The organism is Streptomyces sp. NPDC005574 (genome assembly GCF_040605435.1).
Classification (GTDB): Bacteria; Actinomycetota; Actinomycetes; order Streptomycetales; family Streptomycetaceae; genus Streptomyces.
Genome location: NZ_JBEXCW010000013.1, coordinates 103,670 through 153,029, shown reverse-complemented (window position 1 = coordinate 153,029; position 49,360 = coordinate 103,670). Strand labels below are relative to the sequence as shown.

The window sequence follows — 49,360 nt, the reverse complement described above, 5'->3', positions numbered from 1 at the left end:
GGCCTCCAAGAAGGACCCGATGGACGTGGGGCTGCGCCGCCGCTTCGGCTACACCGGCGGCGACCTGACGGCGTACGAGGACGAGCACCTGTCCCCGCCGCGCGTCCGGCCCGCGCACGCGGACGTCCCGCCGCTCGCAGGCCGGGTCGGGGTGGGCCCGGCCGTCCCCGTCCTGGAGCTGCCGCGTTCCTGGGGCGCCGCCCGCACCGCCCTGCGGTTCACCGCGGACGGCACCGCCCAGGACCCCGGCCGGCCCGTGGTGCACGCCGACGAACTCGGCGACCTCGCGCTCCTCGCCCGCCTCGCCGCCCCGGGCGCCGACCCGCCGCCCGACGTGCGGACACTCGAAACGGCGGCCGCCGGCACGCCCTGGCTGCTGGCCACCCTGTACGCGGTGGTCACCACGGCGAGTCTGCGCGCGGCGGCCGGGGAGATCAACGTCCATCACTCCACGCTCCAGGACCGGTTGACGCACGCCGAGCACCTGCTCGGCTGGCCGGTGCGCACCCCCCAGGGCCGGCTCAGGCTCCATCTCGCGCTGACCATGCGGCACTTGGCCCGTCCGTAGCGGGGCCGCCCACGGCCGAGATGTTCCGGATCACCGGGTTCCGGCATGCGTCGCCGCCGGCCGGGAGGGGCAAGGTCCTCAAGGACGCGCCGCCAGGGGCGCGTCGCGCACCCCGTAGGAGAACGGAGACCTCGTGACGACGGACCACGTTGCCCCGACGGCTCGGCCCGCCCCCGCGGCGCGGATGTGTCCCGCGCAGATGGAGCGGCTCGACGACGTGATCATCGCCCTCCTCGCCCGGCGCCGCGCGATGGCCCGGGAACTCCCTCCCCCGGCCCGCGCCCGCGCCGTCGACCCCGACTTCGCGGAGTCCGTCCGGGAGGTCACGGACCGCTACCGCGAGGAACTGGGCGGCGCCGGCGAACTCGTCGCCCGCGCGGTCATGGTGCTGTGCCACCCGGGCCGGCAGCCCTGACCGCCCCCGCCACGGACGCCTCGTCCCCCGGTCAAAACCGGGACTCGGCGCGGCCCGGAACGCCCGCCGCGGACCGGGAAGGCGCAGGTGACGGACGGGGGCGGCGTTGACAGGGCTGCGGAGGCGGCCGTAGAAATGGGCCGCATGAGCCTGCCGCAGCTACCCCTGTCCGGCATCACGGTGGTCAGCCTGGAACAGGCCGTGGCCGCGCCCTACGCCACCCGGCAGCTCGCCGACCTCGGGGCCCGCGTGATCAAGGTGGAACGCCCGGGTGAGGGCGACTTCGCCCGCCGCTACGACACGACGGTGCACGGCCACTCCAGCTATTTCGTCTGGCTCAACCGGTCCAAGGAGTCCCTGACCCTGGACCTGAAGGACCCGCGCGGACGCGACATCCTCCACCAACTCCTCGACGGCGCCGATGTGTTCGTGCAGAACCTGGCCCCGGGGGCGACCGGCCGCCTGGGCCTGGGCACCGACGCCCTCACCCGCCGCCACCCCCGGGTCGTCCCCTGCACCATCTCCGGTTACGGCACCTCGGGCCCCTGGGCCGACCGCAAGTCCTACGACCTGCTCGTGCAGTGCCAGACCGGCCTGGTGTCACTGACCGGGACGCCCGGGGAGCCGGCCCGGGTCGGCATCTCGGTCGCCGACATCGCCGCCGGGATGTACGCCTACAGCGGCGTCCTCACCGCGCTGTTCACCCGCGCCACCACGGGCCGCGTCCACCCCGTGGAGGTGTCCCTGTTCGAGGCGCTCGCGGAGTGGATGGGACAGCCCGCCAACTACACGCGCTACGGCGGCACGCAGCCCCCGCGCCTGGGCACCCAGCACGCCACGATCGCGCCCTACGGCGCCTTCACCGCGGCCGACGGCGGGGACGTCCTCCTCTCCGTCCAGAACGAACGGGAGTGGGCCGCGCTGTGCGACCGCTTCCTCGGCCGGCCGGAGCTGACCTCCGACCCGCGGTTCGCGACCGGCTCGGACCGCGTCGCCCACCGCGAGGAGATCAACGCGGTCGTCGCCGAGCGCGTCGCCCGCTCCGACGCCATGGAGGTCCTCAAGGACCTGGAGGACATCGGCATCGCGTGCGCCGGGGTCAACGACGTCACCGCGTTCCTCGACCATCCGGTGCTGGCCGCCCGCGACCGCTGGCGCGAGGTGGCCGTACCCGGCGCCACGGTGCGGGCGCTGCTGCCGCCCGCCGATCTCGTGGGTGTGCCGGCCCGCATGGACCCCGTGCCGGCCGTGGGCGAGCACACGGACGCCATTCTCGGGGAACTCGGCCGCAGCGGCGCCGACATCGCCTCGCTGCGCGCGGACGCCGTCGTCTGAGCGGGCAGGCCCCGCCGCCCGCCTCCGCCCGTGCCGCCGGGGCAGCGGCCCCTCGGCGTCGAAGTAGCCGCCGGTCGGCCCGTCGGGACCGGACCGCGCCATCCGCACGATGATCTCGGCGCCCTCCTCGACGGTCCGGGTTCCGGTACGGCCGTTCAGGTCGGTCGCGGTGAACCCGGGCTCGACCGCGTTGATCCGCAGCTGCGGGAACGCCTTCGCGTACTGCACGGTGACCATGTTCAGCGCCGCCTTGGACGCCGGGTAGGCGACGCCCGGATAGAAGTGGGCCGGTGAGGCCGGGTCGGCGAGCCCGGTCAGCGAGGCGAGTCCGCTGCTGACGTTGACTACGACGGGCGCCGCCGAACGCCGCAGCAGCGGCAGGAACGCCCGGGTGACCCGTACGACGCCGAAGACGTTCGTCTCGAACGTCGTCCGCATGTGGTCGGCGGTCAGGTCGGCGGCCGTGACGATGCTGTTGCCGGGGCCCCGCCCCTCGACGCCGGCGTTGTTGACGAGCACGTCCAGCTCTCCCTCGGCCCCTACGGTCTTCGCCGCGGCCTCGACGGAGGCGTCGTCGGTGACGTCCAGCTGGACGAACCGCGCGCCGAGGCGCTCGGCGGCCGCCCGCCCGCGAGCGGCGTCCCGGGCACCCACGTAGACGGTGTGTCCCGCGGCGACGAGCCGGCGGGCGGTCTCGAACCCGAGACCCTTGTTCGCTCCGGTGATCAGTGTGGTGGTCATGTCCCCCAGCGTGCGGTCCCCCGCCGGGACGAGCCAGGAGTCCCGGCTTCCTGGGACTGCCGGTACCAGGCACGCGGCCCGCCGCCCGGTGTTGACTGGGGGCATGGCGGTGACGGAGTTCGGACAGGCGGTACGGCGCTGGCGCGACCGGGTCGACCCGCAGGCGGCCGGGCTGCCGGCCGGCGGACAGCGGCGCGCGGCGGGCCTGCGCCGTGAGGAGCTGGCGCTGCTGGCGGGGATCTCCGTGGACTACGTCACCCGCCTCGAACAGGGCCGGGCCGCCAACCCGTCGGCGCAGGTCGTGGAGGCGCTGGTGCGGGCGCTGCGCCTGTCGTGGGAGGAGCGCGCGTACCTGTTCCGGCTGGCCGGCCTGGTGCCGCCGGGCCCGGAGACCGTGCCCGCGTACGTCCCGCCGAGCGTGCAGCGGCTGATGGACCGGCTGACCGGGGCCGCCGTCGCGGTCTCCGACGCGGCCTGGACCCTGCTGCTGGCCAATCCGCTGTACTCGGCACTGATGGGAGACGCCTCCGGGCTGCGCGGCTTCGAGCGCAACGGCGTGTGGCGCAACTTCCTGGGACCGGCCGGCCGGGTGCGGCACACGCCGGAGGAGCGCCGCGCGTTCGAGGTCGTCATGGCCGCCGACCTGCGGGCGACGTCCGGCCGCTATCCGGCCGACCGGCAGCTGCGCCGGCTGGTGACGGAACTGCGCACCGACAGCGCGCGGTTCGCGGAACTGTGGGACACGGGTGTCGTCGGCCGGCAGGAGGGGTCGCGCAAGACCGTCGAGCACCCGCGGGTCGGCCCGCTGACCCTGGACTGCGACGTGCTCAGCGTGGCGGGCAGCGACCTGCGCATCCTGGTCTACACGGCCGAGCCCGGCACGGCGGACGCCGACCGGCTCGCCCTGCTCGGCGTCCTGGGCACCCAGACCCTGACCGGGCCGTGAGCCGTGAACCGCCCCGCCTCCGGGACAGCTGGCCTCAGCCCGCCGGGGAGCGCGCGACGCGGAAGCCCACGTCGTCCACCCGGAAGGTGGGGTGGCTGCGGCGGCGCACCGACGCCCGGCAGCTCCAGTGCTCGTCGAACCAGCCGCCGCCGCGCAGCACCCGGTAGGAGCCGTAGACCTCGGCGTCGTAGACGTCCCAGCACCATTCCCACACGTTGCCCAGTGTGTCGCCGAAGCCCCAGGCGTTGGGGCGGCGGCTCCCCACCTCGTGCGGGCGCTCCCCGGAGTTGCCCCGGTACCAGGCGATCTCGTCCAGGGGCCCGTAGCGCGGTCCGGTGGTGCCGGCGCGGCAGGCGTGTTCCCACTCGGCCTCGTCGGGCAGCCGGTAGCCGTCGGCGGCCGGGTCCCGCTCGACGCCGTCCCCGTCGTCCGCCACGCGGTAGGCGGGGGTGAGCTCCTGGCGCGCGGACAGGGCGTTGCAGAACCGGACGGCGTCCCACCAGGAGACCCCCTCGACGGGCAGGCGGTCCCCCGCGGCGGTGCTCGGGCGCGCGCCGGTCACCTGCGCGTAGAGCTCCTGGGTGACCGGGTGCGCCGCCAGTTCGCAGGGCGCGACCTCGACCTGCCAGCGGCGCCGGGTCCGCCGGTCCGACAGCGTGACCTCGCCCGGCGGGACGGCGATCATCGTGAGCGGGGCAGGCGCATCCATGCCCGGATGATCTCACCCCGGACGCGGGACCCGCCGAACGCCCGTCGCCGGGCCCGCCCATGCCCCGGTCCCGGCCCCGCCCTCCTCCCCCGGCCGTGCCGTTCAGGCCCAGGCCGTCACCGGGAGGAAGGAGCTGTCCTGCCGGAACAGGTCGGTGCCGTCCGCGCGGTCCACGCGGAGCCGGTAGTCGTAGTGGCGCAGGTAGCGGCCGGGATAGTTGTACGACTCGAAGCGCACCGACCCGCCGGCGGTGCCCGTGCGGGCGATGAACGTGGCGTCCTCGGCGAAGGTCGAGGTGCCGTCGTCGGCGTCGAAGCGGCCGCGGAAGTCCCAGTGGCGGAGGTAGTTGCCGGTGGCGTCACGGAACGAGCAGGCGTTGTTGTCGGCGAGTCCGGCCACGACCGTGAAGGTGGACGCCTGCTTCTCGGCGGTGCTGCTGGAGGCGCTCACCACGGGGAGGTCGAGCAGGGAGGACCGGGCCTGCCAGTAGCGGGTGGGGAAGTTGGCGGACCGGAAGGAGCGCGGGACGCCCTTCGCCGGGCTCGGACCGCCGGACACGGTCTCCTTCACCACCGTGAAGTGCCGTGCGGTGCCGGAGATCACGGGCAGTGCGGCCGGCGCCGACCAGGTGGCGAAGGTGTCGTAGCTGTCGCTGGAGTAGTAGGTGCCGTCGCCGTAGCCGTCGAAGAAGATCCGCCAGCCGCCGTTGTCGAGCTGCACCAGCGCCGGGCCCTCGCGGTAGCTGCCCCAGCCCGCCCAGTCGCCCGTCCTGCTGATCGTGTAGGGGCCGGTGAGGCTGGGGGCCGTCGCGTACTCGATGTACTTGGTCGTCTCGTTCTTCGTGAACGCGTGGTAGGTCGAGCCGCCGCGCACGATGAACGTGTCGATGTGGTTGCTGCCGATGCCCGCCAGGGCGACGGGTGAACTCCAGGCCGTGAGCGCCGGGTTCGTGGCTTTCAGCAGGTAGGGAGTGAAGATCCACTCGTCACTCGTCAGGGAGCAGGACACGATGACGTGGACGCTGCCGTCCGCGTCGACGAACCACTCCGGCGCCCACGCCCGCGACAGGTTGGCAAGGGGCACCGTGTAGTCGTGGAGGAAGGTCCATTTGAGGCGGTCGGAGCTGCGGGCGAAGCCGATGGTGGTGCTGACGTCCTGCCAGGTGTGGGTGGTGTACGTCAGGTAGTAGAAGCCGTTGGTGTGCTTGAGGATGCTGGCGTCGCGGATCCTGTTGCTCGGCGGCGTGTACGCGGAGGCCCGGGTCAGCCGGAAGTCGGTGGCGTCGTCGGACTGGTAGACGTCGACCGTGCCGTCGTCGCTGTTGAGGAACGGCACGATCGTGTACCGCGTGGCGGAGCCGCTCGGCGGTGCGGCGGCCAGCGCCGTACCGAGCAGGCCGGGCGCCTCGCCGAGCACGACGGCCGAGGCGGGGAGGACGGCCAGCGCACGCAGCAGGGTGCGGCGGGACGGCGTGGGGGGACGTGCGCTCACGTGCGGCTCCTTGGTCCGACCGGACGACCGGCACCCGAAAGACCGGCGTCCGGAATACCGAACATGGTTCGGAAAGTCGGTCAGAAGGTAGGGGTGGGGAACAGGCGCGTCAATGCTTCGCGCATGACCCGGTGGCGCCTGTGGGGACACTGTGGCGCGGAACCAACTCGACGTCTGAGGAGAGAGGTTCGAGATTCCGTACCGCGGCGGCCCACCGGAGGTTACCGTTCGGTAGACCGCGTCTCCGGAGGTGCCCGCATGACACCCGAACGTTCCGCCGGCCTGCGGGAGAGCGCCCGCGCGCTGTCCGCCGGGGAGACGACGTCCCGCGCGCTGGTGACCGAGGCGCTGGCCAGGATCGAGGCGACCCAGGGAACCCTGAACGCCTTCCGGATCGTGCGTGCCGAGGCGGCGCTCGCCGAGGCCGACGCGGCGGACCGGGAGTTGGCCGCCGGGGTGAGCCGGCCGCTGCTCGGGGTGCCGGTGGCCGTGAAGGACGACATGGACGTGGCCGGCGAACCGACCGCGTTCGGCTGCCGCGGCACCCACCCGCCCGTCCCCGAGGACGGCGAGGCGGTACGGCGGCTGCGCGCGGCCGGCGCCGTGATCGTCGGCAAGACCAACACCTGCGAGTTCGGCCAGTGGCCCTTCACCGAGGGCCCCGCGTTCGGCGCCACCCGCAACCCCTGGAGTCCGGGCCACACGCCGGGCGGCTCCTCCGGGGGTTCGGCCGCCGCCGTCGCCGCCGGCCTGGTGCCCGGGGCGCTCGGTTCGGACGGCGCCGGTTCGGTCCGCATCCCCGCCTCCTGGACCCAGCTGATCGGCATCAAGCCGCAGCGCGGCCGGATCTCCACCTGGCCGCGGGGCGAGGCCTTCCACGGCATCACCGTCAACGGCACCCTCGCCCGCACGGTCGCCGACGCCGCCCTGCTGCTGGACGCGGCGAGCGGCAACCACGCGGGCGACCCGCACCGGCCGCCTGCCCTCACCGTGTCCGATGCCGTGGGCCGCGACCCCGGCCGGCTGCGCGTCGCGCTGTCCCTCACCCCGCCGTTCACCGCCCTGCCCGCCCGGCTGGGACCCGAGGTGCGCGCCCGTGTCGTGCAACTCGCCGAGAAACTGGCCGCGTTGGGGCATGTCGTGGAGGAGGCCGACCCGCCGTACGGCCTGATCGGCCTCGGTTTCCTGCCCCGCGCCACCGCCGGTATCGCCGAACGCGTCCGCGAGGCACCCTTCCCCGCGCTGCTGGACCGCCGCACCCGTGAGGCCGCCCGGCTGGGCCGCCTGCTGGGCGGTGTTCCGCTGCGGGCGGCCCGGCGCGCCGAGGCGGTGCTGCACCGCCGGATCGGCGCCTTCCTCACCTCGTACGACGTGATCCTCGCGCCGACGACGGCCGCTCCCCCGCCGCGGATCGGCGCGATGCTGGAGCTGAGCGGCCCGGCCACCGACCGCGCGATGATCGCCGCCTGTCCCTACGCCTGGCCGTGGAACGTGCTGGGCTGGCCCGGGATCAGCGTCCCCGCCGGCTTCGTCGACGGCGGGCTGCCCGTCGGTGCCCAGCTGCTCGGGCCGGCGGACAGCGAGCCGCTGCTGGTCTCGCTCGCCGCGCAACTGGAGGCGGACCTGCGCTGGTACGAGGCGTGGCCCCCGCACCAGCCTGCCCCGCGTCTCCCGGCCGCGTAGGCCGGGTCCGGCCCTTCCCTCCGGGCGGCCGGCACCTGTCGTCGCACACCGCCCGGGCGCGTGGGGCCCGTACCCTGGGACGATGGACGATGCGTCGATGGTCGGACTCGTGGGGCGGGTCACCGGAACGGTCGGGCCCGGGCTCGTGGGCGAGGTGATCGTCCGGGTGCGCGGCGGCGCCGAGCACTTCCTCGCCTACGCGGCTCAGGGCACCGGCCGCATCGAGTCCGGCACGGTCGTGATGGTGGTGGAGTACCTTCCGCCGAGAACGGTCTACGTGACGGCGGCGTACGACAGTTGAGCGCGCTTCGGCGCAGGTGACGCCGTATGTATCAAGATTTCGACAAGGATGGGCCGGTGCCTGTTCCGCGCTGACGGGCAGGAGCACACTCCCTTCGTTCGGTGCCGAAAGGGCACCATCCAAAGGGGGCGCATGCCGATGGTCATCGGCGTCGTTGCGGGGGTGGCGCTTGTCGCCGTCCTCGTTCTCATCGGTCTGTTCAAGTTGATGTGGCGGGTCGCGGAACCCAACGAGGCACTCATCATCTCCGGTTCCACGCACCGGACGGAGGGCCTCGGGGAGGGCATGGGGTTCCGCATCGTCACGGGGCGCGGCACGCTGGTCCTGCCCGGCGTGCAGGCGGTGCGCAAACTCTCGCTCGACCTGAACGAGACGGAGTTGCATGTGGACTGCGTGACCCACCAGGGCATTCCGCTCAAGGTGCGGGGCGTGGTCATCTTCAAGGTGGGCGACGACTTCGTGTCGATCGCCAACGCGGGGCGGCGATTCCTCGACCAGCAGAAGCTGATGGCGGAGCGGGTGCACAACGTCTTCGCCGGTCATCTGCGGTCCATCGTCGGCGGGTTGACGGTCGAGGACATGATCCGCGACCGGGAGAAGCTCACCGGGCAGACCCGGGCGGCCTGCGGTACGGAGATGGAGAAGCTCGGTCTCATCGTCGACTCGCTGCAGATCCACGAGATCGAGGACCCGACCGGGTACATCCAGAACCTGGCCATGCCGCACGCGGCGGCCGTGCAACGGGACGCGCGGATCGCGCAGGCCGAGGCCAACCGGCTGGCCACCGAGGCGGAGCAGCAGTCCTTCGCGCGGATGGCGCAGGCCACCCGGGACAGCGAGATCCTCCAGGCGGGCTACCAGGCCGAACGCGACAAGGCGGGTGCCAAGGCCCGGCAGGCCGGTCCGCTCGCCGACGCCGCCGCCCGGCAGGAGGTCGTCGTCCAGGAGACCCGGGTCGCCGAACTGGAGGCCCAGCGGCGGGAACAGCAGCTCCAGGCGGACGTCCGCAAACCGGCGGACGCCAAGGCGTACGAGAAGCGCACCCTGGCGGAGGCGGAGCGCGACGTGCGGATCTCGGGCGCGCAGGCCAAGGCCCGGGAGACGGAGCTCGCGGCCGCCGCGGAGGCGACCCGGGTGAAGACGGCCGCGGGCGCGGAAGCCCAGGCGACCGAGGCGCGGGGTGCCGCGGCCGCCACGGCGACGCGGGCCACCGGTGAGGCGGAGGCCGCCGCCGCACAGGCCAGGGGTCTGGCGGCGGCCGAGGCGATCAGGGCGCAGGGGCTCGCGGAGGCCGAGGCCATCAAGGCCCGTGCCGCCGCCCTGGCCGAGAACCAGGAAGCCGTCGTGGCGCAGCAACTCGCCGAGAACTGGCCCGAGATCGTGCGGGCCGGCGCGTCCGCCTTCGGCAACGTCGACAACATGGTCCTGCTCAACGGGGCCGACGGCATGGCCGACGTGTTCGCCAAGGCCCTCACCATGGGCGGCACCGGACTGGGGCTGGCCCGTCAGCTCCTGGCGTCGATGAACCAGAACGAGCGGACGCCGTCCGGGAGTTCGCCGCTGAACGGGTCCGTGGCACCTCCGGCGCAGCGGGTGCCGGTGGAGCAGGACCAGGGGTGAGGTGAGCGGTCGCGGGGGTCACGCTCTACCGTGACCCCCGTGACTGCGTTTACCGATGAAGACGTTCCGGGCCGCTCCGGTCCCACCGCGACCGTCCAGGCCGACCCCCGCGAGGTGGGCCGGGTGCGGACGGAGTACTCGCCCGCGCACGACGGGGACCCGGACCCCGGGGAGATCGTCTGGACCTGGGTGCCCTTCGAGGAGAACGACGGCCGCGGCAAGGACCGCCCGGTGCTCGTCGTCGCCCGGGAGGCCGGCGGCACCCTGCTCGCCGTCCAGCTGTCGAGCAAGCGGCACGACGGGGACCGCGAGTGGGTGCCCATCGGAAGCGGCCCGTGGGACAGGTCGGGACGGGACTCGTGGGTGGACGTGGACCGCGTACTGCGGCTGCACGAGGACGGGATGCGCCGGGAGGCGTGCGCCATCGACCGGATGCGGTTCAACCTGGTCAGGCAGCGGCTGGCGGAGCGCTACGGCTGGAGGTGACCCCGGGCCGGCCGAGCCGCACCGGCGCCGGGACGCGCCGAGGCACCGGCGCCCCAGCCGCACCCGCACCCGGCAGGGGCCCGCACCCGCGCCGGGTCACGCCGGGGGCCGGCCCTCCGGGAACGCCCGCAGGAACGCCTCCCGGGTGGTGCCGCCCGGTGTGCGGTCCAGGATGCCGAACACCACGTGCGCGAAGGTGTCGGCGAACCGGCCGCCGGGGCCGAGCAGCGCCCGGAACGCGGCCGCGACCTGGGCGGGGTCGTTCTGGAACACCCCGCAGCCCCAGGCGCCGAGCACCAGGCGGCGGTACCCGTGGGCCGCGGCCGTCTCCAGGACCCGCTCGGCCCGGAGGGCGAGGGCCCTCGGCAGTTCGGACCGGCGCTCCGGGGCCGCCCGCAGCACCACCCCGGCGTTCGGCGCGGCCGCGGTCAGGAAGCCGGCCGCGTACGGCTCGTCCAGCAGCCGGCCGCGGTCGTCGCGGAAGACCGGCACGCCGGGCGAGTGGATGACCCGGTCGGTGTAGAACGGGTCGCGGTGGGCGCGGTGGTGGTCGTAGAACTCCCGGACCGCGACCAGGCACGCGTACAGCGCGGAGGCGCGGCACAGGGCCTCCTCCTGGGCCTGTGCGCCGTTGAGGTAGCCGCCGCCGGGATTGCGGGCCGAGGAGAAGTTCAGGACGGCCACCGGACCCGCGGCCGCGAGCCGGCGTGCCGCCTCCAGGCTGCTCTCGCCGGTGACCTCGAACGACGTACCGAGGGGCTCGCCGGGCGCGGGCACCGGAGTCGGCACCGGCCCGGGTCCGTGCATCCGGGTGGCGTCGCGGGCCGCCCGCACTGCCGCCGCGAGGGGCACCCGGCGCCCGCTCGGGGCGTCGTAGGCCCCGGCGGCCACGATCTCTTCCGTCTCCTTCGCGATCGCGCGCAGCCGCGTGCTCATGGCGCCACCCCCGTGGGCGCCATGAGCACGCGCCGCGTGCTGTCCCCCGTCGTGCTCATGAACGCATCGTGAGCGATGCTGGTCGTGCGGTGCAACAGAGTTTCCCGGTCCCGAGTCCTCTCCGGGCCCACCCCGGCTCTGCTGCCGGACGGGCCCGGAAACACCCCGGAAAGCGAGATCGTCGGCCCCGATTATGACGATTTGCCCCCTTGTGCCGAGCGACGCGAGCGGCTTGGGTGGGACGAGTGCCGTCGACCCGGCCCACCCGGCCGGGAGCCGGTGGCATGGTGGATTCTCAGGAGGATTCCGACATGTCCGACATACCAAGCGCCTCTCAGGCGCGCGACTGTACGGAGCCCCGCACCGCCCTCACCGAAGCAGAGGTGGAGGCACTGGTCCGGGGCATCTGTTTCAAGACCGGCCCGCCCCGAACCGTCGGGGTGGAAGTGGAATGGCTCGTCCACGAGCTGAGCGCACCGCAGCTCCCGGTCACCCGTGACCGACTCGAAGCGGCCTACGCCGCACTGCGGACCGTGCCGCTGAAGTCGGCACTCACCGTTGAACCCGGCGGCCAGCTGGAACTGAGCTCGCCGCCCGCCGCCTCCCTGATGGAGTGCGTCGACACCGTCTCCGCCGACCTCGCCGCCGTCCGCGCGGTCCTGGCCGAGGACGGTCTCGCTCTCGTCGGCCTCGGCCACGACCCGTGGCACTCGCCCCGCAGGTTCCTGCGCGAACCCCGCTACGACGCCATGGAGGCCTGCCTGGACCGCACCGGTCCGGCCGGCCGCGCCATGATGTGCACCTCCGCCTCCGTCCAGGTGTGCCTGGACGCCGGGTACGAGGAGCCGGGGCCGCTCGGGCACGGGCGGCGCTGGTGGCTGGCGCACCAGCTGGGCGCGGTACTGGTGGCGGCCTTCGCCAACTCGCCCGTCGCCGCGCACGAGCCGACCGGCTGGCTCTCCACCCGCCAGCTCCTGTGGACGGAGATCGGCCCCGGCCGCGCGGGCGCGCCCCCGCTGGAGGGCGACCCCCGCGAGAACTGGGCCCGGCACGTGCTCGACGCGCCGGTGATGTGCATACGGCAGGACGACCGGCCGTGGGACATCCCCGACGGGCTGACCTTCCGGGAGTGGACCAGGTCGGGAACGCCCAGGCCACCGACCCGGGCCGACCTCGACTACCACATGACGACCCTGTTCCCGCCGGTCAGGCCGCGTGGTCATCTGGAGTTCCGGATGATGGACGCGCAACCGGGCGACGACGGATGGATCGTTCCGCTCGCCGTCACGACGGCCCTGTTCGACGACCCGCAGGCCGCCGAGACCGCCTACCGGACGGTGAAACCGCTGGTGGAGAGGGCGCTGTCGATGCCCGCGCCGCACAATCCGCTGTGGATCGACGCGGCGCGACACGGCCTGGGCGACCCCGAACTGCGGGAGGTGGCCGTCACCTGCTTCACGGCGGCCGTCGAGGCCCTGCCGCGGCTCGGCGCCGCCGACGAGGTCACGGACGCCGTCCGGACGTACCTGGACCGCTATGTCAGCCGCGGCCGCTGCCCCGCCGACGATCTGCTGGACCGGATGCGCGGCGCGAGCCGTCGTCCGCACGGGAAGGACATCCGCACATGACCGACCCCGCCCTCGACGCGGAGACGTTCCGGGAGCGGGCGCTGACCACGCTCGTCACCGCCCGGGACCGCACCACCCTGCTGACGAGCTGCGTGGAGGAGCCCGACCTCACCGCGCAGCACTCGCCGCTGATGTCTCCCCTGGTGTGGGACCTGGCGCACATCGGCAACCAGGAGGAGCAGTGGCTGCTGCGGGCCGTCGCCGGCCAAGAGGCGATCCGCCCGGAGATCGACGGCCTCTACGACGCCTTCGAGCACCCGCGCTCCGAACGCCCCTCCCTGCCCCTGCTGCCGCCGGCCGAGGCTCGCCGGTACGCGGCGGACGTACGCGGCCGGGTGCTGGACGTGCTGGAGCGCACCGCGTTCCAGGGGACGCGGCTGACCGAGGCGGGCTTCGCCTTCGGGATGATCGCGCAGCACGAACAGCAGCACGACGAGACCATGCTGATCACCCATCAGCTGCGGCGGGGGCCCCAGGCGCTGACCGCTCCTGACCCTGCGCCCGCGCCCGCGTTCACCGGACCGGCCGAAGTCCTCGTGCCCGGTGGCCCGTTCACGATGGGCACCTCGACCGAACCGTGGTCGCTGGACAACGAACGCCCCGCGCACCGGCGCGAGGTGGCCGCCTTCCACATCGACACGACGCCGGTGACCAACGCCGCCTACCAGGCGTTCATCGAGGACGGCGGCTACGGCGACGAGCGGTGGTGGACACCGGAGGGCTGGGCCCACATCCGCCGCCACTCCATCGAGGCGCCGCAGTTCTGGCGCCGCGAGGGACGGCAGTGGCTGCGGCGCCGGTTCGGCGTGACCGAGGTCGTGCCGCCCGACGAGCCGGTCCTGCACGTGTGCTGGTACGAGGCCGACGCCTACGCCCGCTGGGCCGGGCGCCGGCTGCCCACCGAGCCCGAGTGGGAGAAGGCCGCCCGCCACGACCCGGTCGGCGACCGCTCCAGGCGCTACCCGTGGGGCGACACCGACCCGGGCCCCGAACACGCCAACCTCGGCCAGCGCCACCTGCGTCCGGCCCCGGCAGGCAGCTACCCGGCGGGTGAGTCGCCCCTCGGCGTACGGCAGTTGATCGGTGACGTGTGGGAGTGGACGTCGAGCGACCTCACGCCGTACCCGGGGTTCAACGCGTTCCCGTACAAGGAGTACTCGGAGGTCTTCTTCGGCCCCGAGCACAAGGTGCTGCGCGGTGGTTCGTTCGCCGTGGACCCGGTGGCGTGCCGGGGCACCTTCCGCAACTGGGACCTGCCGATCCGGCGGCAGATCTTCTCCGGCTTCCGTACGGCCCGCTCGGCGGCCGCCTGATGTGCCGTCACCTGGCCTATCTGGGGCCCGAGGAGCCGCTGGGCCGGCTGCTGCTCCAGCCGCCGCACAGCCTGTACCGCCAGTCCTGGGCGCCCCGCAGGCAGCGTCACGGCACCGTCAACGCCGACGGTTTCGGCGTCGGCTGGTACGCGCAGGGAGATCCGGTACCGGCCCGGTACCGGCGGGCCGGCCCCATCTGGGCCGACCAGTCCCTCGCCGACCTGGCCCGCGTGGTGCGCTCGGAGGCGGTGCTCGCCGCGGTGCGGGACGCCACCCTGTCGGGCGCGGACGCCGAGGCCGCGGCGGCGCCGTTCGCCTCCGGCCCCTGGCTGTTCAGCCACAACGGCGCCGTCAGGGGCTGGCCGCACTCCCTCGCACCCCTCGTGCAGGGCCTGCCGGCCGCCGACGTCCTGTCCCTGGAGGCCCGCAACGACTCGGCGCTCGTGTGGGCGCTGGTCCTCGCCCGGCTGCGCGGCGGCGACGAGGAGGGGCAGGCACTGGCCGACACGGTCCTGGAGGTCGCCGCGGCGGCCCCCGGCTCCCGGCTCAACCTGCTGCTCACCAACGGCGAGGCCATCGCCGCGACCGCCTGGGGCGACACCCTCTGGTACCTGTCCCGGCCCGGCGGCGGCACCGTCGTGGCCTCCGAGCCCTACGACGACGACCCGCACTGGCAGGAGGTCCCCGACCGCACCCTGCTCGCCGCGAGCCGCACGGACGTACTGCTCACCCCGCTCAAGGAGCCCGACGACACCCTGACGCCCGCACCGCAGGCATCGCCCGCTTCCGCGAAGGAGCCCCGTACGTGAGCCCGTTCCTTCTCACCCGCACCCTGCCCGAGGACGCCACGGAGGCCGCGTTGCGCGCCGACGTCCACCAGGGCCTCACCCGCACCGCCAAGACGCTGCCGCCGAAGTGGTTCTACGACGCCCACGGCAGCGAACTGTTCGAGCAGATCACCGAGTTGCCCGAGTACTATCCGACGCGCGCCGAGCGGGAGATTTTGATCGCCCGAGCCGGCGAGGCGGCCGCCGCGACCGGCGCCCGCACCCTCGTCGAACTGGGTTCCGGCTCCTCGGAGAAGACCCGGCACCTGATCGACGCGCTCACCCGACTGCACACCTACGTCCCGGTCGACGTCAGCGAGAGCGCGCTCACCCAGGCGGGCCACGCGCTCGTCGCGGAGCGCCCGGGACTGGACGTGCACGCGCTGATCGCCGACTTCACCGCCGGCCTGACGCTGCCGGACACACCGGGTCCCCGGCTGGTGGCGTTCCTCGGCGGCACCATCGGCAACCTCCTGCCGGCCGAGCGGGCCGCGTTCCTGGCCCTGGTCCGTGGGCTGCTCTCGCCGGGCGACGCGCTGCTGCTCGGCACCGACCTGGTCAAGGACGAACAGGTCCTGGTCAGGGCCTACGACGACGCGGCCGGGGTGACGGCCGCGTTCAACAAGAACGTGCTGAGCGTCGTCAACCGGGAACTGGGCGCCGACTTCGATCCCGGCGCCTTCGACCACGTGGCGCTGTGGGACGCCGGGAACGAGTGGATCGAGATGCGGCTGCGTTCCCGTGCCGCGCAGACCGTGAAGATCCCGGCGCTCGACCTCGCCGTCGACTTCGCGGCCGGCGAGGAGCTGCGCACCGAGATCTCCGCGAAGTTCCGCGAGGACGGTGTACGCACCGAACTGGCCGCGGCGGGGCTGGAGTTGAGTCACTGGTGGACGGACCGGGCGGGCCGGTTCGCCCTGTCGCTCAGCGTGGCGCGGTAGGGGCGGTGCGGCAGCGGGTGGGCCGGGCCGTCTCGCGCTCCGCCGTGGCGTGGGGCACGGTGGAACCACCCGTGACGCCTGTGTCGCGGTGGAGAGGAGCACCCGTATGTCGGACCACACCTACCGGGTCACCGAGATCGTCGGCACCTCGCACGAGGGCGTCGACCAGGCCATCCGCAACGCGGTCACCCGGGCCTCGCAGACCCTGCGCAACCTGGACTGGTTCGAGGTGACGCAGGTCAGGGGCCAGATCGAGAACGGTGAGATCGAGCACTACCAGGTCGGTCTGAAGGTCGGTTTCCGCCTCGAGGACTCGGACTGACGCTCCGCCGCACCGAGCCCGCCGACCCCGGCGGGGACCCGGCCCGCGTGTCGGGTCCCCGCCGCCTCAGGTCCGCCCCTCCCGCTCCTGCGCCCTCTCGAGCGCGCCGGACGGGGCGGTCCAGCGGGCCCGCACGACGTGGTACCCGGCGCGTTCGGCGTCCGCGCACACGAGCGCGTCGTCGTCCACGAACACCCGGACCTCCCGGCCGTGGGCGAGCCGGCCGAGGACCTCCAGCTTGGTGCGCCGGGCCGGCCTGCGGTCGTTGTCGCGCCGCATGTACACGCGTCCCTCCGGCAGCCCGTGCGCGGCGAGCCAGTCGAACGTGTCGCGGCGGCAGCGCTCGGGCCGTCCGGTGAGATAGACGATCTCGCACTCGCGCGCGCTGTCCCGCGCCAGCTCGACGCCCTGCGGGATCGGCGGGTCGTGCGGCGCGGCGGCGAAGAAGCCGTCCCAGTCGCGTGGCGAGCGCTCCAGGAACCGCTGCCGGTGCCCCGTGTCGGCGAGGGTGTTGTCCAGGTCGAACACGGCGAGCGGGCGCGCACTGCTGCTGTCGGTCACGCCGACCAGCCTAGATCTTCCCGTTCGGCTCGCGGGCCCCGCCGTCGCCGAGGGCCGGCGGGACTGGCGGGACTGGCGGGACTGGCGGACAAGGAGCCGCCACCGGGTCGTTCAGCGGCCGGCCGGCCGGTAGAAGTGCTCGCGGACCCGGCGCAGCCACGCCTCGGCGGGCGCCTCCTCGGGCCGGTCGGGCAGTGCGCTCGGCCGCTCGGTGAAGGCGTTCTCGTAATGGCTGAGCACGGGCCGCGCGGCGGACGCGTCGGCGGCGACGCGCTCTCCGAACGCCCGGTACTCCTCGGGGTCCTCCAGGCGGATCGTCAGCCGCCCGGTGGTGTAGAGCTCCAGGCCCTGGTGGCACAGCCGCTTCAGGTGCCGGGCGTGTTTCGCCGTCCGGGCGCGGGCCTCGGCGGAGCCGGCGGGGTCACGGGCTTCGAGGCGGCGGAACTGCTGGGTGGCGTAACCGAGGTAGGCCGCCCTGATCCGCTGGGCGCCGAGCAGCGACGTACGGATGCCGATGAGTTCGTCGCCGAGCGGGGTGCGCACCTCGTACAGCTCGTCCGGCAGCCACACCAGTTCCATGGCGGTCGGGTTGCCGCCCAGGGCGAGCCGGCACCATTTGGCGGCCTCGTGCAGGGTGGTGTCGGGCGCCGTGCCGACGTGGGACTCCTTCGGCTTGTGCAGACCGTGCAGGGCCTCGGTCGGCGTGGCGAACACGCCGAGCCGGTCGATGTCGGAGCCCTCGTGGGCGAGGCCGTACGCGGTCGAACCGACGATGCCGGACAGCAGGACGTTGGGGACGGTCACGGCGGGCCGCCTTCCTGGGACTGGGTGACGTGGGTGGCTCGGAGGGTGTGGACGGGGGCCGCGCGGCCGGCATGCGGGCGTGCCCCATTGTGATGACCTGCGGGAACCGCGGTCACCTGGTTTTCGCCCGGGGCGGGCCGGGAATGCCCCGGGCCGCCGTGCGTTGGAACCGGTGTGAGTTCCGTGATCGCCGCCGCCCGTTTCTCCGTCCTGGACCGTTCCCGCACCCGCGAGGGGCACCCGGACGCCGAGGCGCTGCGCGACACCGTGCGGCTGGCGCGCGACCTCGAGGGGCTCGGCTACCACCGGTTCTGGGTGTCGGAGCACCACGGTGTGCCCGGGGTCGCCGGGTCCGCGCCGACCGTGCTGGCCGCCGCCGTGGCCGCCGCGACGCGCACGATCCGGGTCGGCACCGGCGGGGTGATGCTGCCCAACCACCGGCCGCTGGTCGTGGCCGAGCAGTTCGGGGTACTGGAGTCCCTCTTCCCGGGGCGGATCGACATGGGCCTGGGCCGCTCCGTGGGCTTCACCGACGGGGTGCGCAGAGCGCTCGGACGGGACAAGGGCGACGCCGAGGACTTCGCCGCCCAGCTCGACGAGCTGCTCGGCTGGTTCCGCGGCACCTCGGAAACGGGGGTGCGCGCGCGTCCCGCGGAGGGCCTGAGCGTGCCGCCGTTCGTCCTGGCGATGGGCGAGGGAGCGGCGGTCGCCGCGCGGGCAGGCCTGCCGATGGTGATCGGTGACCTGCGGGACCGCGAGAAGCTGCGGCGCGGCGTGGACCGCTACCGGGAGGCGTTCCGGCCCTCACCGTGGGCGGCCCAGCCGTACGTCGTCGTCTCCGGCACGGTCGCCGTCGCCGCCACGCCCGCCGAGGCACGGCGCCTCCTGGTCCCGGAGGCCTGGTCGATGGCGTACTCCCGGACGCACGGCACCTTTCCGCCGCTGCCGCCCGCCGAACACGTCGAGGCGCTCACGATGACCCGCCGGGAACGCGAGTTCTACGAGTCGGGGCTCACCGGGCAGATCGCCGGTACCGAGGAGCAGGTCGCCGACGAGCTGGAGACCCTGCTCAAGGAAACGGGCGCGCAGGAGGTACTCGTCACCACCAGCACCTACGACCGTGCGGCCCTGCTGGACTCCCACCGCAGGCTGGCCCGTGTGGCCGCCGGCTGAGGGCCCGGCCGTGGTGGGCGCCCGCGGGGTTGTTCGCTCAGGCGACCAGGGTCGCGTGGATCCGGTCCGGCGCGGGGGCCGTGGCCGGCTGGGCCGCGCGGGCCAGTGCCCGGCGGTCCGGGTGGCTGTCCGACGGGATGGCGGCGCACACCTCCACCTCGGCCAACAGCCCGCGCGAGGACACCACGCGCCACACCGACGCGAGCAGCGTGTCCTCGCCGACGAAGGCGGGCGCCGTACTGGCCGCTCCCCCGGCGATCCGGTAGCGCAGCCGCACCGGCTGGACCGGGACGCCCGCGTCGAGGGCGGCCTGGAACACGGCCCGGCGGAAGCTGCCCTGGGCGCGGCCGCACCAGGTGCTGCCCTCGGGGAAGGCCACCACCGCGCCGCCGCCGCGGAGCACCGCAGCGATCCGGGCGACCGTGTCCGGGAGCGCGCGCAGTCGGTCGCGGTCGATGAACAGGGTGGCGCGCGCGGCGATCGGCCCCGCCACGGGCCACCCCCTGATCTCCGCCTTCGCCAGCATCCGGGCCGGGCGCACGGCCGCCAGCAGCGGGATGTCCAGCCAGGAGATGTGGTTGGCGACCAGCAGGAGCCCCCCGGCGGGCGCCGCGGTGCCGGTGACCCGGACCCGAACGCCGGCGGCCCGGACGACGCTCCGGGCCCACCACCGCACCGCGTCGGCGGGGATCCGCCCGCCGAACGGCGACAGCAGCGCCCCGGCGGTCACCAGGGCGGTGACCGCCACCAGCCGCAGCACCGCGAGCGGTACGGCCGTGGCCGGCCCTCTCGGTTCCAGGCACGCGCCCGGGGTGCAGGGCGCGGTGGGCAGCCAGCCGCTCATCAGGCCGGCACGAGGGAGAGGAAGTGCCGCAGGTAGCGCGGGTTGACCCGGCGCATCGACAGCAGTACGTAGAGGTCGGCGACGCCGAAGTCCGGGTCGTGGGCGGGTTCGGCGCACACCCAGGCGCCCAGCCGCAGATAGCCGCGCAGCAGCGGGGGCAGTTCGGTACGGGCGTCGCGGGGGGCGTTCCCGGTGTTCCAGGGCAGCAGCGGGCGGACCCGGTACTCCTGCGGAGCGAGGTGCTTGGCGCGCACCCGGTCCCAGGTGCCGGCGGCCAGGGCGCCGCCGTCGGCGAGCGGGACGGAGCAGCAGCCGGCGAGCCATTCGTGGCCGCGGTCGGTCATGTAGCGGGCGATGCCGGCCCAGATGAGCCCGATGACGGCTCCGTCGCGGTGGTCGGGGTGCACGCAGGAGCGGCCTACCTCGACGAGTCCGGGGCGGATCGGGTCGAGCGGGGTGAGGTCGAACTCGCTCTCCGAGTACAGGCGTCCGGCGATCGCGGCCCGCTCGGGCGGCAGCAGCCGGTAGGTGCCGACCACCTGGCCGGTGGCGGTGTCCGTGACGAGCAGGTGGTCGCAGTGGGCGTCGAAGGCGTCGACGTCCAGCCCGGGCTGCGGGGTGGACAGCAGGGCGCCCATCTCCCCGGCGAACACCTCGTACCGCAGGCGCTGCGCCGCGCGTACGTCCGCCTCGTCGCGGGCGAGGGTGACGGTGTAGTGGACGGGTGCCTCGGGCTGCGGGGGGCGGTCGAGGGTCGTAACGCCGGTCATGGCACTCTCCTGGTCACGGGCCGGTTCGGGGACGACGGCCGTACACCCTGTTTCTTCCGAGGCCGGTTGGCGTGTACGTGACGTAGGCCGGGAGAGCGGATGTGGGAATGCTGAATGCCTGGGGCGCCCCGGAAAGCCAGACGGGACCGGGGATGAGCACCACTCCCGGTCCCGCCCGTCCGCCTGCTCGGCGAACGCCTTCTCGTGTCCTGGGCGGCCCTACCGCCTGGCCACCTTCCGCGTGGCCCGCAGCCACTCCTTGTTCATCGCGGTGATGGACACCAGTGGGATGCCCTTGGGGCAGGCCGTCGCGCACTCACCCGCCAGCGTGCAGCCGCCGAACCCCTCCTCGTCCATCTGCGACACCATGTCGAGCACCCGTGTCTCCCGTTCCGGGGCGCCCTGCGGCAGCACGTTGAGGTGGTTGACCTTGGCGGAGGTGAACAGCATCGCGGCGCCGTTGGGGCAGGCGGCCACGCACGCCCCGCAGCCGATGCACTCCGCGTGCTCGAACGCGAAGTCGGCGTCCGGCTTGGGCACGGGTGTGGCGTGGGCCTCGGGCGCGGCGCCCGTCGGCGCGGTGACGTAGCCGCCGGCCTGGATGACGCGGTCGAGGGCCGACCGGTCGACGACCAGGTCCTTGATCACCGGGAAGGCGGCGGCCCGCCACGGCTCGATGTCGATCGTGTCGCCGTCGGAGAAGGACCGCATGTGCAGCTGGCAGGTCGTGGTGCGCTCGGGTCCGTGCGCGTCGCCGTCGATGACGAGGGAGCAGGCACCGCAGATGCCCTCGCGGCAGTCGTGGTCGAAGGCGACCGGGTCCTCGCCGCCGAGGATGAGCCGCTCGTTGAGGGTGTCGAGCATCTCCAGGAACGACATGTCGGGGGAGATACCGTCCACCTCGTAGGGGGACATGCTGCCTTCGGCGTCGGCGTTCTTCTGCCGCCAGACGCGCAGGGTGAGCTTCATGCGTAGCTCCGCTGGGTGGGGTGGACGTACTCGAAGACCAGGTCTTCCCGGTGCAGCACGGGCGGGGTGCCCGTGCCGGTGAACTCCCAGGCGGCCGCGTAGGAGAACTCCTCGTCCCGCCGGGCCGCCTCGCCGTCCGGGGTCTGCGACTCCTCGCGGAAGTGGCCGCCGCAGGACTCGGCGCGGTGCAGGGCGTCGAGGCACATCAGCTCGGCGAGCTCCAGGTAGTCGACGACGCGGTTGGCCTTCTCCAGGGACTGGTTGAACTCCTCGCCCGTGCCGGGCACCTTGATCCGTCGCCAGAACTCCTCGCGGATCTGCGGGATGCGCTCCAGTGCCTTGCGCAACCCGCTGTCGGTGCGGGCCATCCCGCACAACTCCCACATGAGTTCGCCCAGTTCGCGGTGGAAGGAGTCGGGGGTGCGGTCGCCGTCGACGGACAGCAGGAGGTGGAGCCGGTCCTCGGTCTCCGCCAGCACCTCCTGTACGACGGGGTGTTCGGCGGTGACGGCCTCGTGGTGCGGGTTGCGGGCGAGGTAGTCGTTGATGGTGGCCGGCAGCACGAAGTAGCCGTCGGCCAGGCCCTGCATCAGGGCGGAGGCGCCGAGCCGGTTCGCGCCGTGGTCGGAGAAGTTGGCCTCGCCGATCGCGAACAGGCCCGGGACGGTGGTCTGCAGGTCGTAGTCGACCCACAGGCCGCCCATCGTGTAGTGCACGGCCGGATAGATCCGCATCGGCACCTCGTAGGGGTTCTCCGCGGTGATCCGCTCGTACATGTCGAAGAGGTTGCCGTACTTCTCCTCGACCGCCCTGCGGCCCATCCGGCGGATGGCGTCGGCGAAGTCCAGGTACACGCCCTGCCCGCCGGGGCCCACTCCCCTGCCCTCGTCGCAGACGTTCTTCGCGGCGCGGGAGGCGATGTCGCGCGGCACCAGGTTGCCGAACGAGGGGTAGACGCGCTCCAGGTAGTAGTCGCGCTCGTCCTCGGGGATGCGGTGCGGCGGCCGGTCGTCGCCCCGGGCCTTCGGCACCCAGATCCGCCCGTCGTTGCGCAGCGACTCGCTCATCAGCGTCAGCTTGGACTGGTGGTCGCCGGTGCGCGGGATGCAGGTCGGATGGATCTGTGTGAAGCAGGGGTTGGCGAACAGGGCGCCGCGCCGGTGGGCCCGCCAGACGGCGGTGGCGTTGGAGTTCATGGCGTTCGTCGACAGGTGGAAGACGTTGCCGTAGCCGCCGCTGGCCAGGACGACGGCGTCCGCGAAGTAGGTGTCGACGCGTCCGGTGACCAGGTCGCGCGCCACGATGCCGCGCGCCTTCCCGTCGATCACGACCAGGTCGAGCATCTCGGTGCGCGGGTGCATCTCCACGTTGCCGGCGGCGATCTGCCGCGACAGTGCCTGGTAGGCGCCGAGCAGCAGTTGCTGACCGGTCTGGCCGCGGGCGTAGAAGGTGCGCGAGACCTGGACCCCGCCGAACGAGCGGGTGTCGAGGAGGCCGCCGTACTCGCGGGCGAAGGGCACGCCCTGCGCCACGCACTGGTCGATGATCTCCACCGAGATCTGCGCCAGCCGGTGCACGTTGGACTCCCGCGCCCGGAAGTCGCCGCCCTTGACGGTGTCGTAGAAGAGGCGGTGGACCGAGTCACCGTCGTTGCGGTAGTTCTTCGCCGCGTTGATACCGCCCTGCGCGGCGATCGAGTGGGCGCGGCGCGGGGAGTCCTGGTAGCAGAACTGGACGACGTGGTAGCCCTGTTCGGCCAGGGTGGCGCCGGCCGAGCCGCCCGCGAGTCCCGTCCCGACGACGATCACGGTGTGCTTGCGCCGGTTCGCCGGGTTGACCAGCCTGGCCTCGAAACGGCGCTTGTCCCAGCGCTCGGCGACCGGTCCGGCGGGAGCCTTGCCGTCGACGACCGGCTCGCCCGTCGTGTACTGCGCGTAGGTTGTCATCTTCAGCTCACCACTCCGGTCATGACGCCCACGGGTACGGCGACGAAGCCGGCCGTGAGCAGCAGCGCGAGGACGTCGGCCGTGGCCTTCAGGGCGCGGTCGCGGGTGCGGCTGCCGGCGCCCAGGGTCTGCGCGGCGGCCCAGAAGCCGTGCCGGACGTGCAGCCCGAGAGCCAGCATCGCGACGATGTAGACGAGGTTGCCGTACCAGGTGGAGAAGGTGTCCACGACGTTCTGGTACGGATGGCCCTCCTGGAAGCCGCCCGGGTGCGCGGTCCCGGTGGTCAGGTCGAGCAGGTGCCACACGATGAAAAGGCCGAGGATGATCCCGCCCCAGCGCATGGTGCGCGTCGCGTAGCCCGTCCGCGCCTTGCGGTGGACGTACCCGACCGGCCGGGCCCGAAGGTCGCGGCGGCTGAGCTGGTAGGCGGAGGTGGCATGGGCGACGACCGCCACCACCAGCACCACGCGGATGAGCCACAGGGTCCACTCGTCGTGCATGAACGGCTCGCCGACGGTGCGCAGCCAGTGCGCGTAGTGGTTGAACTCGCCCGCCCCGAAGAAGATCTTCAGGTTTCCGATCATGTGGGCGACCAGGTAGAGCAGCATGATCAGGCCGCTGACCGCCATGACGGTCTTCTTCCCGAGGGAGCTGTCCCACACGGTGCGTGCCAGGGACGGTCGTCGGTCCGTCCGCGTTGCGAGAGCCATGTCTGTGGACGCTACGGGCCCACAGGTCCATCGGTCCAAGACATGCTCCGGCTCGTTTCGATAGCCTTCGCCTATCATGGTCGGATGCAGTTCCAGCAGCTCCAGTACTTCGTGGCGGTCGCCGAGACCCGGCACTTCACCCGGGCCGCGGACCTCGTCCACGTCGCGCAGCCCTCCCTCTCCCAGCAGATCAAGGCCCTGGAGCGGGAACTCGGGGCCGACCTGTTCCTGCGGGCCCGCGGCAACATCACGCTGACCGACGCGGGCGAGGCGCTGCTGCCCCTGGCCCGCCGCATCCTGGCCGACGCGGACACCGCCCGCCACGAGGTGCAGGAACTGGTGCAGCTGCGCGGCGGCCGGGTCCGGCTCGGCGCCACACCCAGCCTGTGCACCGGTCTGCTGCCGGACGTGCTGCGCGCCTTCCACGACCGCTACCCGGGCATCCGGCTGCTGATCGAGGAGGGCGGCTCCCACGATCTGGTACGGGAACTGGCCCGTGGCGCCCTCGACCTGGCTCTCGTCGTGCTGCCGCTGCCGACCCCGTCCCCGGCGCTCACCACGGTCGAGCTGCTGCGTGAGGACCTCGTCGTGGTGTCCTCACCGGAGGCGTCGGCGCCGGGCGGTGGCCGGCGCGCGGTCGAGGTCGCCGATCTGGAGGGCGAGCGCATGGTGATGTTCCGGCACGGCTACGACCTGCGGGAACTGACGGTGGCCGCGTGCCGTGCCGAGGGCTTCGAACCGGACCTCGCGGTGGAGGGCGGTGAGATGGACGCGGTGCTGGGGTTCGTCCGGGCGGGGCTGGGCGTGGCGGTCGTACCGCGCATGGTGGCGACCCGGTCGGGCCGCGGGCTGCGGGTGACCCCGCTGGCCCGGCCGGGCCTGCACCGGACCATCGCCCTGGCCCACCGCAGCGACGTGGCACCGCCGAGGGCGGCCCGGGAGTTGCAGCGGATGCTGCTGGAACGCTGAACGAGCGGCCGACCGACGCGGTCACCGAGCGGCGAGGCGAAGCCGCTCGCCCCGCGCGGTCGCCAGGCGGCGGTGCAGTGAAGAGCCGGCCGACCCGCCCGCCATCAGGCGGCGGTGAACAGGCGGCCGACCCCCGCCACCACCAGGCGCGATTGCCCAGCCGACCGACCCGCACGGTCACCAGGTGGTGGTGAAAAGCCGGCCGCCCCGCGCCATCACCAGGCGGCGACGCACGCCCGGACCGACCGGCCGGGTCACCAGACGGCGACGCGCCACCGGCCGATCCGCGCTCTCACCAGGTGGGGATGAAGCCGCCGTCGATCAGCAGGTCGCTGCCGGTGATGTTGCCGGCGTGGTCGCCGGCCAGGAACAGGACCAGGTCGGCCACCTCGGCGGGCTTGGAGAACCGGCCGGTGACGGTGGCACCCGCGGCCTGGGCCACCACCTGTTCGGGGGTGAGCCCGGCGGCCGCCGACACCGTGTTCGCCACTCCGCCGTCGCCCAGCCACAGCTCGGTCTCCACCGGTCCGGGGCTCACCGTGTTGACGCGGATGCCCTGCGGGCCGACCTCCTTCGACAGCGCCTTGGAGAAGGCGACCAGGGCGGCCTTGCCCGCGCTGTAGTCGATCACCAGCGGGTCGGGCAGGGTGGCGTTGACCGACCCGACCGTGATCACCGAACCGCTCCGGGCGGCCAGCATCAACGGCAGCGCCGCCCGGGTGACGCGGACCGCCGTGAGCAGGTTCAGGTCGACGGAGCGGCGCCAGTCCTCGTCCGTGACGGACAGGAAACCGCCGGTGCGGGCGGGCGCCGAGCCGACGTTGTTGACCAGCACGTCCAGACGCGGCCCGGCCGCCGCGACCAGCTCCCCGGCCGCCTCGGGCTCGGTGAGGTCCACGGGCACCCAGACGACCGAGCCCTCCTTGACCAGGGCGTCCAGGCCCTCGGACGTGGTCCGGGACCCGGCGACGACCGTCGCTCCCGCCCCGGCCAGCGCCCGCACGATCGCCAGTCCGATGCCCTTGCTGGCACCGGTCACCACTGCGGTCCTGCCGTGCAGTTCCTTGCCGGTCATCTCGACTCCTGCCGCTGGTGGATACGGTCCGCACGCCGGCACGGACGCCTGCTCGCCGCCCGCCACGCCGACGGGGCGGCGCTCGGCGAGCACACGCGCGGCCTGGCGCCGGCCGCGCGTCCGCCGTACGTACGGCCATCCTCCCCCGCGACCACCCCGGACGGCAGCGGAACACCCCGCCGGGGGCGGCTCTCCCGGTCAGCCCGTCGCGTCCACCAGGGCCAGGTCGTGCAGGCGCTCCGGCGGGCCGGGGCGGGCGTAGTACCAGCCCTGGGCGGTGTCGCAGCCCAGTATCCGCAGCTGCTCGGCCTGGGCGCCCGTCTCGACGCCCTCCACGGTCACCGCGAGGTCGAGGCTGTGCGCGAGGGAGACGATCCCCTCCACGATCTTGAGGTCGACGGGGTCCGCCGGGAACTGCTGCATGCTCTGGGTGAAGGAGCGGTCCAGCTTGAGGATGCTCACCGGCAGCCGGCGCAGGTTGGCCAGGTTGGAGTATCCGGTGCCGAAGTCGTCCAGGGCGATGTCCACGCCCATCTCGGCCAGCCGGCGCAACGGTTTCAGCAGGTCGTCGTCCGCGCCGATCAGCGCCGACTCGGTCACCTCCAGGCACAGCGCGTCCGGTGCGACGCCGGCGCGCTCCAGGATGTCGACGGTGTCCTGGACCAGGCCGGGATGGGTGAGCTGGCAGGGCGAGAGGTTGACGTTGATGCGCAGCGGGCCGGCGTCCTGGAAGCGCTCGCGCCACGCGCGGGCCTGACGCACCGACTGCTCCAGGACCCAGCGGCCCAACGGGACGATCAGACCGGTGTGCTCGGCGAGCGGGATGAACCGGTCGGGTCCGAGGACGCCGTGCTGCGGGTGCAGCCACCGCACCAGGGCCTCGGCGCCGCGGACACTGCCGTCGCCGAGGTGCACCAGCGGCTGGTACTCGATGAAGAACTCGCCGCGCTCCAGCGCCGCCGGGAGGGCGGTGGTCAGCCCGTGCCGGGTGATGGCGCGGGCGTCGGCCTCCGGGTCGGCCAGCTCGAAGCGGTTGCCGCCCGCCGACTTGGCCCGGTACATCGTGATGTCGGCGCTGCGCAGCACCTCCGCGGGACTGCGCTCCCCCGCCGGTCCCTCGACGATGCCGATGCTGCCCCGCACGGTCAGGTCCCGGCCGTCGACACTGATCGGCGCGACCAGCGCGTTCATGATGCGCAGGGCGAGTTCGTCCACCTCGCGCTCGGTGTCGGGGCCGGTGGTCAGGGCCACGAACTCGTCGCCGCCGAGCCGGGCGACCATCTCGCCGGGCGCGGTCGCGCAGGACTGCAGCCGGTCGGCGACCTCGACCAGCAGCCGGTCGCCGGCCGCGTGTCCGAGGCTGTCGTTGATGGTCTTGAAGCCGTCGAGGTCGAGGTAGCACAGGCCGAACCGCTGGCCGGCGCCCGCGCCCAGCGCCTTCTCCAGGCGTTCGAAGAAGAAGGTGCGGTTGGGCAGGCCGGTGAGCGCGTCGTGGGTGGCCTCGTAGCGCAGCCGCAGGTTGAGCAGCCGCCGCTCGGTGGTGTCCTCCATGAGGGCGAGCTGGTACTGCGGCACGCCGTCGGCGTCGCGCAGCAGGGACACCGTCAGGTTGGTCCACAGGGCCGTCCCGTCGGGCCGGTAGAAGGCCTTTTCGACGTGGTAGTGCTCGCGCTCGCCGCGGACGAGCTCCTCGTAGAGCCGCCAGGTCTGCGGCGCGTCGTCGGGGTGCGTCCACTCCAGTACGTTGCGGCCGCGCATGCTCTGTTCGGAGAGGCCGAACATGCGCAGCAGCGCGCCGTTGACCTGGAGGACCCGCCCGTCCAGGTCGGCGATGCCGATACCTATGGCGGCGCCCTCGAACACCGCCCGGAAGCGGGCCTCGGTGGCGTGCAGCGCCTGCGCCACCACGCCCTGGGCCTGCAACGCCGCCTGCGCGATGGCCTCCTGCTCGGCCAGCGTCCGCCGGCGCAGGGCCCCGGCGAACCCGGCGGCCATGGCGTGCTGGAGCCGGGACGCGCGGGCCCGCAGGTCCTCCTGGGTGCCGTTCCCGCCGCAGTACAGGACGAGGTAGGCGTCCACGCAGTCCAGGGTGCGGCTGAGCGCCTCCGGGTCGGTGCAGTGCGCGGTCACGAGGGCGGCGCCGACCGCCCTGCCCTCGTCGGCGTCGAACGCCCTGGCCCGCAGGGCCTCGCTCAACCGCCTGGCCAGCGGGAGCAGTTGGTTCTCGAACTCCGGGCGGGTCGAGGAGGTCGAGGTCACCGGGAACACGGCCCGGCTCCAGATCGTCGCGAACCGTCGGAGTCTGTCCTCCGGCCCGTCCGGCTCGGCGCTCACGCGCTGCGCCCGACGCCGGCGAACCCGGAGAAGGCCCAGGGATCCTCGTCCTCGGGCGCCGTGTCCGGCCGCCAGCGCGGCATCGGGACCAGTCCCGGTTCCACCATCTCGTACCCCTCGAAGAACCGCGCGATCTCGTCGCGCGAGCGCATGATCAGCGGGTTGCGGATGTCCTTGTACACGTCCACCGCGCCCTCGGCCCGCTCCGTCGGCAGCGGAACTCCCTCGTAGGAGGCGTGCGTCAGCACGACGAGGCTGCCGGGCGCGAGCGCCTCGCGCAGCTCGGCCACCGCTCCGTACGGGTCGTCCGCGTCTTCCACGAAGTGCAGTATGGCAACGAGAAGCAGTGCCACCGGACGCTTCAGGTCGATCAGCTCCCGCACTTCGGCGCTCGCGAGGATCTCACGGGGCTTGCGGAGGTCCGCCGCGACCACGCCCGTCCGCTCCTCGCCCGCCAGCACCGCCTGGCTGTGGGCGACGGCCACCGGGTCGTGGTCGACGTACACGATGCGCGCCGCGGGGTCGGCGGCGCGGGCCACCTCGTGGACGCTGCCGAAGGTGGGGATGCCGGAGCCGATGTCGAGGAACTGGGTGACGCCCTCGGCGGCGGCGAAGCGCACCGCCCGGCGCATGAACGCCCGGTTCGCCTGCATGATCTTGGGTAGTCCCGGCATGAACTCCATCGCCCTGCGGGCCGCTTCCCGGTCGACCTCGAAGTTGTGCGAACCGCCCAGGTAGTAGTCGTAGATACGCGAAACGCTCGGCACCGAGATGTCGATGCTTCGTGGTGCCCAGGCGGGACGCTCCATGTATCTCTCCAAGGCGTAGGCGATCCGGTGTTCGAGCAGAGGCTACTGATCGCCTGCCAAAGGAGCGAGCAGAAACGGAAATTGACCGTCCGTTCCCGGTCACTGCCTGCGGCACGTGCCTCGTCGACACACCACCTACGCGGGTGAAACACGGCAAACCGGTCCGCCCCCTCCGTGCGGCGCGGAGGGGGCGGACCGGCGATCGAGCGGCCCTGGCGGGACGATCAGCCGTGGGGAGGTGATCTCTCTACTTCTTGGGCGCGCCGACCGGCTTGCCGTCGGGTGCCACGGCGTACCAAGTGCCGCCGACGCCCTGACCGTTGGTCTCTCCGGCGGACTTGTCACCGGAGAACGTGTAGATGGGCCAGCAGTTGATGGTCTGCTGCTTGACGCCGTCGGGCCGGGTGAAGCTCATCAGGCCCTTCTTCTGGACGTCCTTGGTGTCGTTGCTCGCCACCGGACCCACGGCCGGCCACTTCTCCAGGCAGGCGCCGGTGCAGGCGGAGATCGGGTCGGGCCAGGCCGTGTCCTTGAGGAAGCGGTAGACCGTCATGCCGTTCTTGTCCACGACGATCTCGCCGAGGTTGGGGTCCTTGCGGGTGGACAGGCCGGGCAGGGAGGTCAGCTTGGCCTTCTTGCCGTCGGGGGCCAGCGCGAACCACTTGCCGCCCACGTTCTGGCCGTTGACGTCACCAGCGGTGACGTCCTTCGCGTAGCGGTACGCGGGCCAGCCGCCGATGGTCAGCTGCTTACTGCCGTCGGTGCGGGTGACCTCGCCGAGCAGGGCCTTGTCGATGCCCGCACCGGCGGTCGCGTCGTCCGCGGGGACCGGCGGCCAGGTGGAGGCGCAGTCGCCGTCACAGTTGGACTTGGGCGGTTCGGCGGTGTCCTGGTCGAAGCGGTACAGGCTCATTCCCGCGCTGTCCGTGACCACCTTGCCGAGTTCCGAGTTGGCCGACACCGACAGCTTGCCCGCGGCGGCGGCCTGCGCCGCGCCCTGGGCGCTCGAGTCGGATCCGTACCCGTTGCCGGAGCCGGTCGATCCGAGGCTGGTGCCCGTGCTCGCGCCCGGACTGGTGTAGTCGCCGGCCGCGGCCGTGGCGCCCACGTTCTGGCTGCCCGCAGACGAGGTGGCTTCCTGGCCGCACGCGGTGGTCAGCGCCAGCACCGCCACGGCACTCGCCACGAGTGAGGCGCTCCGCCAGGAGGTCTTCATCGTCAACTCCCCAATATCGCAAGGGTGTTGCAGCGCCCTTCTGCGCCGCCGCACGACCATGGATACGCACGGAAGCAGCCATCGTGTTCAACGGCGGCACAAATTTCTTTCCGGGACCTGTGACACCACCCGCATCAGAGCCCCCGTCCGCACACCTCACGGGGCATCGGGGCCGGCGTTCCGCGGCCCGCGCGCAGGGATCAAACCCGAGTTCCGCGACTTCCCCCGTTCGGGGCAATCCCCCCGAACTCGCCCGCGCCGCACCGTTCCAGAGCTGATGATCTCCGTCGTGTATGGACCCGAACCGACTCGATCCGCCCTCGCCGCGAGGGTGTTGGTCCTGGTAACGCTCACCTGGCTGCTCGTCGGCGTGCCGGTGGGGACGACGGCGGCGGACGCCTGCGCGTACGCCTCGACCGGCCCGGACGGCACCGAGGCGGTGGCGGTCGCCGGGGACGCCGTCGCCGGGAACCTCTCCTGGCCCGCTCCCCCGCCGTGCCCGAAGCCGACTCCGCCGCCCTGCCCGTCCACGCCGACCCCCACGCCGACCCCCACGCCGCCACCACCACCGCAGCCGACCCCCCCGCCACCGCCCCCGCCACGGCCGACGCCCTCGCCGGACCCCACCCCCGAACCGCCCGAGCCGGCGCCCAGGCCCACCCCGAGGCCCGCATCGCCGCCCCCGCCAGCCCCACGCCCCGCACCGCCCCGCCCACGGCCCACGCCCCCGCCGCCCCCCGCCCCCACGCCGCCGGCCAGACCGACGCCGTCGGCCAGGCCCACCCCCCGCCCCGCCGCGACGCCGGTGAGCTACCCGCGCTACCGCGCCAGGCCGCCGAGGCACGTCCCGCACGGCACCACCTCGCCGGTCACCTACGTCCTGCTCATCACCGCCCCCGCCGCGATCGCCGTCGCCGCGCTGCGCCCGCGCTGACCAGCCCGGTGCCCGAGCAGCCGAACACTGGAGGAACCCCTTGCCGGATTGGCTTGTTCTCACCCTCGCGATGCTGGCCGCCTGCGTCGTGGTCGTCATCATCACCCTCGTCCGCGACCGCACCGCGTCCGAGGACGAGGACCCCAGCGAGACACCGGACGTCATCGAGTACATGACGATGTGGATCGGCGTCGTCTACGCCATCGTCCTGGGCCTGGCCATCGCCGGTGTCTGGGAGGCCCGCAGCGCCGCCCAGGACCACGTCCAGGCGGAGGCCGCCGCGCTGCACGAGATCTCCGAGCGGGTGCGGGTCTACCCGGCGGACGTCCGCGACCACATTCGGGCGGATGTCAACGCCTATGTCGGACACGTCGTCACGACGGAGTGGAAGACCATGGCCGACGACGGCCGGGTCACCGCGCGCGGCGGCCGGCTCCTCGACCGCGTCCGCGCGGACGTCACCGACTACAAGCCGCGGACGGACTTCGAGGCCCAGGCCTACCAGCCGCTCGTCGACCAGGTCACCGCGGCGGACCAGGCCCGCAACGCCCGGGCGGAGTCCACGGGGGCGACCATGCCGGGCGTGGTGTGGTTCGGGCTGCTGGGCGGGGCGGTGGTCACCATCGGCATGGTCTTCGCGCTCCAGATCAGGCGCACGCTGCGCGAACTGGTGCTCGCCGGCCTGTTCTCCGCCCTGATCGCCTTCCTGCTCTTCCTCATCTGGGACTTCGACGCGCCCTACAGCCGCGGTGTCACGGCCTCGGCGGAGCCGTTCCTGAGCCTCTTCCCCCATCTGAGGGGCTGAGATGCCCCCGGGGCCGGCAGATCCGGCGGGCCGGGCGGGGGCCGGGGCGGGCCACGCCGGTGGTGCACACCCCGGTCGCGGCGACGCCGTCCCCCGACCGGCCCACACGGTTGCCCCGTTCGCGCTACTGCGATCGCGCGGACGCACACACGTTCCTAGCGTTTCGGTCATCGAGGTGCATTTCCGGCGTCGTGGAAAAGGTCCGCGGCTGCTCCTCGGGGACCCGGAGGAACCACCATGCGCGCGATACGCGTCGCTTCGGCCGCACTGCTGGGCGTTAGCGCCCTGGCCCTGTCCGCGCCGGCCGCCGTCGCCGACGACCACTACGTCATGTCGAACGGCTACAGCGTCCTGCCCTCCACCGTCGCGCCGGGCGGGCAGGTCGTCCTCCAGGTGGACCGCGACCTCAGCGGCTGCGCGCAGACGGTGACGGTCTCCTCGAGCGTCTTCGACACCGTCACCATCCCGCCCAGACGGACGGTGGCGACGGCGGCGGTCGCCTGGGACGCCAGTCCGGGCGCGGTCTACCGGGTGACGTTCACCTGCGGCGGACTGAGCGCCGTCAAGAACCTCACCGTGGCGGGCGGTCGCCACGACGGCCCCACCCCCCTCCCGGTGAGCCCGTACCGCGGTGTGCACGCCGGTGAGGGCGGCAGCATCGCCGGATTCGACCTCAAGGAGATCGGTCTGGGCCTCGCGCTCGTCACCGGGTCGGTCGCGGTGGCGTACCGCCTCTCCCGGCGCCGCGCGGGCGAGGACGGCGCCTGACGCCGTCGGCCGCGCGGACCTCCGCCCCGGAACCCGTGAGGGTCCGGGGCGGAGGTCCGCGTGCGTGCGGTCGAATCCGTCGGGGTGGGGCGGCGACGGGCGGTCAGATGTGCCGCTCGGTGCGCCGGCGCATCCAGAACAGGCCGCCGCCGACCAGGGCCGCGGCCACGAGCCCGCCGCCGATGGCCATGTCGGTGGGCGTGGCACCGCTGGAGCTGCTGCCGCCCAGACCGCCCTGGACACCGCCGATGACGGTGAAGGCGGCCGGGTTCGTCAGCGTCCGGCCGGAGCAGTTGACGGTGATGCTGTGCGAGCCGGGGCGCGCGTTGTGGTTGACCGTCGCGGTGCCCCGGGAGGTGCCGTTGGTGCCGTTGACCGGCGTCAGCCGGGTGCTCGGGAAGGCGTCCGAGGTCATGGTGCCGCCACCGCGGCAGCCGTCGACGGTGACGGTCAGCTGACCGCCGCGGGCGATGACGCTGGGCAGGGCGACGATGTTGCTGGGGCTGACGCCCATGCCGTCCCACGCGACGGCCGCGGGAGCGGCGAGCCCGAGAGCGGCGACCGCGGCGCCGGCGGCCGCCAGGGCACGAGTAGTACGCATGTGATCCTCCGCGGAAGACGCCCCGGGAACCGTCCCCGGTCGATCGGCGAGAAACGCCTCCCAGACAGACCCTCAGATGCCGTGCCCCGGCCCGCATTTCGGCGCTGCTCCGTCCTGGTGAGAGGACACGCCGACGGACAACCCGGCGGCGGGACATCGCCGCAGGTCACGAACCGTCAGAAAATAACTTTTCCCGGCAACTCGGATGGCGCACCCGCGGGGGCGGGGGCCACCCGTTCGCACCTCATCCGTCGCCGCTTTCCCGCGCGGGACTTAGCGTTCTCGTATGCGCGAATGGCGTGGTGACGGCCGCGTCGAGAGGGGAATTCGAATGTCTGCGTCCGAACTGGCCGGACTGGCCGAAGAGGAGGAGCAGCCGCGGAAGCGTGCTCCCTGGGGCGTGATAGCGCTGGTTCTGCTGACCGGACTCGCGCTCATTCGCAACGGCTCCGGGGAGTTCGACGTGGGGCCGCCGCAGCCCGCGTCGGCGGCGGCCGCGGACAGCCGCTCGGCGCAGGGCGCCGCGCTGCCGGACCCGCTGCCCTACTCCGTGCCCGACCGGGTGCGGATCCCGTCGATCCGGGTGGACGCGCCGATCCTGCCGGTCGGCCTGGACACGGACGGCTGGGTCGGCGCGCCGCCGCCGGAGGACCCGAACCTCGCGGGCTGGTTCACCGGCGCCGTCTCCCCCGGCGAGAAGGGCACCGCCGTCGTGGTGGGCCACGTCGACAACAAGCAGGGCCCCGCCGTGTTCTACGGACTGGGGGCCCTGAAGAAGGGAAACCGCGTCGAGGTCGCCCGCACGGACGGAAAGACCGCCGTGTTCGAGATCTACGGCATCGAGGTGTTCGAGAAGAACAACTTCCCCGGCGACCGTGTGTACGCGTCCAAGGGAACACCCGAGCTGCGGGTCATCACCTGCGGGGGCGGTTTCTCCAAGCAGAACGGCTACGACGGCAACGTCGTCGTCTTCGCCCGCCTGGCCGGGGTCCGCTGAGCGTTCCCCGGCCGGACGGAAGCCGGTTCAGGCGTACTGCCGCCGGGGCACGGTGAGGTGGTAGCCGGCGTCGATCAGCCGGGGCAGGTAGTCGCGCAGGGCCCGGACACTCTGGGCGCGGTTGCCCCCGGCGTCGTGCGAGAGCACCACGACCCCGGGGGCCGCCCCCTTCTCGACCCGCCCGGCGATGGTGCGGACGCCGGGCCTGGTCCAGTCCTCGGTGTCGACCGTCCAGGCCAGCGGTTCCATGCCGAGGTCCGCGCCGAGCTGGAACACCGTGCGGTTCCAGGCGCCGTAGGGCGCGCGGAACCACTCGGGCCGTTCCCCGCAGGCGTCCTCGATGACGTCGCTGGTGCGTTCCATCTCGGAGCGGATCCGGCCGCGGCGCAGCCGCGTGAGCAGGGGGTGGGACCAGGTGTGGTTGCCCACCACGTGTCCCTCGTCGGCCATCCGGGCGAGCAGGTCCTTGTTGTAGGAGGCCATCTCCCCGCACACGAAGAACGACGCGTGCACCTCGTACTCGGCGAGGGTGTCCAGGATGTGCGGGGTGTAGCGGGGGTCGGGGCCGTCGTCGAAGGTCAGCAGCATGGTGCGGCCGCGTCCCGGCATCCGCAGGAACGGCTCGTGCCGCACGAGGGTCGGGGCGGGCTCGGGCGGCGGCGGGCCCTCCCCGGTAAGGGGCTGGAGTCGGTAGGCGGAGGGCCTGAGCGCGGGCTGCGCCTGGGGGCCCGCGGCGGGGGCGGCGGGCGGGACCGGAGCGTCGCCGGCGCGCGCCGCGAGGACACCGGCCGTGCCGGCCGCACCCAGTACCGCGGCGCCGGTGATCAACGCCCGCCGCCGGGAGAGCAACTGATCCTTTGTCATGACTCATCAGTCGCCCGGCGGGAGGCCGACGCACCCCGATGACACCGGCGCGGCGGCAGGAAAGCACCCACGCGGCCTACGCGGCACCGTCAGCGGCGGCGCACCAGGGGGAACGGCAGGGTCTCACGGATCGTCAGGCCGGTCAGGAACATGACCAGCCGGTCGACGCCGATGCCGAGGCCCCCGGTCGGCGGCATGGCGTACTCCAGGGCGTCGAGGAAGTCCTCGTCCAGTTCCATCGCCTCGGGGTCGCCGCCGGCCGCCAGCAGTGACTGGGCGGTCAGCCGGCGGCGCTGCTCCACGGGGTCGGTCAGCTCGGAGTAGGCGGTGCCGAGTTCGGTGCCGAAGGCGACGAGGTCCCAGCGTTCGGCGAGCCGGGGGTCGGTGCGGTGCTGCCGGGTGAGCGGGGAGACGTCGGTCGGGAAGTCCTTGTAGAAGGTCGGCAGCTGGGTGCGCTCCTCCACGAGCCGCTCGTACATCTCCAGCACCACGTCGCCGCGGCCGTCGTCGTCGGTGTAGGGGACGCCCGCGCGGTCGCACAGCCGCTGGAGTTCGGCCAGGCCGGTGTCGGCGTCGACCGTCTCCCCCAGCGCCTCGGAGATCGCGCCGTGCACGGTCTTGACCGGCCAGTGGCCGGAGATGTCGTACTCCCCGCCGTCCTTGCGCGCGACGGGCGAGCCGAAGGCGGCGCTCGCGGCACCCTGGATCAGCTCGCGGACGAGGTCGAGCATCACGTCGTAGTCGGCGAACGCCTGGTAGGCCTCCAGCATCGTGAACTCGGGGTTGTGCTTGTAGGAGACGCCCTCGTTGCGGAAGGTGCGGCCCAGTTCGAAGACCTTCTCCAGCCCGCCGACGCACAGCCGCTTCAGGTACAGCTCGGGGGCGATGCGCAGGTACAGGTCGAGGTCGTAGGCGTTGATGTGGGTGGTGAAGGGGCGGGCGTTGGCCCCGCCGTGGATCTGTTGCAGCATCGGGGTCTCGACCTCGAGGTAACCGCGGTCCAGGAGCCCCTGGCGCAGGGCCTGCACGGCGGTGGAGCGGGCCCGGACCCGCGGCGCGGGCGTCCGGGCTCGCGATCAGGTCGACGTAGCGGCGGCGGACCTTCGCCTCCGGGTCGGTCAGGCCCCGGTGCTTGTCGGGCAGCGGGCGCAGACACTTGCCGACGAGCTGCCAGGAGGCGACGAAGACGGTCGGCTCGCCCCGGTCGCTGCGGCCGGCGCGGCCGGTGGCGGTGATGTGGTCGCCGATGTCGGTGTCGGCGGTGAACCGGTCCAGCGCGGCGCCCGAGCCATCCCGGGTGAGGGCGAGCTGGCGGACGCCGGACCAGTCGCGCAGCACGACGAAGACGATCCCGCCGAAGTCGCGCACGAGCATCACCCGGCCGGCGACGGTCACCTGGTCGCCCTCGCGGACCTCGGCCAGGGTGTGGGTGCGCGGCGGGACCCCGACCGGGTACGGATCGGTGCCGCCGGCGACGAGCCGGTCCAGCGTGCGGTGCCGGACCCGGACCTGCTCGGGCAGACCCGCGTCCGGCTCCGCGGCCCCCGTCCCGTCCTCCGCGTCGAGGCCGAGGACCGAGAGCGACGGCAGCCCTTCGGTCGTGGCGGGCCGGGAGGCGCCCCTCGGGTGCCCCTTTCCCCGGAGTTTGCGCAGCGACGGTACGGAGACGAAGCCCTCGGCGACCGCGGAGGCGAAGCCGATACGGGCGAGGGAGACGGTGTCGCCGTAGCAGATGAAGCGGGGGTACCACTCGGGGTGGTACTTGGCGTTGGAGCGGTACAGGGCCTCCAGCTGCCACCACCGGGACAAGAACAGCAGCAGCCGCCGCCAGAGCCTGAGGACGGGGCCGGCGCCGATGCGGGCGCCCTCCTCGAACACGGACCGGAAGACGGCGAAGTTGAGGGAGACCCGACGGACACCCAGCTTGGGGGCGGCCGCGCAGAGTTCGGCGACCATGAACTCCATGACGCCGTTGGGGGCGGTGGCGCGGTCGCGGCGCATCAGGTCGAGGGAGACGCCGTCGCGGCCCCAGGGCACGAAGGACAGCAGGGCCAGCAGCCGGCCGTCCGCGTCGAGGGCCTCCACCAGCAGGCAGTCGCCGTCGGCGGGGTCGCCGAGCCGGTCCAGGGCCATGGAGAAGCCGCGTTCGGTCTCGGTGTCGCGCCAGGCGTCGGCCCGGGCGACGATCTCCTCGATCTCCTCGTCGGTGAGGGCGCGGTGGCGCCGGACGCGGCCGGTGGCGCCGGAGCGCCGGACGCGGCGTACGGCCTGGCGGGTGACGCGCATGTCGCGGCCGTCGAGGTCGAAGCCGGCGGTGTGCAGGATCGCCTCGTCGCCGAGCTGGAGCGCGCCGAGGCCGGCCCGGGCGAAGGCGGTGGCGCCGTCCTCGGAGGCGCCCATCGCCGCGGGCGCCCAGGCGTGCCGGCGGGCCACGTCCAGCCAGGCGGCGATGGCGTGCGGCCACGCCTCCCGGTCGCCCACCGGGTCGCCGCTGGCCAGGCACACGCCGGCCTCCACGCGGTAGGTGACGGCGGCCTTGCCGCTGGGCGAGAAGACGACGGCCTTGTCCCGGCGGGTGGCGAAGTAGCCGAGGGAGTCCTGGTCGCCGTAGGCCCTGAGCAGGGCGCGGATGCGGGCTTCCTCGTCGCCGTGCAGGGCCGCCTCCATGCGCTGTGAGCGGAAGAGGGTCGCGGCTGCGTTCAGCAGGGCCAGCGCGCCAAACAGGCCGAGCACGAAGAACAGCGGGCGGGGCGGGCGGCCGTCGTAGCTGCGGCCGGAGACCAGTCCGCCGCAGACCCGGTCGGCGGCCCACAGCAGGCGCTGGCCGCGCGGCAGGGTGCCGGGGAACAGCTCGACCAGGCCCCAGCCGGCGAGGATCGCGGCGACCAGGCCGAGCAGCAGCACCAGCAGGGCGCGCCGGACCGCGGCCCGGCGGGAGGCGGCGTAGAACTCGCGGCGGGCGACGATCAGCAGCGCGAGACCGAGTGCGCACACCGCCAGCGAGGGGACGGACTGGGCGTACAGGCCGAGGGCCACGCCGAGCGCGTCGGTGAGGACCAGCAGGCCCAGGTAGACGACGACCAGCCACCAGGCGACCTTCTTGCGGGCGGCTGTGGCGGCGGCGAGCAGGAAGAGGAAGACGGCGTAGGCGAGGTTGGCGCTGACCGGGACGATCAGCTGGTCCAGGGCGCGGACGACGGGGCGGAGCAGGACACGCAGCGGCGGGATGAGGGCCAGCAGTACGCAGAGCGCTCCGAGGGCGCCGAAGAAGGTCGCGAAGCCTTCCGGCACCCTGCCGAGGAAGCCGTTTCCGGACGGTCGTACCGGGCCCGGCCGGTTCCTCTCCGGGGCGGCCTCCACGGTGGCACTCATGTTCCGACTGTAGGAACACCGGGTCACCGGCGCCCGTCGAGAGGTCCCGCGTGGTGGGGGGACCTGCGGGTTCCGATAGCCTCGCAGCCGTGACGCAACAGCACTCGCACCAGTTCGAGCGGGGCACGGACGGGCCCAAGGTCATCGTGGTCGGGGTGGACGGCTCCGACTCCTCGCTGCGGGCGGCGGCATATGCCGGCGGCCTGGCACGGCGGCAGCGGGCGCTGCTCGCGGTCGTGTACGTGCAGCCGGTGATGGCCGCGGGCGCGGCGCTCGGAGCGCCGGTGGCCGAGACGACCGACCGGATCGCCGAGGACCTGGTGGCCCAGATCCGGGAGTCCGCCGAGCGGCTCAAAGGGATATTCGATGTGCGCTGGGAGTTCCACACCTTTCGCGGCGACCCCTACAACGGGCTGGTGAAGGCGGCGGACGAACTCACCGCGGACGCCGTGGTGGTGGGCGCCTCGGAGCAGGCCGGTCACCGGATCGTGGGCTCGGTGGCGGTGCGGCTGGTGAAGGCGGGACGGTGGCCGGTGACGGTGGTGCCGTAGACGGGCACCTCCTGACGCCCGCGTCCGCGCGGGCGGCGCGGGCGGCGCGGGCGGCGCGGCGCACCGGGCCGTCACCGTCCCATCGTGAGCCCGTCCTTGGCCGCCCCCCGGCTCAGCACCACGTGTCTGATCCGGTCCCGCACCCCCCGCACGTCGGCGCCCGCGGCCAGCGCCTCGTCGAGGTCGACGGCCCGTCCGGCGTCGACGTCGAACCAGGTGGGCACGAATTCGGCCTTCGTCACCGTCCAGCGCCGGCCCTCGCGGCGGGGCGGGGTGAAGGTGAAGCGGCCGATGGTCGACTGGTCGCCGCGCGGGTCCCGGGCACCGTCCGGGCCGGACGTCCCGCCGGCGATCTGGTCGCCCAGGCCGTAGACCACCCAGGTGCCGTTGACCTTCTCGTACGCCTGCGGGAGGTGGGCGTGGGTGCCGAGGATCAGGTCGACGGCGGGGCGCTCGCCCGCTCGGGCCGCGGTGAGTCGCCGGGCCAGGCCCAACTGCCGTGCGCCGGGGGCTTCCTGACCCCCGGTGCCCCAGTCCACCGACACCACGACCACGTCGGCGCCCGCCGCCCGGGCGGCGCGGGCGTCGGTCAGGATCCGGTGCTCGTCGACCGTGTCGAGGGCCCAGGGCGCGCCCGCGGGGAGCGGACGGCCGCGGGCGTCGCCGTAGGCGAGGTGCGCGACCTTCGCCGCGCCCACGGGCAGCACCGTGACGACACCGGCCTCGCCCTCGGTGCGCGCCGATCCGCTGTGCCGCACGCCCGCGCGGTCGAGGGCGTCGAGGGTGCGGCCGATGCCGTCGGTGCCGTCGTCGAGGCTGTGACCGGAGGCGGTGGAGCAGCCGTCGTAGCCGGTGGCGGCGAGACCGGCGGCCAGTTCGGGCGGGGCCGTGGAGCCGGCGGCGCCGGTGGGGCCGCCGGCCGCGCCGAGCACGGAGTCCAGGTGGCACAGCGCCAGATCGGCGCGGGCGACGACGGAGCGGACGCCCGAGAACATCGGGCGGAAGTCGTAGCCCTCGCCGCCGGCGTCGAAGTGCGCCCGGTCGGCGACGGAGGCGTTCGTCAGGACGCCGCCGGAGGCGACGAGTGTGAAGGTGCCGGAGGCGGCGGGCGCCGGCCGGCCGGCCGCGCCCCCGTCCCCGGCGGACCGGGCCTGGCAGGCGGCACCCGCGGCGAGCAGGGCCGTGAGGGCCAGGGCAACCTGTCGTCTGCGTGCAATCATCAGCTCACCCCATTGTGTTCCTATTTGCGTACAAATAGGTACGAAGCTGTGCGCGCCCTCAAACGGACCCGGCACACGCTTAGCCCGTCCGGAGCGCGCGAACGGCGGCCCGGCGACCGTTCGCCGAACCGTTCACCGACGCGATCGACCGTCCGCCGCAGACCTGTGCACCCGCCCTGTCCAGAACCGGCACCCTGGGATGCCATACGGCCATGACGGCCGGAACCACCCTCACCACGACCGGGACGACCGCCGACCACGAGCTCGCCGCGCTCCAGCGCGAGCACGGCCGGCCGCTGTTCGCGCTGCTGTTGAGGCTGAGCGACGGCGACCGCCAGCGCGCCGAGGACCTGGTCCAGGAGACGCTCGTCCGTGCCTGGCAGCACCCCGAGGCACTGCGCGCGGACGCCTTCGACTCCGTACGGCCGTGGCTGCTCACGGTGGGGCGGCGGCTCGCGATCGACGCGCGCCGGGCCCGGCAGGCACGGCCGGCCGAGGTCGGCGACGCCGTTCTGGAGAGCGCGCGGGTCTGCGCCGACCACGCCGAACGGGCGGCGGCGACCCTCGACGTGCGCGAGGCTGTGAAGACACTCACTCCGGAACACCGTGAAGTCCTGGTGCTCGTGTACTTCCAGGGGGCGAGTGTGGCGGAGGCCGCGGCGGCCCTCGGGATTCCGCCCGGTACCGTGAAGTCCCGCGCGTACTACGCGCTGCGCGCCCTGCGCCGGGTCCTTCCCGGTTATGCGGCCGACCTGCGATGAAACTCACGCCTGAGTCAAACCTCGGTAAAGCGCCTTGCTGAGGACCCCGGTTGAGTAATCGGCTGTCCTCATCCGTGTTCCGCAGGGAGCCCGGGGTCGGGCGACGCGCACGCACCGGAGGAAGGCAGGAAGGGATGCTGCACAGAGGTCGAGAGAGCAGGGACGGCGCCGGAGAAGGCGAACTCACCGTCCCCATGGCCTGGTTCTACGCCGAGTACATCGCCGACGAACTGCTGCGGACCGGTGACCTCATGCCACCGACGTCCTTCGAGTTCCGCGCCGGGCGCGACGCCCTGGCGCTGACCATCTTCCTCGCCGACACCGAGGGCGAACTCGACGGCATCCAGGTCGTCACCCAGATGGAGACCTGGCTGTCGCTCACGGCCTACGACCAGCCGTGGCAGGACTGGGTGCGTGAGCGCACGGCCGCACTGGCCGCCGCCGCGGCCGGCTCCGGCGGACCGTCCCCCGACCTGGAGCTGGCCGAGGCGGCCTGGCGCTGGCTGGAGGAGACGGAGCTGCTCGCCCCCGATCTGGACGCGGTGCCGGGCGGCGCGGCGGTGGCGGGCGAGGACGAGGGACCGAAGGTGTGGACGCCCGCGTGGCAGCTCGGGCTGCCCCTCGGACACCTCGCCATCCACCTCTTCTAGATTCGTTTCCCCGCACACCAATCCGCGGCCCGGGCCGCTCCGAATCCCTAGGTTGCGATTCGGTACGCGGCTTGAGTGATTCGGCTGCCTCGTGCGTACCGGTGGGAGCAAGGAGTAACCCCACCCACACCCAACGGCACGAGGATTCGGCATGAGGTCCCAGGAAAGGCATCGCGACGTCGGCGCGTACGCGCTCGGCGTGCTGGACGAGGCGGAGGCCTTCCGCTTCGAGGACCACCTCATGGAGTGCACGCAATGTGCGGCACACGTGACCGAGTTCGGGCCCGTCACCCGGCAGATGATGCTCTACCGGCGGGCCACGCCGCGTTCGGTGCACCCCATGGCCCAGCCCGGCCCCCAGCTGCTGGACCGGCTGCTCGGCCAGGTGGCCGCCCGGCACCGGGCGGGGCGCCGGCGGCTGCTGTTCGCGCTGGCCGCCTCGGTGGTCATCGCGGTGTCCGGGTCGGGGCTCGCGATGACCACGGGCGGCTCGGAGTCGGCCACGCAGGTCACCGCGACCGACGCGAAGTCGGGCGTGTGGGCGCAGGTCACCGCCGCGGACGAGGACTACGGCAGCGACGTGGAGCTCGAGATCAAGGACGGGGCCGGCCCCCGCACCTGCCGGCTGATCGCGGTCGGCCGCGACGGCTCCGAGCAGACGGTGACCAGCTGGAACGTGCCCACGCACGACGCCCGCCCCAACACCATGCGGGGCAGCGCCACCATGCACCCCGACCAGATCGCCCGCTACGAGGTCCGCACCCGGACCGGCGAGCACCTGGTGACCCTCCCGTCGAAGTAGTACCCGCCCGCCCCAACGCGGTTGCCGCGCGGATCACTTGAGCAGTCTGGACATCCTCCGGTCCGCGAGCGGCCGGCCGCCCGTCTGGCAGGTGGGGCAGTACTGGAGCGAGGAGTCGCTGAAGGACACCTCGCGGATCGTGTCACCGCACACGGGGCAGGGCTCGCCCGTCCGGCCGTGCACGCGCAGGCCGCTCTTCTTCTCCGCCTTCAGACGCCCGGCGGCCACCCCCCGGGAGCGTTCGACGGCCTCCGTGAGCGTGGTGCGCAGCGCCCCGTACAGCCCCCGGACCTCATCCGGTGTGAGCGACGAGGTCGGCTTGAACGGGGACATCCTGGCGGCGTGCAGGATCTCGTCGCTGTACGCGTTGCCCACACCGGCGATCAGCCCCTGGTCACGCAGGGCGCCCTTGAGCTGGCGCCGTTCGCCCTTCAGCAGCTCCGCGAACCGCGCCTCGTCGAAGTCCTCGGCGAGCGGGTCGGGGCCCAGGCGCGCCACCCCGGCAACCTCCTGCGGCTGCCGTACGACGTACACGGCCAGGCGCTTCTGGGTACCCGCCTCCGTCAGGTCGAAGCCGGCGCCGGTCTCCAGGGCCACGCGCAGCGCGAGGGGTCCCTTGCCGGGGCGGGGCGGGCCGTCGGGGAGCCGGTCCTTCCAGTGCAGCCAGCCGGCCCGGGCCAGGTGGGTCACGAGGTGCGGGCCGCCGTCCGTGCGCAGGTCGAGGAACTTGCCGTAGCGGTGCACGGCGGTGACCACCCGGTCCTCGACGGCGGTGACCGGCGGGTCGTAGGTCTTCAGGACGTTGATCGCAACGGGCAGCACCCGCACGATCCGCAGACCGACCAGGTGCTCGGTGAGGAAGTCCTTGAGCGCTTCGACCTCGGGAAGTTCCGGCATACGTCCAGAGTGCCACCGCCGGCGGCCGGTCTCAGTCCGGCTGCGCCACCAGGAACTCGCACCACACGCACTTGCCGCCGCCGCGCGCCTCCACGCCCCAGCGGTCGGCGAGCCGGTCGACGAGGAGCAGACCGCGGCCCGAGACACCGGAGTCCCCCGCCTCGCGGCGCCGGGGCAGCGCGCTGGAGGAGTCCTCGACGTCGACCCGCAGCCGGCGCTCGCGGCCGGTGAGGACCCTGAGGGTGACCACGGAGGCGCCCTCGGTGTGGATCAGCGCGTTGGTGATCAGCTCGTCGGCGACCAGTTCGATCTCGTCGGCGCGGTCCCGGGCGCCCCAGGCGCGCACGGCGGCGCGGATCATGTGCCGGGCCTCGGTCAGGGCCTCGGCGTCACCGGGAGCCACATGCTGCTGGAGCCGGCTGACGGACCGCTGGGTGTCCGGGCCGAGCCGGCGCAGCAGGAGCAGCGCCACGTCGTCGTCGCCGCCGCGTTCCTCGGCCACGTCGATCAGCCGGTCGGCGAGGTCCCGTACGTCGTCGGGGCCGGTGGCGATGAGCGCGGTGAGGGTCCGCATGCCGTCGTCGAGGTCTGCGCCGGGCTGTTCGACCAGGCCGTCGGTGCACAGCACCAGCGTGTGGCCGGGGTCCAGTTCGACGGTGGCGACGGGATAGTCCAGGCGGCCGAACTCCGCGGACAGCCCCAGCGGCAGGCCGCCCACCACGGACAGCCGGCGGCAGGTGCCGTCCGGCTGCCTGATCAGCGGGTCGATGTGGCCGGCCCGCACCACCTGGACGACCCCGGTGGTCAGGTCGGCCTCCGCGTACAGGCAGGTCGCGAAACGGTCGGTGTCGAGTTCGTCGAGGAAGAGGGAGGCGCGGGCCATCACGGTGGGCGGGGTGTGCCCCTCCGCGGCGTACGCCTTCAGCACGATCCGCAACTGGCCCATGACGGCCGCCGCGTGCGTGTCGTGCCCCTGCACGTCACCGATGACGGCGCCCACCCGGCCGCCCGGCAGCGGGATCACGTCGTACCAGTCGCCGCCGATGTCCCGGCCGAGGGAGCCGGAGCGGTAGCGGACGGCGACGTCGGCGCCGGGCACCCGGGGGATGGCGCGGGGCAGCATGGCCTGCTGGAGGCCGGTGGCGAGGTCCTTGTCCTGCTCGTAGAACATGGCCCGTTGCAGGCTCTGCGCGATGCTGGAGCCGAGGGCGACCAGCACGTTGCGGTCCTCGGCCGAGAAGCCGCGCCGGTCGTTGTAGAGCAGGCCCATGGCGCCGATCGGCCGGGCCTCGGCGATCAGCGGCAGGTAGGCGGCCGCGGTGATGTCCAGGCCGGTGAGATGCGGCCACAGGATCGGATAGCGCTCGGCGAACTCCTCGGGCGACTCGATGAAGCGGGGGGTGAGTGTCCGTACGACCTCGCTCATCGGGTACGGCTCGTCGATCCGGGTGACGTCGGTGCCGGGCACGAAGGCACCTTCGGGCCCGTCGGCGATCAGTCTGATCCGGCCTGCCTCGACCTGCCCCATGACGAGACTGGTGGCGCCGAGGTGGGTGAGGCCGTGGGTGTCCTTGAGGACGTCGATGACGTCCTGGACGGTGCGGGCGTGCGCGAGGGCCGCCGTGGTGAGCTGCACGACGTTGGTCTGCCGGCGCCGGGCCTCGTCCTGCGCGGCCTGCTCCTGCCGGGACAGGATGTCGTCGAGTTCCTGGGTGGCGTCGCGGAGGATGCCGACGATCCGGCGCGGCCGGCCGGTGGCGTCCCGGCGGATGTAGCCCTGGGTGTGCGTCCAGCGCAGCGAGCCGTCGCGGCAGCGGATACGGAAGTACGTCCCGTAGTTCTCGCTGCCGTCCTTCATGGCCTGGGCCACCACCGCGTCGAGCCGGGTCCCCTCCGCGGCGGGCACCCGGGTGGCGAGGGTGGCGGGGCGGTCGTCGTACTCCTCGGGGCGCAGGTCGAAGACCTCGTGGGCCTGGGCGTCCATGTGGAACAGGCCGCTGTCGAGGTCCCAGTCGAAGCTGCCCATGCGATTGAGCGCCAGGATCGGATCCGGGTGGGCGGGCCAGTCGTCCGGGAGTGCCAGGGCGCTCGCTCCCCGATCAACCATGGGGCCCACCTTGCCAGGGTTAGTCCGATTATTCGACCGGGAAGACCAAAGACGCGGTTCATCTGTTCGGGTCCGGGATCAGCCCTCGGACGGGTCGGCGGGGCTGTCGGAAACGCCGTCCCCGGCCACCGGATCGGCGTCCGGAATCAGCCCCCCGCCGTCCCGCAGGTCGGGGATCTCCGGGACCCGGTCGGGACCGATCTCGTCCGAAAGACCCAGCGGCGAGTCGGGTTCGCACGCGGCGGCCTCGTCACCGGGGGTCCCGCCAACGGCGGTGTCGTCAACGGCGGTGCCGGTGCCGGTGCTGTCAACGGCGGTGTCGATTCCGGTGAGGTCGATTCCGGTGAGGTCGTCCGCCGGGATCGTCCCCTCGCCGGCCGGGTCTCCGAGGGACGCGTTCTCGGCCGTCCCGTCCCCGGTCGCCGGGGCGGGTACGAGCCCGGACCGGAGGTCGCGCGTCACGGGAGCGGTGGGCGGCCGCGTGTCGGAGGCGCCCGGTACCGGTGCCAGGGCGGTGTCCGGGGCCGCGCAGGGCGCGTCGGACGGCGCCGCCGGCGGCTGCGGCGTTCGGGTGACGGGCGACGGGACGGCGGTCGTGGCGCCGAGGCCGGAATCCGGGCCGACATGAGGCCCGGACTCCGAGCCGGAATCCGGGCCGACATCGGGGCCCGACTCCGGGCCGTGGGCGGCGGCCGGGGCGAGGCGGAGTGCGCCGCCCGGCTTCGCGTCCTGGCCGCCGGCGTTCGCGCCCTGGCCGCTCGCGCCGCCGCAGCCGGCGAGGAGGAGCACCGCGGAGAGCACGCAGGCGGTGACGACGGTTCCGGTGGGTATGCGCACCACGTTCTCCCACTTCATCGCACTTCGGTCGCGGACGGTTCGGCACCAATTTCTGCCACACCCACACCGGTCACGCAAACGGAGACATCATGAACGCACAGTGACTGCCGGTTCCCGTGTGACACCGGAGCAGAGGAGCGCCCCCGTGGACTGGTTCACCGCATCCGAGTACTGGCTGAGCCGGCTGGTCTTCCAGCGGGCCCTGGCCGGGCTGTACCTGATCGCGTTCCTGGCGGCCGCCCTCCAGTTCCGCCCGCTGATCGGCACCCGCGGGATGCTGCCGGTCCCGCGCTTCGCCGAGCGGGTGCCGTTCCGCAGCGCCCCGAGCCTCTTCCAGCTCCACTACACCGACCGCTTCTTCGCGCTGTGCGCCTGGACGGGCTGCGCGGTGTCGGCGGCGCTGGCGGCCGGCCTCGACTCCCGGCTGCCGCTGTGGGCCGGCATGCTGCTGTGGCTGGTGCCGTGGGCGCTGTACCTGTCCGTAGTGAACGTGGGGCAGACCTGGTACGCCTTCGGCTGGGAGTCGCTGCTCCTGGAGACCGGCTTCCTCGCCGTCTTCCTCGGCAACGACGACGTGGCTCCGCCGGTCGTCGTGCTGTTCCTGCTGCGCTGGGTCCTGTTCCGGGTGGAGTTCGGCGCGGGTCTGATTAAGCTGCGCGGCGACGCCTGCTGGCGGAACCTGACCTGTCTCGACCACCACCACGAGACGCAGCCCATGCCGGGCCCCCTGAGCTGGTTCTTCCACCATCTGCCCCGGCCCCTGCACCGCGTCGAGGTGGCCGCCAACCATGTCACGCAACTCGTGGTGCCCTTCCTTCTGTTCGCGCCGCAGCCGCTCGCGTCGGCGGCCGCCTGCCTGATGATCGTCACCCAGTTGTGGCTCGTGCTGTCGGGCAACTTCGCCTGGCTGAACTGGATCACCGTCGTGCTGGCCCTGCCCGCGCTGCGGCTCCCGTCCGCCGAGCGGTCCCTGCCGGCGCCCCCGCTGTGGTACGAGATCGTGGTCCTGGCGGTCACCGCGCTGCTGCTGGGGCTCAGCCAGGGTCCGGTGCGCAACATGCTCTCCCGCCGCCAGGTCATGAACCGCTCCTTCGACCCGCTGCATCTGGTCAACACCTACGGCGCGTTCGGCAGCGTCAGCCGGGTCCGGTACGAGGTGGTCGTCGAGGGCACCGACGACGAGGTCCCGCGGCGGGAGTCGGACTGGCGGGAGTACGAGTTCCGGGGCAAGCCCGGTGATCCCCGGCGCTGGCCGCGGCAGTTCGCGCCCTACCACCTGCGGCTGGACTGGCTGATGTGGTTCGCGGCGCTGTCGCCCGGGTATGCCGGGCCCTGGTTCGGCACCCTGGTGGAGCGGCTCCTGGAGAACGACCGGGACACGCTGAGGCTGCTGCGCCGCTCACCCTTCCCGCCGGACGCGCCGCCGCGCTTCGTCCGGGCACGCCTCTTCCGCTACCGGTACACGACCTGGCGCGAACTGCGGGAGACCGGCGCGTGCTGGGAGCGCACGTTCGTGCGCGAGTACCTGCCGCCCACCCGGCTGACGGAGGTGACGCAGAGGTCGTAGACGCGGGCGGGGTGACTCAGAGGTCGTAGACGCGGGCGGCGGTGGTCTCGAAGATCCGGCGGCGGTCCGTCTCGTCCAGGCCGGCGGTCAACTCCCGCGCCAGGGAGAGGACTTCCCCGTACGAAGCCAGCGGGGTGCACACCGGCCAGTCCGAGCCGAACATCAGCCGCCGCGGGCCGAACGCCTCCAGGACGACGTCCGCGTACGGCCGCAGGTTGTCGGCGCTCCGGGCGGCGGGGCCGGCCTCGGTGACCATGCCGGAGAGCTTGCAGACGGTGTTGGGCAGGGCGGCGAGGGCGCGCACCCCGGACGCCCAGGGTTCGAGCGCGGCGGACGCGATGGGCGGCTTCCCCAGGTGGTCCAGGACGAAGGTGAGCCCGGGCAGGGCGGCGGCCGCCTCGGCGCAGGCCGGGAGCTGGGCGGGCAGGACGACCAGGTCGTGGACGAGCCCCGCGTCGGCGACGGCGGCGAGCCCGCGGCGCACGTCCGGGCGCAGCAGCCACCGCGGGTCGCGCTCGCCCTGGACCTGGTGGCGGACGCCCTTGAGGTACCGGCCGCCGGGCAGTTCCCGCAGCCGGGCGAGTTCGTCGGCGACGTCCGGACGCGTGAGGTCGGTCCACCCGACGACCCCGGCGACCAGTGCGTGCCCGGCCGCCAACTCCAGGAATTCCGGGGTCTCCTCGGCCACGGTGACCGTCTGGACGAGGACCGTGCGGTCCACGCCGGCCGCGCGGGCCTCGGGTTCGAGATCGGCGAGGGTGAAGTCGCGGCGCAGCGGGTCGCCTTCGGCGATCCAGTCCTGGTCGCGCACGGACAGGTCCCACACGTGGTGGTGGGCGTCGACGGTCACGGCAGCTCCCAGACGACGGGCAGACCGGCGTCGACGCCCTCGCCGGAGTAGTCGTGCACCACGTCGAGGAGGTCGGCCATGCGGGTCTGCCACGCCATGTTGACGGGGAGTTTCTCCAGTTCGGCGAGCAGCCGGGCGTAGTCCGCGCACTCCAGGAGGTGGAAGAGCTCGGTGCCGCTGCGCCAGATGGTCCAGGAGGTCGCGCCGGCCGCGCGGATGGCGTCGGTGAGCTCCTCCGGGACCTCTCGGTGGGCGGCCTCGTACTCGGCGACGCGGTCGGCGCGGACCCGGGTGTGCAGGGCGATCCTCATGACGGCTCCTCGGCGGGTACGGGG

Annotated in this window: 47 protein-coding genes and 2 pseudogenes (1 of these 49 only partly in view); 24 read left to right on the top strand and 25 right to left on the bottom strand. The window is 73.3% G+C overall.

Annotation, left to right across the window (positions count from 1 at the left end; all coding sequences use genetic code 11):
- From ABZT03_RS12340 to ABZT03_RS12330, 3 genes are all read left to right on the top strand, one after another.
- Positions 1–568 (top strand): helix-turn-helix domain-containing protein (locus ABZT03_RS12340; RefSeq protein WP_356037317.1); only part of this gene is annotated, 568 nt, incomplete at its 5' end.
- Between the two features lie 133 nt (positions 569–701).
- Complete coding sequence (locus ABZT03_RS12335; RefSeq protein ID WP_356037314.1) at positions 702–983, top strand: hypothetical protein; 282 nt, start codon at positions 702–704, stop codon at positions 981–983.
- Between the two features lie 144 nt (positions 984–1,127).
- Complete coding sequence (locus ABZT03_RS12330) at positions 1,128–2,318, top strand: CaiB/BaiF CoA-transferase family protein (RefSeq protein WP_356037311.1); 1,191 nt, start codon at positions 1,128–1,130, stop codon at positions 2,316–2,318.
- A gap of 39 nt (positions 2,319–2,357) precedes the next feature.
- On the opposite strand, the pseudogene ABZT03_RS12325 reads toward ABZT03_RS12330, so the two are convergent.
- Positions 2,358–3,059: pseudogene (locus tag ABZT03_RS12325) on the bottom strand (SDR family NAD(P)-dependent oxidoreductase); the annotation flags it as partial.
- A gap of 103 nt (positions 3,060–3,162) precedes the next feature.
- On the opposite strand from ABZT03_RS12325, the gene ABZT03_RS12320 reads away from it, so the two are divergent.
- Complete coding sequence (locus tag ABZT03_RS12320) at positions 3,163–4,005, top strand: helix-turn-helix transcriptional regulator (RefSeq protein ID WP_356037308.1); 843 nt, start codon at positions 3,163–3,165, stop codon at positions 4,003–4,005.
- 34 nt (positions 4,006–4,039) lie between these two features.
- On the opposite strand, the gene ABZT03_RS12315 is transcribed toward ABZT03_RS12320, so the two are convergent.
- Both ABZT03_RS12315 and ABZT03_RS12310 read right to left on the bottom strand, forming a co-directional pair.
- A complete protein-coding gene (locus tag ABZT03_RS12315) occupies positions 4,040–4,714 on the bottom strand; it encodes an SUMF1/EgtB/PvdO family nonheme iron enzyme (RefSeq protein WP_356037305.1) in 675 nt (224 codons plus the stop codon).
- Between the two features lie 102 nt (positions 4,715–4,816).
- The gene (locus ABZT03_RS12310) at positions 4,817–6,205 is read right to left on the bottom strand and encodes a glycoside hydrolase family 43 protein (RefSeq protein WP_356037302.1); all 1,389 of its coding nucleotides are present in this window, start codon (positions 6,203–6,205) and stop codon (positions 4,817–4,819) included.
- 258 nt (positions 6,206–6,463) lie between these two features.
- Between ABZT03_RS12310 and ABZT03_RS12305 the strand changes: the two genes are divergently transcribed.
- The 4 genes from ABZT03_RS12305 to ABZT03_RS12290 all read left to right on the top strand — a co-directional run bounded on the left by ABZT03_RS12305 (position 6,464) and on the right by ABZT03_RS12290 (position 10,295).
- Complete coding sequence (locus tag ABZT03_RS12305; RefSeq protein ID WP_356037300.1) at positions 6,464–7,888, top strand: amidase; 1,425 nt, start codon at positions 6,464–6,466, stop codon at positions 7,886–7,888.
- An 82-nt stretch (positions 7,889–7,970) separates the two neighbouring features.
- On the top strand, positions 7,971–8,189 hold the full coding sequence (locus ABZT03_RS12300; RefSeq protein ID WP_356037298.1) for a hypothetical protein: 219 nt from the start codon (positions 7,971–7,973) through the stop codon (positions 8,187–8,189).
- Between the two features lie 132 nt (positions 8,190–8,321).
- Entirely contained in the window at positions 8,322–9,809 is a 1,488-nt protein-coding gene (locus ABZT03_RS12295; RefSeq protein ID WP_356037295.1) for an SPFH domain-containing protein, read from the top strand.
- Between the two features lie 39 nt (positions 9,810–9,848).
- Positions 9,849–10,295, top strand: a complete 447-nt coding sequence (locus ABZT03_RS12290; RefSeq protein ID WP_356037293.1) for a type II toxin-antitoxin system PemK/MazF family toxin — start codon at positions 9,849–9,851, stop codon at positions 10,293–10,295.
- Between the two features lie 96 nt (positions 10,296–10,391).
- Here ABZT03_RS12290 and ABZT03_RS12285 read toward each other — a convergent pair whose 3' ends face one another.
- Complete coding sequence (locus tag ABZT03_RS12285) at positions 10,392–11,231, bottom strand: TIGR02452 family protein (protein ID WP_356037291.1); 840 nt, start codon at positions 11,229–11,231, stop codon at positions 10,392–10,394.
- A 311-nt stretch (positions 11,232–11,542) separates the two neighbouring features.
- Here ABZT03_RS12285 and egtA point away from each other — a divergent pair, with 311 nt between their 5' ends.
- From egtA to ABZT03_RS12260, 5 genes are all read left to right on the top strand, one after another.
- A complete protein-coding gene (gene egtA / locus ABZT03_RS12280; protein WP_356037289.1) occupies positions 11,543–12,859 on the top strand; it encodes an ergothioneine biosynthesis glutamate--cysteine ligase EgtA in 1,317 nt (438 codons plus the stop codon).
- Complete coding sequence (gene egtB / locus ABZT03_RS12275; RefSeq protein ID WP_356037287.1) at positions 12,856–14,172, top strand: ergothioneine biosynthesis protein EgtB; 1,317 nt, start codon at positions 12,856–12,858, stop codon at positions 14,170–14,172. Before egtA ends, egtB begins: the two co-directional genes overlap by 4 nt.
- Positions 14,172–14,981, top strand: coding sequence for an ergothioneine biosynthesis protein EgtC (gene egtC, locus ABZT03_RS12270; protein ID WP_356037285.1), 810 nt, complete (start codon positions 14,172–14,174; stop codon positions 14,979–14,981). Before egtB ends, egtC begins: the two co-directional genes overlap by 1 nt.
- Positions 14,978–15,940: an L-histidine N(alpha)-methyltransferase gene (egtD, locus tag ABZT03_RS12265; RefSeq protein ID WP_356037283.1), complete on the top strand. Its 963-nt coding sequence runs from the start codon at positions 14,978–14,980 to the stop codon at positions 15,938–15,940. Before egtC ends, egtD begins: the two co-directional genes overlap by 4 nt.
- Before the next feature lie 106 nt (positions 15,941–16,046).
- Positions 16,047–16,262, top strand: a complete 216-nt coding sequence (locus ABZT03_RS12260; RefSeq protein ID WP_356037280.1) for a dodecin — start codon at positions 16,047–16,049, stop codon at positions 16,260–16,262.
- Positions 16,263–16,328: 66 nt separating this feature from the next.
- Here ABZT03_RS12260 and ABZT03_RS12255 read toward each other — a convergent pair whose 3' ends face one another.
- Both ABZT03_RS12255 and ABZT03_RS12250 read right to left on the bottom strand, forming a co-directional pair.
- Positions 16,329–16,823, bottom strand: a complete 495-nt coding sequence (locus ABZT03_RS12255) for a hypothetical protein (RefSeq protein WP_356037278.1) — start codon at positions 16,821–16,823, stop codon at positions 16,329–16,331.
- Between the two features lie 111 nt (positions 16,824–16,934).
- Entirely contained in the window at positions 16,935–17,627 is a 693-nt protein-coding gene (locus ABZT03_RS12250) for a nucleotidyltransferase domain-containing protein (protein WP_356037276.1), read from the bottom strand.
- A gap of 174 nt (positions 17,628–17,801) precedes the next feature.
- On the opposite strand from ABZT03_RS12250, the gene ABZT03_RS12245 reads away from it, so the two are divergent.
- Positions 17,802–18,800 (top strand): LLM class flavin-dependent oxidoreductase, encoded by a 999-nt coding sequence (locus ABZT03_RS12245; protein WP_356037274.1) that lies wholly within the window; start codon positions 17,802–17,804, stop codon positions 18,798–18,800.
- Positions 18,801–18,837: 37 nt separating this feature from the next.
- Here ABZT03_RS12245 and ABZT03_RS12240 read toward each other — a convergent pair whose 3' ends face one another.
- The 5 genes from ABZT03_RS12240 to ABZT03_RS12220 form a co-directional block, all read right to left on the bottom strand.
- Complete coding sequence (locus ABZT03_RS12240) at positions 18,838–19,644, bottom strand: lysophospholipid acyltransferase family protein (RefSeq protein ID WP_356037272.1); 807 nt, start codon at positions 19,642–19,644, stop codon at positions 18,838–18,840.
- Positions 19,644–20,414 (bottom strand): GNAT family N-acyltransferase, encoded by a 771-nt coding sequence (locus ABZT03_RS12235; RefSeq protein WP_356037270.1) that lies wholly within the window; start codon positions 20,412–20,414, stop codon positions 19,644–19,646. The genes ABZT03_RS12240 and ABZT03_RS12235 overlap by 1 nt, the downstream gene beginning before the upstream one ends.
- Positions 20,415–20,633: 219 nt before the next feature.
- Positions 20,634–21,383, bottom strand: coding sequence for a succinate dehydrogenase/fumarate reductase iron-sulfur subunit (locus ABZT03_RS12230; RefSeq protein WP_356037268.1), 750 nt, complete (start codon positions 21,381–21,383; stop codon positions 20,634–20,636).
- Positions 21,380–23,329: a fumarate reductase/succinate dehydrogenase flavoprotein subunit gene (locus ABZT03_RS12225; RefSeq protein ID WP_356037266.1), complete on the bottom strand. Its 1,950-nt coding sequence runs from the start codon at positions 23,327–23,329 to the stop codon at positions 21,380–21,382. The genes ABZT03_RS12230 and ABZT03_RS12225 overlap by 4 nt, the downstream gene beginning before the upstream one ends.
- A 2-nt stretch (positions 23,330–23,331) precedes the next feature.
- A complete protein-coding gene (locus ABZT03_RS12220) occupies positions 23,332–24,003 on the bottom strand; it encodes a succinate dehydrogenase (RefSeq protein ID WP_356037325.1) in 672 nt (223 codons plus the stop codon).
- 120 nt (positions 24,004–24,123) lie between these two features.
- On the opposite strand from ABZT03_RS12220, the gene ABZT03_RS12215 reads away from it, so the two are divergent.
- Entirely contained in the window at positions 24,124–25,008 is an 885-nt protein-coding gene (locus tag ABZT03_RS12215; protein WP_356037263.1) for a LysR substrate-binding domain-containing protein, read from the top strand.
- Positions 25,009–25,300: 292 nt separating this feature from the next.
- Here ABZT03_RS12215 and ABZT03_RS12210 read toward each other — a convergent pair whose 3' ends face one another.
- From ABZT03_RS12210 to ABZT03_RS12195, 4 genes are all read right to left on the bottom strand, one after another.
- The gene (locus ABZT03_RS12210; protein WP_356037260.1) at positions 25,301–26,083 is read right to left on the bottom strand and encodes an SDR family oxidoreductase; all 783 of its coding nucleotides are present in this window, start codon (positions 26,081–26,083) and stop codon (positions 25,301–25,303) included.
- Positions 26,084–26,281: 198 nt separating this feature from the next.
- Positions 26,282–28,417 carry an EAL domain-containing protein gene (locus ABZT03_RS12205; protein ID WP_356037258.1) on the bottom strand — a complete coding sequence of 712 codons (2,136 nt, stop codon included), beginning with the start codon at positions 28,415–28,417 and terminating at the stop codon, positions 26,282–26,284.
- Positions 28,414–29,226 (bottom strand): SAM-dependent methyltransferase, encoded by an 813-nt coding sequence (locus ABZT03_RS12200; protein ID WP_356037255.1) that lies wholly within the window; start codon positions 29,224–29,226, stop codon positions 28,414–28,416. The genes ABZT03_RS12205 and ABZT03_RS12200 overlap by 4 nt, the downstream gene beginning before the upstream one ends.
- A 247-nt stretch (positions 29,227–29,473) precedes the next feature.
- Positions 29,474–30,442, bottom strand: a complete 969-nt coding sequence (locus ABZT03_RS12195) for an SCO0930 family lipoprotein (RefSeq protein ID WP_356037252.1) — start codon at positions 30,440–30,442, stop codon at positions 29,474–29,476.
- 805 nt (positions 30,443–31,247) lie between these two features.
- Between ABZT03_RS12195 and ABZT03_RS12190 the strand changes: the two genes are divergently transcribed.
- The 3 genes from ABZT03_RS12190 to ABZT03_RS12180 all read left to right on the top strand — a co-directional run bounded on the left by ABZT03_RS12190 (position 31,248) and on the right by ABZT03_RS12180 (position 32,949).
- Complete coding sequence (locus tag ABZT03_RS12190; RefSeq protein WP_356037250.1) at positions 31,248–31,376, top strand: hypothetical protein; 129 nt, start codon at positions 31,248–31,250, stop codon at positions 31,374–31,376.
- A 40-nt stretch (positions 31,377–31,416) separates the two neighbouring features.
- Complete coding sequence (locus ABZT03_RS12185; protein ID WP_356037248.1) at positions 31,417–32,181, top strand: hypothetical protein; 765 nt, start codon at positions 31,417–31,419, stop codon at positions 32,179–32,181.
- Positions 32,182–32,418: 237 nt separating this feature from the next.
- The gene (locus ABZT03_RS12180) at positions 32,419–32,949 is read left to right on the top strand and encodes a hypothetical protein (RefSeq protein ID WP_356037245.1); all 531 of its coding nucleotides are present in this window, start codon (positions 32,419–32,421) and stop codon (positions 32,947–32,949) included.
- Between the two features lie 103 nt (positions 32,950–33,052).
- Here ABZT03_RS12180 and ABZT03_RS12175 read toward each other — a convergent pair whose 3' ends face one another.
- Positions 33,053–33,550: a hypothetical protein gene (locus ABZT03_RS12175; RefSeq protein ID WP_356037243.1), complete on the bottom strand. Its 498-nt coding sequence runs from the start codon at positions 33,548–33,550 to the stop codon at positions 33,053–33,055.
- Between the two features lie 331 nt (positions 33,551–33,881).
- Between ABZT03_RS12175 and ABZT03_RS12170 the strand changes: the two genes are divergently transcribed.
- The gene (locus ABZT03_RS12170; protein WP_356037240.1) at positions 33,882–34,547 is read left to right on the top strand and encodes a class F sortase; all 666 of its coding nucleotides are present in this window, start codon (positions 33,882–33,884) and stop codon (positions 34,545–34,547) included.
- A 27-nt stretch (positions 34,548–34,574) separates the two neighbouring features.
- Here the strand turns inward: ABZT03_RS12170 and ABZT03_RS12165 are convergent, their stop codons facing one another.
- Both ABZT03_RS12165 and lysX read right to left on the bottom strand, forming a co-directional pair.
- Entirely contained in the window at positions 34,575–35,411 is an 837-nt protein-coding gene (locus ABZT03_RS12165) for a polysaccharide deacetylase family protein (RefSeq protein WP_356037238.1), read from the bottom strand.
- An 89-nt stretch (positions 35,412–35,500) separates the two neighbouring features.
- Positions 35,501–38,783: pseudogene (gene lysX / locus ABZT03_RS12160) on the bottom strand (bifunctional lysylphosphatidylglycerol synthetase/lysine--tRNA ligase LysX).
- An 89-nt stretch (positions 38,784–38,872) separates the two neighbouring features.
- On the opposite strand from lysX, the gene ABZT03_RS12155 reads away from it, so the two are divergent.
- Positions 38,873–39,334, top strand: coding sequence for a universal stress protein (locus tag ABZT03_RS12155; RefSeq protein ID WP_356037236.1), 462 nt, complete (start codon positions 38,873–38,875; stop codon positions 39,332–39,334).
- 71 nt (positions 39,335–39,405) lie between these two features.
- Here the strand turns inward: ABZT03_RS12155 and ABZT03_RS12150 are convergent, their stop codons facing one another.
- The gene (locus tag ABZT03_RS12150) at positions 39,406–40,554 is read right to left on the bottom strand and encodes a CapA family protein (RefSeq protein ID WP_356037233.1); all 1,149 of its coding nucleotides are present in this window, start codon (positions 40,552–40,554) and stop codon (positions 39,406–39,408) included.
- A gap of 212 nt (positions 40,555–40,766) precedes the next feature.
- On the opposite strand from ABZT03_RS12150, the gene ABZT03_RS12145 reads away from it, so the two are divergent.
- From ABZT03_RS12145 to ABZT03_RS12135, 3 genes are all read left to right on the top strand, one after another.
- Positions 40,767–41,315 (top strand): sigma-70 family RNA polymerase sigma factor, encoded by a 549-nt coding sequence (locus ABZT03_RS12145; protein WP_356037231.1) that lies wholly within the window; start codon positions 40,767–40,769, stop codon positions 41,313–41,315.
- Positions 41,316–41,449: 134 nt separating this feature from the next.
- Positions 41,450–41,965 carry a hypothetical protein gene (locus tag ABZT03_RS12140; RefSeq protein ID WP_356037228.1) on the top strand — a complete coding sequence of 172 codons (516 nt, stop codon included), beginning with the start codon at positions 41,450–41,452 and terminating at the stop codon, positions 41,963–41,965.
- Between the two features lie 151 nt (positions 41,966–42,116).
- Positions 42,117–42,767: a zf-HC2 domain-containing protein gene (locus tag ABZT03_RS12135; protein ID WP_356037225.1), complete on the top strand. Its 651-nt coding sequence runs from the start codon at positions 42,117–42,119 to the stop codon at positions 42,765–42,767.
- A gap of 33 nt (positions 42,768–42,800) precedes the next feature.
- Here the strand turns inward: ABZT03_RS12135 and ABZT03_RS12130 are convergent, their stop codons facing one another.
- The 3 genes from ABZT03_RS12130 to ABZT03_RS12120 form a co-directional block, all read right to left on the bottom strand.
- Positions 42,801–43,664 (bottom strand): DNA-formamidopyrimidine glycosylase family protein, encoded by an 864-nt coding sequence (locus tag ABZT03_RS12130; protein WP_356037223.1) that lies wholly within the window; start codon positions 43,662–43,664, stop codon positions 42,801–42,803.
- 31 nt (positions 43,665–43,695) lie between these two features.
- Positions 43,696–45,771, bottom strand: a complete 2,076-nt coding sequence (locus ABZT03_RS12125; RefSeq protein WP_356037220.1) for a SpoIIE family protein phosphatase — start codon at positions 45,769–45,771, stop codon at positions 43,696–43,698.
- 78 nt (positions 45,772–45,849) lie between these two features.
- Entirely contained in the window at positions 45,850–46,626 is a 777-nt protein-coding gene (locus ABZT03_RS12120) for a hypothetical protein (protein WP_356037218.1), read from the bottom strand.
- Between the two features lie 127 nt (positions 46,627–46,753).
- Here ABZT03_RS12120 and ABZT03_RS12115 point away from each other — a divergent pair, with 127 nt between their 5' ends.
- The gene (locus ABZT03_RS12115) at positions 46,754–48,175 is read left to right on the top strand and encodes a lipase maturation factor family protein (RefSeq protein WP_356037216.1); all 1,422 of its coding nucleotides are present in this window, start codon (positions 46,754–46,756) and stop codon (positions 48,173–48,175) included.
- 16 nt (positions 48,176–48,191) lie between these two features.
- Here ABZT03_RS12115 and ABZT03_RS12110 read toward each other — a convergent pair whose 3' ends face one another.
- The 3 genes in view from ABZT03_RS12110 to ABZT03_RS12100 are tightly spaced (each overlapping or abutting the next) and all read right to left on the bottom strand, a layout consistent with a single transcriptional unit that may run on beyond the window.
- The gene (locus ABZT03_RS12110; RefSeq protein ID WP_356037213.1) at positions 48,192–49,025 is read right to left on the bottom strand and encodes an amidohydrolase family protein; all 834 of its coding nucleotides are present in this window, start codon (positions 49,023–49,025) and stop codon (positions 48,192–48,194) included.
- Positions 49,022–49,336, bottom strand: coding sequence for an L-rhamnose mutarotase (locus ABZT03_RS12105; protein WP_356037211.1), 315 nt, complete (start codon positions 49,334–49,336; stop codon positions 49,022–49,024). The genes ABZT03_RS12110 and ABZT03_RS12105 overlap by 4 nt, the downstream gene beginning before the upstream one ends.
- A protein-coding gene (locus ABZT03_RS12100; protein ID WP_356037208.1) for an aldo/keto reductase crosses the window boundary here: on the bottom strand, positions 49,333–49,360 show its end. The gene runs 959 nt beyond the window's last position; the window shows 28 of its 987 coding nt (coding positions 960–987); its start codon lies off the right edge, out of view — the gene reads right to left on this strand; it ends in the stop codon at positions 49,333–49,335. The genes ABZT03_RS12105 and ABZT03_RS12100 overlap by 4 nt, the downstream gene beginning before the upstream one ends.

Excerpts from the sequence above, each read along its gene's own strand:
- ABZT03_RS12180 (WP_356037245.1), top strand. The coding sequence starts at position 32,419 with ATGCGCGCGATACGCGTCGCTTCGGCCGCACTGCTGGGCGTTAGCGCC.
- ABZT03_RS12105 (WP_356037211.1), bottom strand. The coding sequence starts at position 49,336 with ATGAGGATCGCCCTGCACACCCGGGTCCGCGCCGACCGCGTCGCCGAG.
- ABZT03_RS12170 (WP_356037240.1), top strand. The coding sequence starts at position 33,882 with ATGTCTGCGTCCGAACTGGCCGGACTGGCCGAAGAGGAGGAGCAGCCG.
- ABZT03_RS12295 (WP_356037295.1), top strand. The coding sequence starts at position 8,322 with ATGCCGATGGTCATCGGCGTCGTTGCGGGGGTGGCGCTTGTCGCCGTC.
- ABZT03_RS12230 (WP_356037268.1), bottom strand. The coding sequence starts at position 21,383 with ATGAAGCTCACCCTGCGCGTCTGGCGGCAGAAGAACGCCGACGCCGAA.
- ABZT03_RS12150 (WP_356037233.1), bottom strand. The coding sequence starts at position 40,554 with ATGATTGCACGCAGACGACAGGTTGCCCTGGCCCTCACGGCCCTGCTC.
- ABZT03_RS12285 (WP_356037291.1), bottom strand. The coding sequence starts at position 11,231 with ATGAGCACGCGGCTGCGCGCGATCGCGAAGGAGACGGAAGAGATCGTG.
- ABZT03_RS12120 (WP_356037218.1), bottom strand. The coding sequence starts at position 46,626 with ATGAAGTGGGAGAACGTGGTGCGCATACCCACCGGAACCGTCGTCACC.
- ABZT03_RS12165 (WP_356037238.1), bottom strand. The coding sequence starts at position 35,411 with ATGACAAAGGATCAGTTGCTCTCCCGGCGGCGGGCGTTGATCACCGGC.
- egtC (WP_356037285.1), top strand. The coding sequence starts at position 14,172 with ATGTGCCGTCACCTGGCCTATCTGGGGCCCGAGGAGCCGCTGGGCCGG.
- ABZT03_RS12145 (WP_356037231.1), top strand. The coding sequence starts at position 40,767 with ATGACGGCCGGAACCACCCTCACCACGACCGGGACGACCGCCGACCAC.
- ABZT03_RS12130 (WP_356037223.1), bottom strand. The coding sequence starts at position 43,664 with ATGCCGGAACTTCCCGAGGTCGAAGCGCTCAAGGACTTCCTCACCGAG.
- ABZT03_RS12210 (WP_356037260.1), bottom strand. The coding sequence starts at position 26,083 with ATGACCGGCAAGGAACTGCACGGCAGGACCGCAGTGGTGACCGGTGCC.
- ABZT03_RS12225 (WP_356037266.1), bottom strand. The coding sequence starts at position 23,329 with ATGACAACCTACGCGCAGTACACGACGGGCGAGCCGGTCGTCGACGGC.
- ABZT03_RS12200 (WP_356037255.1), bottom strand. The coding sequence starts at position 29,226 with ATGGAGCGTCCCGCCTGGGCACCACGAAGCATCGACATCTCGGTGCCG.
- ABZT03_RS12305 (WP_356037300.1), top strand. The coding sequence starts at position 6,464 with ATGACACCCGAACGTTCCGCCGGCCTGCGGGAGAGCGCCCGCGCGCTG.
- ABZT03_RS12300 (WP_356037298.1), top strand. The coding sequence starts at position 7,971 with ATGGACGATGCGTCGATGGTCGGACTCGTGGGGCGGGTCACCGGAACG.
- ABZT03_RS12240 (WP_356037272.1), bottom strand. The coding sequence starts at position 19,644 with ATGAGCGGCTGGCTGCCCACCGCGCCCTGCACCCCGGGCGCGTGCCTG.
- ABZT03_RS12195 (WP_356037252.1), bottom strand. The coding sequence starts at position 30,442 with ATGAAGACCTCCTGGCGGAGCGCCTCACTCGTGGCGAGTGCCGTGGCG.
- ABZT03_RS12320 (WP_356037308.1), top strand. The coding sequence starts at position 3,163 with ATGGCGGTGACGGAGTTCGGACAGGCGGTACGGCGCTGGCGCGACCGG.
- ABZT03_RS12140 (WP_356037228.1), top strand. The coding sequence starts at position 41,450 with ATGCTGCACAGAGGTCGAGAGAGCAGGGACGGCGCCGGAGAAGGCGAA.
- ABZT03_RS12135 (WP_356037225.1), top strand. The coding sequence starts at position 42,117 with ATGAGGTCCCAGGAAAGGCATCGCGACGTCGGCGCGTACGCGCTCGGC.
- ABZT03_RS12260 (WP_356037280.1), top strand. The coding sequence starts at position 16,047 with ATGTCGGACCACACCTACCGGGTCACCGAGATCGTCGGCACCTCGCAC.
- ABZT03_RS12215 (WP_356037263.1), top strand. The coding sequence starts at position 24,124 with ATGCAGTTCCAGCAGCTCCAGTACTTCGTGGCGGTCGCCGAGACCCGG.
- egtA (WP_356037289.1), top strand. The coding sequence starts at position 11,543 with ATGTCCGACATACCAAGCGCCTCTCAGGCGCGCGACTGTACGGAGCCC.
- ABZT03_RS12315 (WP_356037305.1), bottom strand. The coding sequence starts at position 4,714 with ATGGATGCGCCTGCCCCGCTCACGATGATCGCCGTCCCGCCGGGCGAG.
- ABZT03_RS12125 (WP_356037220.1), bottom strand. The coding sequence starts at position 45,771 with ATGGTTGATCGGGGAGCGAGCGCCCTGGCACTCCCGGACGACTGGCCC.
- egtB (WP_356037287.1), top strand. The coding sequence starts at position 12,856 with ATGACCGACCCCGCCCTCGACGCGGAGACGTTCCGGGAGCGGGCGCTG.
- ABZT03_RS12235 (WP_356037270.1), bottom strand. The coding sequence starts at position 20,414 with ATGACCGGCGTTACGACCCTCGACCGCCCCCCGCAGCCCGAGGCACCC.
- ABZT03_RS12330 (WP_356037311.1), top strand. The coding sequence starts at position 1,128 with ATGAGCCTGCCGCAGCTACCCCTGTCCGGCATCACGGTGGTCAGCCTG.
- ABZT03_RS12175 (WP_356037243.1), bottom strand. The coding sequence starts at position 33,550 with ATGCGTACTACTCGTGCCCTGGCGGCCGCCGGCGCCGCGGTCGCCGCT.